Origin of the sequence: Streptomyces marispadix (genome assembly GCF_022524345.1) — a bacterium.
Lineage (GTDB): Bacteria > Actinomycetota > Actinomycetes > Streptomycetales > Streptomycetaceae > Streptomyces > Streptomyces marispadix.
On the sequence record NZ_JAKWJU010000002.1, the window covers coordinates 2,012,665 to 2,068,515 of the forward strand.

Here is a 55,851-nt window from a genome sequence, read left to right on the forward strand (position 1 = left end):
TGCAGGCGTAGGCCACCACTTCCGGGGCCACTGCGCACAGAGCCTGGACGCCCTCGCGCAGCGTCGCATGCTCACTGACGAGGCGAGCCTGATCGAGGCTCACCTCGACCGGTACGAAAGGGGTTCGGGTGAGGTGCAGTGACACATCGTCCGGCACCCAACGCCACAGCTCACGATCGAGTGCGAAGTCGAACGGGGCGACGATTCCGACACCGCGTTGTGGCTGCGGTCCGCCGAGGAAGGAGACATCCATGGGTGAGCCCCAAAGAACGGAGGGGTGGCCTACGGCCGAAAGGGAAAAAATGAAAGCCGGTCATTAGCCGGAACGCCGGGACAGATGCCTTCATTGACGACGGTAGTTCGCGCTACCTACCGTGGTCAATCCTTGCATCCGCGCCAACTTGGCGCCTCGGATTTGAGCCATCCCGACCAGTCCACCGCACCCTCGTTACGAAGTGGTTTCCTGCCGATGACCGAGCCCGTTCTCCTTGTCCTCGACGATGATCCGCTGCCGCGGCTCGACCGGCTCGCGGGACGTGCCCGCGTCGTGCACTCGAACGAGAAAGACCTGGTGGAGAAGCTGCCGACGGCCGATGTGCTGCTGGTGTGGGACTTCCTCTCGGACGCCGTACGGCACGCGTGGCCCGGGGGCGGCAGGCGCCCCCGCTGGGTGCACACGCCGAGCGCCGGAGTCGACCGTCTGCTGCCGGAGCTGGCCGCCTCTCCTGAGACGGTCGTCACCAACGCGAGAGGCGTCTTCGATCAGCCCATCGCCGAATACGTGGCGGGGCTCGTTCTAGCCATGGCCAAGGATTTCCGCGGAAGCTGGGAATTGCAACGGCAACGTCGTTGGAAGCACAGGGAGACAAAAAGGGTGGGCGGCTCCCGTGCAGTTGTCGTCGGGTCCGGACCAATTGGAAGAACTATCGGCCGTACTCTCAAGGCGCTGGGCGTCGCCGTCGACCTCGTCGGCCGCACCGAGCGGGACGGCGACCCGGACTTCGGACGTGTCCACGGCAACGCCGCGCTGGAGGGTCTGCTCGGCGAGGCGGACTGGGTCGTGTGCGTCGCACCGCTCACCGAGGGCACCCGCGGGCTCTTCGACGCCGCGGCCTTCGCACGCATGAAGCCGGACGCGCACTTCATCAACGTCGGCCGGGGCCAGCACGTGGTCGAGAGAGACCTGGTGGCCGCGCTCACCGGCCATCGCATCGCGGGCGCGGCGCTGGACGTGTTCGCGGAGGAACCGCTCGCCGCGGACAGCGAACTGTGGGACGTGCCGGGGCTGTTGATCTCGCCGCACATGAGCGGTGACACGATCGGATGGCGGGACGACCTGGCCGAGCAGTTCCTCGACAACTTCGACCGCTGGGAGGCGGGGCAGCCGCTGCTGAACGTCGTCGACAAGGACCTCGGTTACGTACCGTCGGCCTGAGCACCGGGAGCCGCGGCAGGGGCCGATGGGCCGGGTCACCGGCTCCCGGCCCTGATCGCCGGAGGTCCCGGGGCCCCTGCCGGGTTTTCCTGGTCAGGGATCTCCCGGCCCCCGGGTCTTGACGTCCGGTCCCCGTCGTCCGGTCCGCCCGGACCGCCCTGTTCAACGTCCCGCCCGAACCCCCTCGAACCGGCCCCTGGTTCACCTCCGCCCGCCCGCCGCCGTCTCCTCCTCCGACTTCCGTCCCGTCCCCTGATTCGTCCGGCGGTTACCGCTGCCGCGTCCCCTGCCCGCGGGAAGCCGCCGGCCATCCGGCCATACGGCCACGACTCGAAAGGCACCCATGTCGGATCTCAGCAGTCTCACCGCCGTCCGGCTCCTCGAAGGGTTCAGCAGCGGAGACTTCTCCCCCGTCGAAGCCACCCGCGCCGCGCTCGAACAGGCCGAGAAGGTGCAGCCGCACGTGAACGCCTTCGTACGGATCGACGGTGACGACGCGCTCGCGCAGGCACGCGAATCGACGGAGCGCTGGCGCCGCGGCGACCCCCAGGGCCCGCTCGACGGCGTACCCGTGACGGTGAAGGACATCCTGCTGCTGCGCGGCAAGCCCACCCTGCGCGGCTCCTGGTCCTCCTCCACCGAGGGCCCGTGGGAGGAGGACGCCCCGTCCGTGGCGCGGATGCGCGAAGCGGGCGCGGTGTTCGTGGGCAAGACGACGACGCCCGAGTTCGGCTGGAAGGGCGTGACGGACAGCCCCCGGCACGGCGTCACACGGAATCCCTACGACACCTCACGCACCGCGGGCGGCTCCAGCGGCGGCAGTTCGGCCGCGGTCGCACTCGGGGCGGGTCCGCTCAGCCTGGGCACGGACGCGGGCGGTTCGGTGCGCATCCCCGCCTCCTTCTGCGGAATGTTCGCCATCAAGCCGACGTACGGGCGGGTGCCGATCTATCCCGCGAGCGCCTTCGGCACGCTCGCCCACGTCGGGCCTATGACCCGCGACGCACGGGACGCGGCGCTGCTGATGGATGTGATCTCCGAGCCGGACGCCCGCGACTGGTCTCAGCTCGCGCCGCCGCATGGCAGTTTCAGCGAGTCCGTGAAGGACGGGGTGCGGGGGCTGCGCATCGCGTACTCGCCGGACTTCGGCGGCCGGGTCGAGGTCGAACCGGCGGTGGCCGCCGGGGTGCGTCGCGCCGTCGAGCGGCTCGCGGAACTGGGCGCGGTCGTCGAGGAGACCGACCCCGGTTTCGACGACCCGATCGAGGCGTTCCACTCCCTGTGGTTCGCGGGGGCGGCCCGGGTGACGCAGCACTTCACCGACGAGCAGCGTGAGGCCATGGACCCCGGGCTGAGGGAGGTCTCCGAGGACGGCGCTTCGCGCAGCGCGCTGGACTATCTGGCCGCGGTCGACGTTCGTATGGCGCTGGGCAAGCAGATGGGCGTCTTCCACGAGACGTACGACCTGCTGGTGACGCCGACGACGCCGGGCACGGCCTTCGGGGCGGGCCTGGAGGTGCCGGAGGGTTCCGGATACCGGCGGTGGACCCAGTGGACGCCCTTCACCTATCCGTTCAACATGACGCAGCAGCCCGCCTCTTCCGTGCCCTGCGGGCTGGACGGCGACGGACTGCCGATGGGTGTGCAGTTGGTGGCCGCACGCCACCGGGACGATCTCGTGCTGCGGGCCTCGCACGCGCTGTACGAGGCGGGAGCGGCGGATGTGCCGGCGCCCGCCCTCGCCGGGGCCGAGTAAGCCCCGGCCGAGCGCGAGCACTGCGAGCACCACGAGCACTGCGAGCACTGCGAGCACTGCGAGCACTACGAGCACTACGAGCACTACGAGCACCAAGGAGTACGGGGCCCGGGCAGGGCCCCGTACCCGCAAGCACCCGCGGGCGCCCCCGACTCCCCTAACTCGCCTCGATCCGGCGGAAGTTGAGGGTCTCCCCGATGGCTCCCGCCCGCCAGAGGTCCTGGCAGGCCTCGGCCATCTCGTCGAGGCCCTCGACGATCGAACCCCACACGATGCCGGGCACCCAGCCCGCGTCGCCGTTGATGAGCAGGTTGTTGCGCTCGTAGAACAGCGCGAGGTCGATCACGGTGGAACGCGTGGCGTGGGCCGCCTTGGCGCCCCGCTGTTCGGCCGCCGCCTCATAGCCGTAGGACGCCGTGTTGAGTTGCGTGTCCGTGAAGGTGAAATAGCACAGATCGCCCGGGATGGGGGTGATCGTCGGGTTCTCCAGCGGCGGCTCCTCGGGAGCGAACGGCGGGATCAGCGCATAGATCTCGTTGCGCGCGTACTTGGCGTGGTAGACGTCGCCGCCCAGGGGCAGCGCGTTCCACACCGCTTCGCAGGTGATCGGGGCGCGGTCGTCGAGCAGCTTCGCCGTGCACCTCACTCCACGCTTGTCCAACGACACTTCAATGAACCGCTCGGCCATCGTGCCTCCGCGTCGTGCTGTGGTGGTTCGTACGGTGTCAATGGTGGCGCAGCGGTCAAGCCCACAACGACCGGGTCAAGGGCTGAAAACGATCCGCATATCTTCCGAGTGCCTGGGTAGCTGCGCGCCCATGGCTCCACCACGAGGGAAAAACACCGGAAATGCCGAGAAAAGCGGCAGAAGGCTGGGACGCCGTTCGCTGCTCGCCGGAGCGGCATCGCTGACGGCTCTCGGAACGCTGGGCACCACCACGGCGTGCAGCCGCGTGGCCGGCGCTGAAACCGGAAACGGGGGCGATCTGCTGGAGAGACTGAGGGCGCAGCATACGGTCAAGCTGGGAATCGCCGGTGAACAGCCGTACAGCTACATCGACACGAACGGCGAACTGACCGGCTCCTCGCCCGCAATCGCACGCATCATCTTCAAGCGGCTCGGCGTCGAGAACGTGCAGCCGATGCCGACCGAATTCAACTCGCTGATTCCGGGTCTCAACTCGCAGCAGTTCGACGTGGTCGCTGCCGGCATGTACATCAACCCGGAGCGGTGCCAGCAAGTGATCTTCGCGGACCCCGAGTACGAGATGAGGGACGCGTTCATCGTCCGCAAGGGCAACCCCAAGGACCTGCACACCTACAAGGACATCGCCGAGAAGGGCGCCAAGCTCGCCACCGGCGTCGGCTACGCGGAGATCGACTACGCCGTGGACGCCGGCATCAAGGAGAGCGAGATCAAGCTGCTGCCGGACCAGTTGGCGGGGCTGCTGGAGGTGCAGGGCGGACGTGCCGACGTCTTCGCGGGCACCGCCATCACCGTGCGCAACGTGGTGAAGCAGTCCAAGAGCGGAAAGACCGAGTACACCGACGACTTCGTCCCGATGCTGGACGGCAAGCCGGATCTGGGCACCGGTGCCTTCGCCTTCCGTAAGAGCGAGAGCAACCTCCGCGACGCCTTCAACGAAGAGCTGCACAAGATGAAGAAGAGCGGCGAGCTCTTCCGCGTCATGAAGCGCTTCGGGTTCGTCGAGCAGGAGATGACGACCAAGACCGCAAAGGAGCGCTGCAAATGAGCGACCTTACCTGGGGTCTGTGGGAGCTGCTGCTCAAGGGCGCTTGGCTGACGGTGCAGTTGACCGTCTTCAGCGCCCTGCTAGGCGCCACCGTGGCCTTCGTCGTCGGAGTGGCACGCACCCACCGGCTGCGTTTCGTGCGTTTCGTCTCCGGCGCGTACATGGAGATCTTCCGGGGCACCTCGGCCCTGGTCCTGATGTTCTGGATCTTCTTCGTCCTGCCCGTCGCCCTGGGCTGGCAGCTCGTCCCGATGTGGGCGGCCGTCCTGGCGCTCGGCCTGTCCTACGGCGCATACGGATCGGAGATCGTACGCGGCGCGCTGGCGGCCGTGGCCCCGGCGCAGCAGGAGGCGGGCATCGCGCTGAGCTTCAGCCCGTGGCAGCGGCTCACCAAGATCGTGCTGCCGCAGGCGTGGCCGGAGATGATCCCGCCCGCGAACAACCTGCTGATCGAGCTGCTGAAGGGCACCGCCCTCGTGTCGATCATGGGTGTCGCGGACATCGCCTTCGGCGCCTCGCTGGTGCGCAACGCGACCGGTCAGAGCGCACCCGTCTACACGATCATCCTGGTGATGTACTTCGTACTCGCCTTCGTACTCACCCGTGGAATGCGCGTACTCGAGCGGCATGCCAAGGCGGGCATCGGTCAGGCGCCGCCGCCCAAGAGCCTCGGCATGCGGCGCAAGCCCACCGTGCCGCGTCAGGCCGGCGCCTCCCGTGACGTTCCCACCGCCGGAGGTGCCTCATGAACTGGGACTGGTCCGCAGTCGGCGACTTCATGCCGCGCCTGTGGGACGGCGTGCTGCTCACCCTTCAGGCGCTGGTGCTGGGTTCGCTGATCGCCTTCGCGCTCGGCCTGGTCTGGGCGCTGGCCCAGAGGTCGACGCTGAAGATCGTGAGCTGGCCCGTCACGGCCGTCACGGAGTTCATCCGCAACACACCGCTGCTGGTGCAGCTCTTCTTCCTCTACTTCGTACTGCCCGAGTGGAACATCACGTTCAGCGCCCTGGTGACCGGTGTCCTCGGTCTGGGGCTGCACTACTCGACGTACACGGCGGAGGTCTACCGCGCCGGCATCGACGGTGTGCCCGTCGGCCAGTGGGAGGCGTGCACAGCGCTGAGCCTGCCGCGCAGCCGCACCTGGAGTGCGGTGATCCTGCCGCAGGCGATCCGCCGCGTGGTGCCCGCACTGGGCAACTACGTCATCGCGATGCTGAAGGACTCGCCGATGATCGCGACCATCGGCGCACTGGAAATGCTGGGCCAGGCCCGGCAGTTCAGTGCCGAGACCTTCCAGCCGACGGAGCCGATCACGGTCATCGGCGTCGTCTTCATCCTGATCGCCTACCCGGCATCCCTGCTTATGAGAGCTCTGGAGCGTCGCCTTGTCCACTGAGAGCAGCACCTCGAAGGAAACCAAGAACCCTGCCGTCGACGGCAGTGAACTGATCGAGTTCAAGGACGTCACAAAGCGCTTCGGCAGCAACGTCGTTCTCGACAACCTGTGCTTCAACGTCGCCTCCGGCAAGCACGTCACCCTCATCGGCCCGTCCGGATCGGGCAAGACGACGATCCTCCGGCTGCTGATGACGCTGGTGAAGCCGGAGGAGGGCACGATCAAGGTCGCCGGCGACTACCTCACCCACGAGACGAGGAACGGGAAGCTGGTGCCCGCGAGCGAGCGCCACTCCCGTGAGGTGCGCAAGAACATCGGCATGGTGTTCCAGCAGTTCAACCTCTTCCCCAACATGAAGGTGCTCCGCAACATCACGGAGGCACCCGTACACGTGCTGGGGCTCTCCAAGGACGAGGCGGAGCAGCGGGCCCGCGAACTGCTCGAACTCGTGGGCCTGACCGAGCACATCGACAAGTACCCGAGTCAGCTCTCCGGCGGGCAGCAGCAGCGCGTGGCCATCGCCCGCGCGCTGGCGATGCGTCCGCAGGTGCTGCTGCTGGACGAGGTCACCTCGGCGCTCGACCCGGAGCTGGTGGCGGGTGTGCTGGACGTCCTGCGGGACATCGCGCACACCACGGACATCACCATGCTGTGCGTCACGCACGAGATGAACTTCGCACGCGACATCTCCGACGACGTCTTGATGTTCGACGCCGGCCGGGTCATCGAATCGGGCCCGCCGGAGCGGATCTTCAGCGACCCGGAGCACGAGCGGACGCGGGAGTTCCTGAGCGCCGTCCTCTGACGCGAGGCGCGTGTACGGCCGATGTCGGGGGCCGCATCCGGTACGCCGGGTGCGGTCCCCTTTTGCGTGAGGTGTGTTCGCGGGCCGTGCGTTCGGGGTGCCGGGCGGGGCCTTCGCGCTCTGCGACCCGTTTCGGGGCTTCGCCAAGGCCGGGCCGTGGTGCGGCCGTTCCGAGGAGCGCCGCGGCCGGGACGAGGACGCATATGCCAAATAGCACCAACGGACCCCTGCCGACGGCCCGTTGACCGCTATCGTGAGAAGCGGACGTGACCGGACGCGACGGTCACGACGCAAACGGTCATACCTCCAGGGAGGCCCGTCGTGGCGCTGAGGCCGGAGCACACCGCGCCGTTCCACTCGGTGCGGTACGCGCTGCGCGTGCTCGAGGCGATCGCCGCGCACCGCGACGGCGTCACGGAAACGGAACTCTCCCAGGAGACGGGACTGCCACCGGGCCATCTAGCGCATCTGCTGGCCATGCTCTGCCGTGAGAACTACGCGGAACAGCTCGCGGACGGCACGTACGTCGTGGGCGAGTCGCTGGTGCTGCTCGGCTCCGGCGGCGACCGTGAACGCGCCCTGGACGAACGGCTACAGCGCACTCTCGCCGATCTGCGCGACACCGTCAGCGCCGCGGTCTATCTCAGCCGCTACAAGGACGGCGAGCTGGAGGTCACCGGGTACGCGGACAGTCCGGCGACGCCCGCGGTCAACGAGTGGGTCGACTTCCGCTCGGCTCTCCATGCGACCGCGATCGGCAAGTGCCTTCTGGGACAGCTCGATCACAACGGCCGCAAGGACCATCTCTCCCGGCACAGAACGGCACGGCTCACCTCCCGCACGATCACCGACGAGAGACTGCTGCTGAACACGCTGGAGCGGCAGCCGCCGACCGTGCCCGTGCTGGATCTTCAGGAGTACGCGGTGGGCACGGTGTGTGCGGCGGTGCCCGTCACGGCCGGTTCCTCGGTGGGCTGCCTCGCGCTGTCCCTGCCCGTCGAGCATGCGCACCGGCTGCGTCAGGCAGCGGAGACGCTGAGCCGCAAGGCGGCTCCGGTCATGCTGTCGCTGGCCATCTGAGCACGGTCCGAAGCACCCCCGGAGAGGGGGTAGTATTTCCTCCGTCGGTCTGCGAAGGCCGACGGGCGCCGTTAGCTCAGTTGGTTAGAGCAGCTGACTCTTAATCAGCGGGTCCGGGGTTCGAGTCCCTGACGGCGTACAGCGAAAGTCCGGAAGCCCTCCGCATCGCGGGGGGCTTCCGTCGTTTCCGCGCGTGCTCGGCACTCCTTCGCACTCGGCTCAGTGCTTCCGCTCGCCGCCGCCGGATGCCTGCTCACCACCGGTCGAGGCCCAACCTCCGCACCCTTACGAAGAATTGGTCTGGACATGACTGGTTCATCGCGCTACATTCGCCGCCTGGTCTAGACCGTTGAACCTCATTGTGCGCACTCCGCCCCCCCACGAGCATCTGGAGAGACATGCGCAAGAAGATCACAGCGGCCGTCGTAGGACTGGGACTTGGCGGTGCAGCCATGTTCCTCACCGGCGGCCCGGCCCAGGGCCACGGCTTCAGCACCGACCCCGCGAGCCGCCAGGCGAACTGCGCCGACGGCAAGGTCACCGGCTGCGGCGCCATCGAGAACGAGCCACAGAGCGTCGAGGGTCCCAAGGGCTTCCCCGAGGCCGGGCCCAAGGACGGCTCCATCTGTTCCGCCGGGAACGAGAGCTTCAAGGAACTCGACGACCCGCGTGGCGGCGACTGGCCCGCCACCGAACTGAAGGCCGGTGCGAACCACACCTTCAAGTGGTCGATGACGGCACAGCACGCCACGACGGACTTCAAGTTCTACGTCACCAAGGACGGCTGGGACCCGAACAAGAAGCTCACCCGCGCCGACCTGGAGCCCAAGCCCTTCCTGACGGTGGACATGGGCGGCGAGAAGCCCCCGGCCGAGTGGACCGGCGAAGGCAAGCTGCCGGAGGGCAAGTCGGGCAAGCATCTGATCCTGGGCGTGTGGACGATCGCCGACACGGCGAACGCCTTCTACTCCTGCTCCGACGTGAAGTTCTGAACCGGCGGGCGGCGGGCGTCCGCACGGCCGGAGCGGACGCCGCCGGGAGCAGGCGAGGACCTGCGGGCGCCGGCGGGACCCGAATTCCCGTGACGGACCCGGAGGGAGGGGTTCCGGTCCGGTCGCGTTACCCGCGGCGGCCGGGCCGGCCCCGGCCCGGGGCTCCGGCCTGAGACTCGGGCCTGAGACTCGGGCCTGAGACTCCGGCCCGCGCTCCTGCTCGTGTTCCTGCTCGCACGGGTCTGGTCGCGCGGACCGGCCGTACGAGCGGGCCCGCAGAACCGCGCTCGTACGGCCGCATGTGCGCGGTCCGCCGCCTGGCGTGCCCGCATGGCGGGGCCGTGCCCGATCCGACAGACTCCCCTCATGCACCCCGCCACCCTCAGCGACAGGGCGCTCGGCCGCGCCCTCGTCTCGCGTCAACTGCTCGCCGAACGGGAGCAGTTGAGTGCCCTGGAAGCAGTCGAGCATCTGGTGGGCCTACAGGCGCAGGCGCCCAGGCCGCCCTACTTCGGGCTGTGGTCGCGGCTGGTGGACTTCCGTGCCGCGGAGCTGTCCGCGCTGCTGCGCGACCGGCAGGCCGTACGGGTCAGCGTCATGCGCGGCACCGTGCACCTGGTGAGCGCGGCCGACTGCCTGCAACTGCGCCCGCTGACCCGCGTGCTGTACGAGCGCATGATGCGGTCAGCCCAGAGCCGCCGACTGGAGAGCGCGGACCCCTGGGAGGTCGCCGGTGCGGCGGACTCGCTGTTGCGCGAGGAGCCGCGTACCGCCCGCGATCTCGGCCGTCTGCTGCATGAACGCTGGCCGCGGGAGGAGCCCGGCTCGCTGTCGCGGGCGGCGCGCAGCCTCTGCGACGCGGTGCAGATCCCGCCGCGCGGCCTGTGGGGACGCTCCGGGCAGCCGACGTATGCGCCCATCGAGTCCTGGCTGGGGCGGCCGCTGTCGCCGGAGCCGTCCGTCGAGACCGTACTGCTGCGCTATCTGGGCGCGTTCGGGCCCGCGTCGGTCATGGACGCACAGACCTGGTCGGGGCTGACCCGGCTCGGCGAGGTGATGGAGCGGCTCCGCCCGCAGCTACGCGTCTTCCGCAGCGAGAGCGGACGCGAACTGTTCGACCTGCCGGACGCGCCACGGCCCGATCCCGAACTGCCGCTGCCCGCACGCTTCGTGGCCGAGTACGACAACCTCATCCTCTCCCACGCCGACCGTACGCGGGTGATCAGCGACGCCGCGCGGAAGATCATCGCGAGCCGCAACGGCCAGGTGCCCGGCACCGTACTGCTGGACGGCCGGGTGCGCGGCACGTGGAAGGTGGAGCGGCCGGGGAAGCAGGCGGTGACGCTCACCGTGACGCCGCTCCAGCGCGCTCTGAGCGGGGACGAGGAGCGGGAACTGGCGACCGAGGGCGAGCGGTTGCTGGCCTTCGCCCTGCACGGCGGCGAAGCGGCCCCCGGAACGGCACCCGAAGCACGCGGACCGGCTCCCGAAGCCGCCCCGGAACCGGAGGAGTTCTCGGTCGTCTTCGCCGACGCCGTGGGCTGACCGCGCCACGCGGCTGACCAGCGCGACCGCGCGTACCCCGCGGTCAACAGCGCCCCGGCCCGGAGAATTTACTCACAGACCACACACAACGTGTCCATTTCGATGACACCTCCGTCACAGAGAACCCGGCAATCAACCGGCAATCGTGACGAACTGGCCCTTATCGCCCTTGCGTTCGAGCCTGTAGTCGGAGAACCTACCGACGTCTCCGGCCGCCGTGCAGCCCCCAGCGAATCGACGGCCGGTGAGCGGGCACGGCCCACGGGCCGCACCCGTGACTCCGCGCGGACGGCAGACCGAAGTCCCCTCCATGGAACCGGGCGCCGCCCGCGCGCAGTCTCTGTACGAAGCAGCCGACGCCTGCCGCGCCGGGGGCCGCGGGAAAGGACGCGGGAAGTACGACCACACGCAGCCTGCTGCGTTCAGGGGGAATGACCCATGACCTCGACCGGGCCCGGCGACCGACGGCCAGGACACGTCGGCGACCGACAACCGGGACACGTGCAGGCCGCGGAAGACGACCCGACACGGACCACGCAGCTTCGCATACCCGCGCACATAAGACAGAGAGCCAGAGGCACGCTCGGCCGTGGACGGCGCTGGACTCCCAAAGAGCTGCCGCGCTACGACTACGAGCACTACAGCCGTCTCGCGGGTCCGCTGCGCCAGCCCGACCGCGACAAGCCCTACCGCGTCGCATACCGCAGTCTGCTGGCCGACGAGCCGCACCGAATACGTGCCGCGACGCTGCTGTGTCTGGCGCCGCTGCTCTCGGCGGGACTGCTGGCGTGGCTGATGCAGCCGCAGCACTGGACTCGCCGCGACGACGGCGCCGTCTCCGACCTCGTACTCAAGCTCGACATCGTGATGCTGGTCTCCATCGGCCTGATCGAGCTGTTCCGTACTCTCAACGTCCTCTCCAACGCGCACGCGACGCTCGTCGCCCGCGATCCGATACCCGTGGTGCCGGAGTCCGGCACCCGCGTCGCCTTCCTCACCTCCTTCGTGCCCGGCAAGGAGCCGCTGGAGATGGTGACGAAGACCCTCGAAGCGGCCGTGAAGATACGCCACCGCGGCCTGCTGCACGTATGGCTGCTCGACGAGGGCGACGACCCCGAGGTGAAAGAGGTCTGCCGCAGGCTGGGCGTACACCACTTCACCCGCAAGGGCGTGCCCCGCTGGAACAAGAAGAAGGGCCCGCACCGCGCGAAGACCAAGCACGGCAACTACAACGCCTGGCTGGCCGCGCACGGCGACCACTACGACTACTTCGCGTCCGTCGACACCGACCACGTGCCGCTGCCCAACTACCTGGAGCGGATGCTCGGTTACTTCCGCGACCCGGACGTCGGCTTCGTCATCGGCCCGCAGGTCTACGGCAACTACGACAACTTCGTCACCAAGGCCGCCGAGAGCCAGCAGTTCCTCTTCCACGCGCTCATCCAGCGGGCCGGGAACCGCTACAACGCGCCCATGTTCGTAGGCACCAGCAACGCCGTGCGGATCAAGGCCATCAAGGGAATCGGCGGCCTGTACGACTCCATCACGGAGGACATGGCCACCGGCTTCGAGATGCACCGGCACCGCAACCCGGAGACGGGCCGCAAGTGGCGCTCGGTCTACACCCCGGACGTACTCGCCGTGGGCGAGGGCCCCAACGCCTGGACGGACTTCTTCACCCAGCAACTGCGCTGGTCGCGCGGGACGTACGAGACGATCCTCAAGCAGTACTGGCGCGGTGTCTTCACGCTGCCGCCCGGCAAGCTCTTCAACTACACCATGCTGATGATCTTCTACCCGATCGCGGCGCTCAACTGGATACTGGCGGCGCTGAGTTGTGCGCTGTTCCTGGGCCTGGGCGCCTCGGGTGTGCAGATCGACCCGACGATCTGGATGGCCCTGTACGGCAACGCGACCGCCTTGCAGATCGGCCTCTACGTCTGGAACCGGCGGCACAACGTCTCCCCGCACGAGCCGGAGGGCTCGGGCGGCCTGGCCGGAATGCTGATGTCCGCGCTGTCGGCGCCGATCTACGCCCGTTCGCTCTTCGACACGGTGCTGCGCCGCAAGAGCAAGTTCGTGGTGACGCCGAAGGGCGACTCCGCCAGTCCGGACACCCTCTTCGGCACCTTCCGCGTCCACCTCTTCTTCATCGTCATCTTCGGCGGCTCGCTTGGCGGTTCGTTCTACCTGGGCCACGACCACCCCGCGATGATCACGTGGGCGGCGCTGGCCCTGCTGATCACCGCCGCGCCGATCGTGGGCTGGCGCGTGACCGTACGGGCGGAGAAGAAGAAGCGGAAGCAGCGCCGGCACCGGCACCGCCAGGGCACCCCGGTGGTGCCGCGCTCCGACGACGAGTCCGGCACCTCCTACGAGGGCGCGTACGGGGACGAGTACGGCGGGTCCTACGACGGGCCCTATGACGACGGCTCGTACGGCGACGGCTCGTACGGCGACGGCTCGTACAGCGACGGCTACGACGACGGCGCCGACGGCGGTCCGCACGGCGCGAACGGGGGCCCGGCGCACGGCGGCCCCGCGCCCGCCACGCAGCCCGTACCACTGCAAACCGCCCCTGGGGGACGTGAAAGATGAAGTTCCGACCGAGCCGGCGTACGCGCCGCACAGCGATCGGCGCGACCGTGGTTCTGGTGATCGCGGGTTTCAACGGGCCCGCGCTCTACGGCATAGCCTCGGCGAAGTACCACGACTACAAGATCAACCAGCCCGAGTACAAAGCGGCGAACGGGCACTGGAAGACCGTAGAGGTCCCCGAGAAGTACCGGATCAACACCATTCACGCGGCGCTGCTGCACACGGGCAAGGTGCTGCTCGTCGCCGGTTCGGGCAACGACGCCAAGCAGTTCGACGCCAAGACCTTCCGCACCGTGCTGTGGGACCCGGTCAAGAACACCTTCAAGAACATCCACACGCCCAACGACCTCTTCTGCGCCGGGCACACCCAGCTGCCCGACGGGAAGCTGCTGGTGGCGGGCGGCACACGCCGGTACGAGAAGCTCGGCGGCGATGTGAAGAAGGCCGGCGGCCTGATGATCGTCCACAACGAGAACCCCGACCGCGCCAAGACCATCAAGGCGGGCACCCGCTTCACCGGCCGCCACAACAACAAGACGTTCGAGGCCAAGGACAACGTCCTGGTGCCCCGCGCGAAGAAGCGGGCCGACCCCGTCACCGGCAGGGTCGAGGTGCGGGCCAGCGTCGCCCGCGTATATGTGGAGGCGGCCAAGCGCGGCAAGCAGTACCAGACCGGCACGGAGGACAACTACCGCGTCAGCGGGCTGCGCGGCGCCGAGCGCAAGAACATCTACGGCATCGCCCAGAAGCTCTCCTTCGACAAGAAGGACTTCCAAGGCATCAAGGACAGCTACGAGTTCGACCCGGTCGCCGAGCGCTACATCAAGACCGACTTCATGCACGAGGCGCGCTGGTACCCGACGCTGACGACCCTCGAGGACGGCAAGGTGCTGTCGGTGTCCGGACTCGACGACATCGGCCAGGTCGTCCCCGGCAAGAACGAGATCTACGACCCGCGGACGAAGAAGTGGGAGTTCCTGCCCCGCAAGCGGTTCTTCCCCACCTACCCGGCGCTGCATCTCACCGACGACAACAAGATCTTCTACTCCGGCGCCAACGCCGGCTACGGGCCCGCCGACAAGGGCCGTACTCCCGGGCTGTGGGACCTTCAGACCAACGGCTTCCGTAAGATCCCCGGCCTGAGCGACCCGGACAAGCTGGAGACGGCGATGTCCGTGCCGCTTCCGCCCACACAGAGCCGCAAGTTCATGGTGCTCGGCGGCGGCGGCGTCGGCGAGTCGAAGAAGGCCAGCGAGAAGACCCGCATCGTCGATCTGAAGGACCCCGCGCCGCACTTCCGTGACGGGCCGGACCTGTACGCGAAGGCCCGCTACCCCAGCAGCGTCATCCTGCCGGACGACAAGGTCCTCACCACCAACGGCTCCGGCGACTACCGGGGACGCAGCGACAGCAACATCCTCAAGGCGGAGATCTACGACCCCTCCAGCGACACCAAGAAGCCCGTGGCCGACCCCCTCGTGGGCCGCAACTACCACTCGGGAGCGATGCTGCTGCCCGACGGCCGCGTGATGACGTTCGGCTCCGACTCGCTCTTCGCCGACAAGGCCAACACCAAGCCCGGCAAGTTCGAGCAGCAGATCGACATCTACACGCCGCCGTACCTCCATACGAAGGGCGAGCGGCCGGAGTTGAGGAACACCGCGGGGGGCGAGCGGACCGTACGGCTGGGCGGCACCGCGTCGTTCCTCAGCAAGGACGCCGCCTCCATCAAGAAGATGCGGCTGATCAGGCCGAGTTCGTTCACGCACGTCACCAACGTCGAACAGTCCTCCGTGGCGCTGAAGTTCAAGCGCACGGGGAACGGCGTGACCGTGAAGCTGCCCGAGGATCCGTCGCTGGTGCCGCCCGGCTGGTGGATGGTGACGGCGGTCGACGGCAAGGGCAAGCCGTCGAAGTCGGTGTGGGTGAAGGTGCCTCGCTCGGCGACGGCGCAGGCGCCCACGACGACGCCGCTCTCGCCGTAGAAGACGATCACCGCCCAGGGCACGGCCCCTCGGGCTCAGGACAGTCCAGGGGCTTCGAGGACCATCCCCCACACCCCCCACCCGGCCCCGCCGGGCCGACAACGGCCCGGCGGGACGCGGGGGTTGAAGGAAGCGAACGAGTCGGGTGTGCGGCCGGCGGCGGCCGTCACAGAGGGGCCGAGGGAAGCACACATCCACGCGCCTCGCGTCCGGCGCACACTCACACGGCCCTGCCGGTCCCGGCGCAGCCCGGCCCTGCCCGTCCCCGGCGCAGTCCGGCCAGGCGCGCATCCACGGGGCTCGACAGGCCCGCCCTCAGCGCTGGTTGCGAGCCAGCCCCAGCGCATACGACGGCCACCACTCGCCCGCCTTCGGACCGCCCTTGCACTCGCCGTCCGACTCGCCCGGCCGTTTGATCCACAGATAGCCGTCGACGATCTCGTCACCGGTCTTCGTGGTCGGCGCGGCGCCCAGTGCACGCCCCTTCGGGTTGCACCACGCCTCCTCGTCACCGCCCGCCGCACCCGCGACCGGCCCGTTGCCGTTGCGGCTGGTGTCGATGACGAACGGCTTGTTGCCGACCATCGGGCTGAACTTCTTGCCGTAAGCCTTGTTCGACGCCGTCGTCTGGTAGTTGGAGACGTTCAGTGAGAAGCCGTCCGCTGTGTCGATGCCCGCGCGCTTCATCGGTTCCACGAGCGCTCCCGGGTCGCGCACCCAGTCGGGGTTGCCGGCGTCCAGATAGACCCGTACGTCCGGGAGGCTCTGGAGCTTGCCGACGGCCTCGTTGAGGAGCTGATAGCGCTCGTCGGTGAACTCGGCGGGCGTGCAGCCCTCCATCAGCACATGCGGGATCGCGTCCGGCTCCACGATCACCGTCGCCGAACGCTTGCCGATGCCCTTCATCACCCGCGCCAGCCAGTCGCGGTAGGCGTCCGCGTCGGGAGCACCGCCCTTGGAGTACTGGCCGCAGTCGCGGTGCGGCAGGTTGTACAGGACGAGCAGCGCGTCGCGCCCGGCCTTCGACGCGGCCGTGGTGACCTTTCGCGTCTGCCCCTCCGGGTCCTCGGTGCCGATCCACTCGGCGACCGGCTGCTTCGCGATCTTCCGCATCAGGGACGCCTGTTCGGCCTTGCCGTCCTTGCGGTACGCCTCGGCCTGGCGTGCGGCGTTGCCGTCCGGGTCGACCCAGTACGGGGTCACCGACTTCGGGCGCTGCCCTACGCCGCCGCCCGAGCCGCCGGCGCCTTCCTCGCCCGTACCCGAGTCGGACGAGCATCCGCTCAGCAGCAGCCCGGCGAGCGCCGCCAGCACACAGCCCGCGGCGGTACCGGAGCGGACGGGTCTGCGGTGTGCCCCCTCGCGGCGTGCGCCCTCGTGGTCCGCGCCGCCTTCACGACGCCCGAGAACGTAACTGCCCCTGCCGTACATCGACTTCCCCCTCGACGGGCCTTCCCCCTCGGTGGGCCTGCCCCTTCCGGCAGGCGCCCGGAACCGGACGGCCATCGTGTCACAGCGTCCACACCGGCCGCGCCGGTCTCATACGGCCGTTACCGTGCCGTTCCACGCCTGGCCCGGGGGCCCGGCAGGCGCCGGTGGACGCTGCCGCCTCTCACGCGGTCGTCCGACTGCCGCCGCCGTCAGATGCGTTCGACGAGATCCGCGATGGAGTCGACGACGCTGGAGGCCCGGTACGGGAAGAGATCGACCTCGTCCGGCTTGGTAAGCCCCGTCAGCACCAGGAACGTCTCCAGACCGGCCTCCATGCCGGCCCGTACGTCCGTGTCCATCCGGTCGCCGATCATCGCCGACGTCTCCGAGTGCGCACCTATCGCGTTCAATCCGGCCCGCATCATCAGCGGATTGGGCTTGCCGACGAAGTACGGTTCCCTGCCGGTCGCCTTGGTGATCAGCGCCGCGACCGAGCCCGTGGCCGGAAGCGCGCCCTCCGCCGAGGGCCCTGTCTCGTCGGGGTTGGTGGCGATGAAGCGCGCTCCGTCGTTGATCAGCCGGATCGCCTTCGTCAGCGCCTCGAAGCTGTACGTACGGGTCTCGCCCAGCACCACATAGTCCGGCTCGGAGTCGGAGAGCACATACCCGATGTCGTGCAGCGCCGTCGTCAGACCGGCCTCGCCGATGGCGTACGCCGTGCCGCCGGGACGCTGGTCGTCGAGGAACTGCGCGGTGGCCAGCGCCGACGTCCAGATGTTCTCCGTGGGCACGTCCAGACCGATGCGTCCCAAGCGGGCGTGGAGATCGCGCGGCGTGTAGATCGAGTTGTTCGTCAGGACGAGGAAGGGGCGTCCGGACTCCTTCAGGCGCTTGATGAAGGCATCCGCCCCGGGAACCGGGACGCCCTCGTGCATCAGCACACCGTCCATGTCGGTGAGCCACGACTCGATCGGCTTTCGCTCTGCCACGTGACGGCTCCTGCCAGGGGTCGGGTCGGCCTCGGGCCCGGCCTCGCGGTGAAGCGGGCGGGGTGGCATACCGGCGGTGCCGGTGCCACGTTCAGCCTAACCGGCCGCCGAAGGCGCGCCCGGCGCACGGCCGAAGAGCGGAGCGAGGACGAGCTGAGCCGCACCGTCCGCGACCGTGCGGGCCCCCTCCGGGACGACCTCGACGGCCACGCCCGAGCCGGACCCCGCTGTGCGTGCGGCCGCGCCCGGCTGTACGCCGGTGCCCGCGCGTACGCCTGTGCCCGTCCCTGCGCCTGTGCCCGTCCCTGCGCCTGTGCGGGCGTCGGCACGGGGGCCGGTCGCGGTTCCGGGGGCGCGGAGCTGCGCCGCGACCCCGTCGACGAAGACGTCCGGGTCGGCCAGCACCGTACGGCCGCCGAGCAGCACCCTGTCGACGTCGAGGAGGCGCACGAGATTCGCGGCACCGACGCCGAGCACACGAGCCGCCTCCCGCTTGTCACCACGCCGCACTGCTTCCAGACACAGCGCCTCCAGACAGCCGTTCCTGCCACAGCGACACGGAGGACCGTCGAGCTGGACCACCTGGTGCCCGAACTCGCCCGCGCCGTTCCTCCTCCCCCGGTGGATGCGCCCGTCGAGCACGAGGCCCGCGCCCAGACCCGTACCGAGATGGAGATAGGCGAGGGACTCCTTGCCGCGCAACGAGAGTCCGAGGGCTGCCGCGTTGGTGTCCTTGTCGACCACGACGGGCATGCCGAGGCGCCGTGCCAGCGCGTCCCGCAGCGGGAAGCCCGCCCAGCGCGGGAAGCCGGTGACCTGGCGCAGCACGCCGCGTACGTGGTCGAGCGGGCCCGGAGCGGCCACCCCGACGCCGACGATGCTCCCCCACCGGCCGCCCACTCCCAACGGCGCTGCGGCTGCGGCCAGTTGGGCGGCCTCCTCGGGAGCCTGGCCGGATGTCCGCTCGGGTGCCCGCGTGGAGGGCCGCTCGGAAGGCTGCTCGGGTGCCCGCGTGGAGGGCTCGGGCTGCGGGCGTTGTGGTTGCGGGGCCTCCGGTGGCCGCTCCCCCGTCTCAGGCGCATCTTCGGGCGCCGCTTCGCGCTCCGCTTCCGCCTCCGGTTCAGGCGGCGCTTCCGGTTCGGTCGCCGTTTCCGCCCCGGCCGCCTCCGGTTCGGGCTCCGTCACCGTCCCGCGGTCACGTTCCCCGCCGCGTTCCTCGTCCCGCCACAGCTCCCCCTCCTCCGCCACGGCACGCCTCGCGTCGGCTTCCTGCGCCCCCGGTTCCACCACAGCCGCGCTGCCGGCCCCGGCTCCCGGATGGCTCGCCGTCCACATCTCCCCCTCGGACGCCTGCTGCCACAGCTCGCCGCCCCTGGCGCCCTCGGCGGCCTCCGCGGCCTCGGCCGCCTCCCGCGAGACACCCTCCCGCCCCTCGGGCCCCTCCGACCTGGTGCCGCCGCTCGCATAGGTCGTACCGGCGCCGAGCGCGGGAAGCCCCGCACGGATCAGCCCGTGCACCGCCGACTCGACCGCGTCCAGCAGCACTTCGGCGTCCGCACCCATGTCCAGCGGCGCCGTACGCCCCGCGACGACACCGCCCGACAGATCCACGAGCACCGCCGTCAACTGGTCGCGGTCGAGCTGTATCCCCACCGCGTGCCGAGCGCCCGGCGCCAGCCGCAGTACCGTGCTCGGCTTACCGCCCGTGGAGGCCCGGCGTCCGGCCTCCGTGACCAGGCCGTGCGAGCGCAGCCGCGCCGTGATCTTGCTGACCGCCTGTGGGGTGAGCCCGGTACGAAGCGCCAGTTCACCTCGGTCCGCGCCCCCCGGGCCCGCGAGGCGCAGCAGCCCGAGAACACGTGCCGCGTTCCTGCCGTACGGGACGGAAGGCGCACTTCCGCTGCTCATGGCCGGTTCGCGGCCAAGAGCCGTTCCGTCACTCAGGGCCGATTCGCCACCAGGGGCCGGTTCGCTGCTCATGCCGCCATTGTCCGTGCGGCTTGCGCTTACGCAACCGCGTTGCGAAAGTGGCCCCATGGACCGTATGGAAGAAGCTGCCCCTCCTCCGCTCCGCGTCGGCCTCATCGGATACGGCCTCGCCGGCTCCGTCTTCCACGCGCCGCTCATCAACGCCACCCCCGGCCTGACGCTCGACACCGTCGTCACCAGACACCCGGAGCGGCGCGCCCAGGTCCACGCGGAGCTCGGCCGCGACATGCGCACCCTCGCCACCACCGACGAACTCTTCGCCCGCGCCGAGTCGTTGGACCTCGTGGTCGTCGCGTCCCCCAACCGCACCCATGTCGACCTCGCACGCAGCGCACTCGAAGCCGGACTCCCCGTCGTCGTCGACAAACCCCTCGCAGGCACCGCCGCCGAGGCACAGCAGCTCGCGTCCCTCGCGGCCGAACGAGGGCTGATGCTCTCCGCGTTCCACAACCGCCGCTGGGACAACGACTTCCGTACGGTCCGCGCCCTCATCGCCGACGGCGCCCTCGGCGACCGCGTCCATCGCTTCGAGTCCCGCTACGAACGCTGGCGGCCCGAACTCAAGGGCGGCTGGCGCGAATCCGCCGACCCCGCCGAAATCGGCGGCCTCCTCTACGACTTGGGCAGCCACCTCGTGGACCAGGCGCTCACCCTCTTCGGTCCCGCCACCGCCGTCTACGCGGAGACCGACGTACGCCGCGACGGCGCACAGGCCGACGACGACGCGTTCATCGCCCTCACCCATGCCGACGGCGTCCGCTCCCACCTGTGGATGAGCGCAGTCGCCGCCCAACTCGGGCCCCGTTTCCGGGTGCTGGGCAACGAAGCGGCTTATGTGAAGGACGGACTCGACCCACAGGAGGCCGCCCTGCGCGAAGGCGCCCGGCCGACGCCCGGCAAGCGGTGGGGAGTCGAACCCGAGATCGCCTGGGGCACCATCGGCGACCTCGACGCCCGCCGCCCGGTCCCCACCCTCGACGGCGCCTACCCCGCGTACTACGAGGGCATCGTCACCGCCCTCCGCGAAGGCGCGCCGCCACCGGTCACCGCGCACGAGGCCGTGGCCGTCATCCGCGTCCTGGAGGCGGCCCGCACTTCCGCCCTCGAATGCCGCGTAGTGACGACGAACCTCGCCTGAACCGGGTCCCGTCGGGACCCTGACCCGGTTCCCGTCGGGAACGACGAAACGCCTGCGGGGGCGCCCACTGCGCTCGCACTCGCCTTCCGCGTCCGCGCTCGGCCGTACGGACCCTCCGCCCGCACGGGACCCTCCGCCCGCACGGGACCCTCCGCCCGCACGGACCGTTCGCGCTACGGACCGTACGCCCGCACCGACCCGCTACGCGTCGCGCAACTCCTGCCGCTGCCGCCCCAGTCCGTCGATCTCCAGCTCCATCACATCACCCGCACGCAGATACGGCTTCGGCTCCGCGAACCCCATCGCCACACCCGCAGGCGTACCCGTATTGACCACGTCCCCCGGACGCAGCGTCATGAACTGGCTGAGATAACGCACCACTTCGGCCACCGGAAAGATCTGCTCGGCCGTCGTGCCGTCCTGACGCAGCTCGCCGTTCACCCACAGCCGCAGCCCCAGCGCCTGAGGATCACCCGCCTCGTCCGCCGTCACCAGCCACGGGCCCAGCGGATTGAACGTCTCGCAGTTCTTCCCCTTGTCCCACTGGCCGCCACGCTCCAACTGAAAGGCACGCTCGGAGACATCGTTCGACACCGCATAACCGGCGACCGCCGCAAGCGCCTCCTCGTCCGACCCGAGATAGCGCGCCGTACGGCCGATCACCACGGCCAACTCCACTTCCCAGTCCGTCTTCTCACTGCCCCTGGGCACCAGAACCGAGTCATACGGACCGACCACCGTGTCCGGGGCCTTCATGAAGACGATCGGCTCCTCCGGAATCGCCCCGCCCGTCTCCCGCGCGTGATCGTGGTAGTTCAGCCCGATGCAGACCACCTTGCCGATCCCGGCCAAGGGCGCACCGATACGAAGCCCCTCCGCCTCCAGCACAGGAAGACCACCGGGCTCGGAGGCGGCGGCCCGCACCCGGGACAGCGCCACGTCATCCGAGAGCAGCGCACCGTCGACATCCGCCACGACACCCGACAGATCCCGCAGAACCCCCGTCCCGTCCAGCAGAGCCGGGCGTTCCGCCCCCAACGGTCCGACGCGCAGCAACTTCACGTCTCACTCCACTCCGAAGTCGGGCTCGGCGGGACCCGGCCAGCCGAGGACCGGCCACCGAAATGTCTTGATCGGGACGGCCGATCCTCCAAGAGGGCGTTCAGATACACAACCCTCCGTCCATGGAGTGGACTCCGTGTCCGCACGTGAACCCCGGCACGAGAGCGGCGTACGGAAAGAACGGAAAGACAGGCACGGGGGCCGTAAGGCAACGGGCCGCGGGCCGCCGGTCCCGCGAACCCCCGGAACCCGCCGATGGATAATCGGCCCATGAGCAGCAGCGCCCGACTTAGCCACCCACGCCTGGTCCTCGCCACCCGCAACGCACACAAGGTCACCGAACTCCAGGCCATCCTCACCGACGCCGGCATAGAGCCCGAACTCGTCGGCGCCGACGCCTACCCCGACATCCCCGACGTCAAGGAGACCGGCGTCACCTTCGCCGAGAACGCACTCCTCAAAGCCCACACCCTCGCCCAAGCCACCGGCGTACCCGCCGTCGCCGACGACTCCGGCCTGTGCGTAGACGTACTCGGCGGCGCCCCCGGCATCTTCTCCGCACGCTGGGCCGGCCGCCACGGCGACGACAAGGCCAACCTCGACCTCCTGCTCGCCCAGCTCGCCGACATCGACGCCGCCCACCGCGGCGCCCACTTCGCCTGCGCCGCCGCGCTCGCACTCCCCGACGGCACCGAACGCGTCACCGAGGGCCGCCTCCGCGGCACCCTCCGGCACGCCCCCTCCGGCACCGGCGGCTTCGGCTACGACCCGATCCTCCAGCCGGACGGCGACACACGTACCTGCGCGGAACTGTCACCGGAGGAGAAGAACGCGATCAGCCACCGGGGGCTGGCCTTCCGCGCGCTGGCGGCGGAGATCCGGGAGTTGCTGGGCTGAGCGCTCTCAAGTGAACGCGGAGGCAAACGGACAACGCCGCGTCCACGCCACGCACGGCAAGCACGCAAGCACGCAAGAGCCTCACCCCGGCCGCAGCCGGAGTGAGGCTCCAAGAGGTGCGCGAGGAGGGACTCGAACCCTCACGCCCGCAGGCACCGGGACCTAAACCCGGCCCGTCTGCCAGTTCCGGCACTCGCGCCCGCCAGCGCAGTCTACTGCCGCTCGGGACCGGCCGATCGCACTGCCCGTCTCCGCCGCCGACCGCGGTTCCGCCCGCACCAGGTGCCGGTCACCGCATGGCAGTTCGGGCACAGATAGCGCAGATTCTCCCGCCGGTTGTCCCGCCAGTCGCCGTTGATGTGGTCGATCTGCAAAGTAAGCCGCTCGCCCTGCCAGGACCCGGAGTTGGCGCAGCGGACACAGACATACGGCACCCCCGCATCGTCGAGCGCTCTGCGCAGCCGCTCGTGCCTGACGCGCGGCAGGCCGTCCGGGCGGACGCGGAGCACGTCCGAGGCGGCCCGCCCCGTGGAGACCGGCTGCGGCTCCCGCTTCGCGGGACGACGGAAGTGCCCGTCGTCCAGGTCGAGCCGATGCGCCCGTCTCCGCACCTTCATACGGTTCGCCTCGGTGACGGGAAGGCCCAGCTCCCGCAGGACACCGGCGTAGGAGACGCTCCGCTCCACGGCCTGCCGGAGATCGCCCTCCGGGAGGGCGACGCGTGCGTGAGTGAAGTGCGAGACGTCGGCTCCGGCCTCGCGGAGCATCCGCCGCAGCGCGGCACGGGAGCGGCCGTCGTCCGGCACGCCGAGAGCCCGGGCGAGGGCGCGCAGACTCCGCACCGATCGGGCCGCCTTCGTCAACTCATCGTCCGAGAAGGGCAGTTCGGGGCCGATCGCCTCGCTCCGGTTCAGTCCTGGGAAGTGGCTCACGTCCAGGCCCGCTGCCGCGACGCGGCGCCGGATGTGCGACAGGGTCCCGGTGGAGGGCCTGGCGCCCAGCTTCCCGACGACTTCGCGGAGCGTCGTGGAGGAGGCCACGGCCCGTGCGATCTGCTCGTCGGAATACTTGGCCCAGGGGCTGCGAGGCGTGAAGTGCCCTGTGTCCAGGCCGTACTCGGCCACGGCTCGCTGCAACGTACGACGGCGCCCTCCGCTCACGCGCAAGCCGAGGGCGCGCATCAGGTCCGTCCAGTTCGAGGCGTCCGCGACCGGCGCCGCGAGCTGCTCGCGCGTGTACTTCCCCCGCATCGGTCCCCGTCCCCCGCCGCCCGGTCTGAGTACCCGGACCCGTCCGTCCCCGGCTGCGGCCGCCGTGCGGACATCCGTCGCGGCCTCGTACAGGTCAACGAGGAAAACCCACGGCGGTTACGCCGTTCAGGTGCGCAGGCAGGGCGAAGCCCGGGACGACTACGGGACTATCGCGGGACGACCGCGGCACGAACAGCCGGACGACCGCGAAAGCCAAGCGAAAGCAGGGGCCGAGGCCAAGGGGAAGCAGGGGCCGAGGCCAAGGGGAAGCCGGGGCCGAGGCCAAGGGGAAGCCGGGGGTGAAGCGCCGGGCGTCAGAACGCGGGCGGGCTGGCGCCCTGGGACTGGCGGGCCAGTTCCTTCGCCTCCTGCTCCGTGGCCACCGACGGCGGCGAGCCCTTCAGCGGCTGCTGTGCCGTCTCCTTCATGACCAGTACGGATACGACGCCGACGACTGCGAACAGCGTCGTGTAGTAGGCGGGCATCAAGTCGTCGTCGGTGAGGGCGACCAGGCCGTCCATCACCAGGGGTGTGGTGCCGCCGAAGGCGGAGGCGGCGATGTTGTAGCCGATGGAGAGCGATCCGTAGCGCACGTCGGTGGGGAAGAGCGCGGGCAGCGCGGCGGACATCGTGCCCAGCAGGCAGACCAGCGAGAAGCCGAGCATCAGCATGCCGCAGACGACGGCGGGGAGGCTGCCCTGCTTCAGCAGCAGGAAGGCGGGGACGGTGAGCACGACGAAGCCCAGCATGCCGGTCATCAGCAGCGGCCTGCGTCCGTGGCGGTCGTTGAGCCGTCCGACCCGGTTGATGACGCACATCATCAGCAGCATGGTGCCGACGAGGATGAAGGTGCCGTGGCCGGGCTCGTAGTGGAGGGTGTCGGTGAGGTAGGTCGGCATGTACGACAGCAGCATGTAGTCGGTCACGTTGTACGCGCCGACGAGGGCGATGCACAGCAGCAGCACCGCCCACTGCTCCTTGAAGATCTTCGAGAACTCCTGCTTGGGGCCGTTCTCGGAGAGGTGGGGCTGGGGGCGTACGGGCTGGACGGGCTGTGCGGGGCGGTCGGCGTCCTCTTCCCGCGGCCCAGCACCGGCCCGGGGGCCGCCGCCGGGCTCGGCACCGGCACCGGCCTGCCCCGGCACCGGACCTGCCCCCCGCGGCACCGGACCCGCCCCCGTCTTCGGGCCCGTCTCCGTCCCGGGCTCCGGAAGCCCCGCATGCTCCCGCCCCTCGCGCGCCATCCGCTGGAATGCGGGCGTCTCGTCGAGCTTGAGCCGGAGATAGATCCCGACGAGGCCGAGCGGGCCGCCGATCAGGAAGGGGATGCGCCATCCCCAGGAGATCAGGTCGCCGTCGCTGAGGGTGTACTGGAGCACCGCGGCGATGGAGGCGGCGCCGGAGTAGCCCGCCAGCGTGCCGAACTCCAGGAAGCTGCCGAAGAATCCGCGCTTCTTGTCGGGTGCGTACTCGGCGATGAAGGTCGAGGCGCCGCCGTACTCGCCGCCGGTGGAGAAGCCCTGTAGCAGCCGGAAGAAGATCAGCAGCACAGGCGCCCAGACGCCGATGGTGCCGTAGCCGGGGATGAGGCCGACGCAGAACGTCGCGGTGGCCATCAGCAGCATCGTCGCGGCGAGGACCTGTTTGCGGCCGATGCGGTCGCCGAGCGGTCCGAAGAAGACTCCGCCGAGGGGCCGGACGATGAAGGTCACGGCGAACGTGCCGAGGGAGGCGAGGGTGCGGGCGCCGCCGTCGAGGCCGGAGTAGAAGACGTCGCCGATGGTGACGGCCAGATAGGAGTAGATGCCGAAGTCGAACCACTCCATGGCGTTTCCGAGCGAGGCGGCCTTCACCGCGCGCTTGACGGACTCCTCGTCGGTGACGGTGATGTCGCTGCGGCGCCATGCGGGGTTCAGCCGGCGCCTGATGGCCCTGAAGAGCGTGGGGTGGCGTTTGACGGCTTCCGGATCACGGGCGTGGGGCTCGCCCATGTCGCTGTTGCTGCCCGGCATGGCACGGTTCCCTCCTCTGTTGCTCTCGCGGTGCTGTCCCACCACGGCGAGGCGGTACCCAGGCACTCCGTACGCATACTGTCGCCCTGTGCACTTTCCGCCGCCACCGCGGGAAGCGCACAGGGCGGGCCTGTGCATGCGTTCGTTCTGGGGTGATGTGCCTTCGTGCTCGGCTGCGTGTCTTCGTTGCCCGTACGGGTTCCGGGAGCCGGGGGCGCTCCCCCGGCAGGCGCCGGGCCTCGCCGTCCTACGCCTCCAGTTCGAGGTCCTTGATCAGCTTGGCGACGTGTCCGGTGGCCTTGACGTTGTACAGCGCGCGTTCCACCTTGCCGTCGGCGTCGACGATCACGGTGGAGCGGATGACTCCGGTGACGGTCTTCCCGTAGAGCTTCTTCTCGCCGAAGGCGCCGTAGGCCTGCATGGTCTCCTTCGACGGGTCGGCGACGAGCGTGACGCCCAGGTTCTCCTTCTCGCGGAACTTGGCGAGCTTCTCGGGCTTGTCGGGGGAGACGCCGATGACGTCGTAGCCGGCGCCCGCGAGCAGGTCGAGGTTGTCGGTGAAGTCGCAGGCCTGCTTTGTGCAGCCGGGGGTCAGCGCGGCGGGGTAGAAGTAGACGATGACCTTGCGGCCACGGCGGTCGGCGAGCGAGATCTGCTTGCCGTCGGCGTCCGGCAGTTCGAAGTCGGGGGCGGTGTCGCCGGGCTTCAGTCGCTCACTCATCTGTGCTCCTCGGTGTAGCTGTCGTCGGTCCCGAGAGTAGCCCCAGCCGTGCGCACCGGGGGTGCCGCGGGGCGGCGGACGGGGCGAACTGACAGACTGTACGGCGGGTCTGCCGTGGACTCGTGTGGCCGCCGGTCCGGTTCGGCCGGTCTGTGCGGGCGAGTTCGGCGCCGGCGGTACGGGGAACGCGCATCGGTACGCGTGACGTGCCGCACGTCGCGGCGGCCGACTGGCGTGATTCCGGCCGCGGTTGGCGGGCGGGGTCAGGTGTGACGGCGTGTGCGCGGGCAGCGCGTACGCCGTGGGACGGCGAGCAGGAACGACGGATCGATCGACGGAGGCGGCGCGGTGCCGGAAGCCAGGACTCCCGCGGACATCGAGGCGGACATCATCAGCAGGCGGCGTGAACTCGCGGCGACGCTCGATGAGATCGCTGTGCGCGTGCACCCGAGCACGATCGCGGGCGACGCGAAGGCGAAGGCGTTCGCGGCGGTCGACCGCACCGCGGGCCGTGCGTATGTGGCGGCGAACCGTGCGGTCGCGGACGTACGGGCGAAGTTCGTCGACGAGGACGGCTCGCCCCGCCTGGATCGGGTGATTCCGGTGGCTTTGGTCGCGGTGGCCGTCGTGGGCGGGCTGTTCGCGCTGTCGGCACGGCGGCGCGGGCGCTGAGGCCCTGATATACGGTCTAGCCGTGAATTCCGAGACATCTACCGGTCATGCGGCCCCCGGCGCTGATGCCGGCGTGGGCTCGGGCATGGCGCGCCACGACAAGCTGCCGATCCGGATGCTGCACGACAGGGTGCTGGTCCGTACGGACATCGAGGAGGGCGAGCGGCGTTCCTCGGGCGGGATCGTGATTCCCGCGACTGCTGCCGTGGGGCGGCGGCTGGCGTGGGCCGAGGTCGTGGCGGTCGGGCAGAACGTACGGACGGTCGAGCCGGGTGACCGGGTGCTCTTCGATCCGGAGGACCGGGCGGAGGTCGAGGTCCGGGGCGTGGCGTATGTGCTGATGCGGGAGCGGGATCTGCATGCGGTGGCCTCGGAGCGGCTTCAGGGGTCCGAGGATTCGACGGGGCTGTATCTGTAGCCGCCGCGTCCTCAGCTCTGTGAGCCCCCGGAGCGAGCCCGCGCCCCGGCCAGGCGGCGGCCTCAACTTCCTGGTCCCGTAGTCCCGTACGGCGGTCGGGCCCTTGTAGCGGGGAGACCGCCGGCGCCGTGCGGCTCCTGGTCAGGCCCTGTCGTCCTCCGGCAGCTCCGACATGCGTGCCGCCGAGGCCGGGCGGCCCGTCGTGTTGCCGCCCTGCCAGCCCTGGTCGCCGCCTGGGCCGCCGGTCTCGCCGCCGTCGTCGCCGCCGACCTGCCCGTCCGTGTTGCCGCCTTCGAGGCCGCCGGTCGGGGGTGTGCCCGGGTCGGTGGGCGGGTCCGTCGGCGGGAGTGTGGGCGTGCCGGGGTCGGTGGGCGGTGTGGTCGGGCCGTCGGTGGGCGGTCCGGTGGTGCTGGGGTCGCCGCCGGTCGGGGGTGCGCTGGGTTCGCCGCTGTCGGGCGGGGTGGTGCCGGGGATCTCGGCGTCGCCGCCGGTTTCGAGGTCGAAGTCGCGTACGGGTTCGCCTTCGAGTGCTGCCTTGGTGTAGTCGCCCCAGATCTCGGCGGGGAAGCCGCCGCCGTTGACCCGTTCCAGACCGGCGGCCCCGTAGAGGGACTTCTGCTCTCCGGTCTCGGAGTTCTGGCCCATCACGCTTACGACGGTGGCGAGTTCGGGTGTGTAGCCCGCGAACCAGGCGGCCTTGTCTTCCTCGGCGGTGCCGGTCTTGCCTGCCGCGGGCCTTCCGGCGCTCTGTGCCGCCGTGCCGGTGCCGCCCTGAACGACCTTGCGCAGTACGGCCGTTGTGGAGTCCGCGGCGCTGCGCTCGACCTTCTCGGTGACGTCGCGGTCGGGCAGTTCTATGACTTCGCCGCCGTGTGTGGCCTTGTCGACGAGGCTGTAGTGGCCGCGCTTGCCGTGGTTGGCGAGGGTGGCGTACGCCTCGGCCATGTCGGTGGTGGAGGCGGTGGCGACGCCGAGTGCGATGGAGCCGTCCTCGGGCATGTTGGGGGTCTTCTCGGGGAGGCCGAGGTCGACGGCGGTCTGCTTGACCTTCTTCGGGCCCACGTCGACTCCCATCTGTGCGAAGACGGAGTTGACGGACTTGTTCATGGCCTTGGTGACGGGGATCTGCCCGTAGGACTTCTTGTCCTCGTTCTCGGGGGCGTAGTCGGTGCCTTGGCCGTCACTGATCACTTCGCGCTTGTTGGTGCCGTCGTAGACGGTGTCGGCGTTGATGCTGCGGCCGTCCTGCGTCCTGGCGTCGTTCTGCAGGGCGGAGGCGAAGATGAACGGCTTGAAGGTGGAGCCGACCTGGTAGTCGCGGCGGGTGGCGTTGTTGACGTATTGCCGGGTGTAGTCGATGCCGCCGTACATGGCGACGATCTTCCCGGTCTTGGGGTCGACCGAAGTGCCGCCCGCGCGCACGTACTTGTCGACCTTGCGTTCCTTCTTGTCGAGCTTGGACATGAGCCGGTCCTCGACCGCTTCGCGCATGGCCTTCTGCCGCTTGGGGTCGAGTGTGGTGGTGATGCGGAAGCCGCCGGCCGCGAGCCGCCGCTCGTCGATGATCTCGTTGCTGATCAGGTAGTTCTTCACCGCTTCGACGAGGTAGCCGCGCTGGCCGGACATTCCGGTGGCGGGCTTGGCGCGGCCGGGCTTGGGGAATTCCATCGAGTCGCGCTCGCCCCTGCTGATCCAGCCCTTCTTGACCATGCCGTCGAGCACGTAGTGCCAGCGGGCGACGGCCCTGCGGCGGTTCTCGGGGTGTGCCTCGGTGTCGTAGGCGTTGGGCGAGTTGACGAGCGCGGCGAGGTAGGCGCCCTCGGCGGTGCTGAGGTCGGAGACGTCCTTGCTGTAGTAGGCCTGTGCGGCGGCCTGGATGCCGTAGGCGTTGCGCCCGAAGTAGCTGGTGTTGAGGTAGCCCTCGAGGATGTCGCTCTTGCTGACCTCGTTGTCCAGCTTGAGGGCGATGAAGAACTCCTTGGCCTTACGGGAGAGGGTCTGGTCCTGGTTCAGGTAGTAGTTCTTGACGTACTGCTGCGTGATCGTCGAGCCGGACTGTTTGCCCCCGCCGGTGACCATGTTCCATCCGGCGCGGAGCATGGCCTTGGGGTCGACGGCCGACTCCTGGTAGAACTCGCGGTCCTCGGCGGCGAGTACGGCCTCCTGGACGCTCTTGGGGACGCGGGCGAGGTCGATGTTCTCCCTGTTGACCTCGCCGTCGCGGGCGATCTGGGAGCCGTCGGAGTAGAGGAAGACGTTGGTCTGGGCGGCGGCGGCCTTGTTCGCCGGGGGGATGCTGACGAGGAGGTAGCCGGCCACGAGCAGTCCGCAGCCGAGGACGATGAGAAGCATCGTTCCGCCCAGCATCCAGCGCCAGGTGGGGACCAGCCGGCGGAGTCCGGTCCTGCCGTCCCCCGTACTGCCCGTCGCTTTCGGCTCGTCGCTCATCTCTACTGGGACCCCTCGTCCGAATTCGGGCGATCCGGTCGTTACGCCCTTGGTCGTAAGCGCGCCTGGCTCGATCGTCCTGCTCACCGGGGTCGGTCGTACTCGAGCGCGGCCCCGTCACTGTACGTGCCGCGGACCTGCTGCCGTGCACGTGGATATTCGTTGGCTGCCCGCTTCCCCGGTGGGCTAGGCTCCTTCGTTTCCCAATCGTGAGAAAGCCACGAGGGAGCACTACTGGGATAGACGGAGAAGGGCTTCAAAAGGATGCGCCTCAGCGGCGTCTATTTCGCGGTGGCGGCGGGCGGATTCCGTCGTTACTCCACGTATCGGGTCGCGACGGCCGCCGGAGTCTTCACCAACACCGTCTTCGGCTTCATTCTCGCGTACACCTTCACGGCGCTGTGGAGCGAACGTCCGCATCTCGGCGGCTACGACGAGTCACAGGCGCTGACGTTCGTATGGACGGGACAGGCGCTGCTCGCGGCGGCGGCGCTGATCGGCGGCGGCTTCCAGGAGGAGCTTCAGGAGCGCATACGCACCGGGGACGTCGCCGTCGATCTCTACCGGCCGGCCGATCTTCAACTGTGGTGGCTGTCGGCTGATCTCGGCCGTGCCTGCTTCCATCTGCTGGGCCGCGGTGTCGCTCCGATCGCCGTGGCCGCCTTCTTCTTCGAACTGGCCCTCCCGGCTTCGCCGTTGACCTGGGCGGCCTTCCTGGTCTCGGTGGTGCTGGCCGTCGTCACGGGCTTCGCGCTGCGCTATCTGTTCGCGCTGAGCGCGTTCTGGCTGCTGGACGGCACGGGGCTGAACATGCTGAGCACCCTGCTGAGCATGTTCTTCTCGGGGATGCTGCTGCCGCTGACGGTCTTCCCCGGCGCCTTCGGCGAGGTCGTACGGCTGCTGCCGTGGGCGGCGACGATGCAGGTGCCGGCGGATGTGCTGCTGGGCGAGTACGAGGGGGCGGGGGTGCTGGGGGCGTTCGGCTTCCAGGCGGCGTGGGCGGCGGTGCTGCTGGCGGCGGGCAGGGCGCTTCAGTCGCTGGCCACGCGGAAGGTGGTGGTCCAGGGTGGCTGAGTCGCGATCCGAGGTCGCAGCCGCTTCCGGGGCCACGGTTCCGGCCGCGCGGGACGCACACCGTGCGCAGGACCTTCGGCACGCGGCGCACTCCGGTCCCGAGGGCCTGCTCGCGCGGCTGTGGTGGGGCGTCCGCGCCTACTGCCTCATCGCCGCGATGTGGGTGCGCTCGACGATGGTCTACCGGACGTCGTTCCTGATGCTGGCCGCGGGGAGCTTCGCGACATCGGTGCTCGACTTCGTCGCCATCATGATCATGTTCTCCCATGTGGAGGTCCTCGGCGGGTTCGCCTTCCACGAGGTCGCACTGCTCTACGCCACGTCCGCCACGTCGCTCGGTCTGGCCGACCTGCTGCTGGGTTCCTTCGACCGCGTGGGCACGCGCGTGAGGGACGGGACGATGGACACGATGCTGGTGCGGCCCGTACCGGCTCTGGCGCAGGTCGCCGCGGACCGGTTCGCGCTGCGGAGGCTGGGCCGCATCGGGCAGAGCGTGCTGGTGCTGGGCTGGGCGCTGGGCGGTGTGGACCTGGCGGGCGGGGCCTGGGCGCCGCTGCTGCTCGCGGTCACGGTGCTGAGCGGTACGGCGATCTTCGGCGCGGTGTTCGTGGTGGGCGGCGCCTTCCAGTTCGTGGCGCAGGACGCCGCCGAGGTGCAGAACTCCTTCACCTACGGCGGTGCGACGCTGCTGGAGTATCCGCCGACGATCTTCGCCAAGGACCTGGTGCGCGGGGTGACGTTCGTGGTTCCGCTCGCGTTCGTCAACTGGCTGCCCGTGCTGCGCCTGCTGGGCCGTGACGATCCGCTGGGGCTGCCGGGCTGGGCGGACTTCGCGGGCCCCGCGGTGGCCGCCGCCTGCTGTGCCCTGGCGGGGCTGGCGTGGCGGTCGGGTCTGCGCGCGTACCGCAGCACCGGAAGCTGAGGTGCGCGACGGGGCCGTGTACGCGGACATGAGCGACGTCGGCACGCACGACGTAAGCGCGCACGTACACCCGCACGTACGCGCGTAGGACGGCCCGCACGTACACGCGTAAGAGGGCCCGCACGTAGACGCATGAGAGCAGGAGGGGACCGGAAAAGGTGGCCATGACCGAGGACTTCATCGTGCTGGAGGACCTGGAGAAGGTCTTCCAGGTGCGCCGCCGCACAGCGGGGAGGCTGCGGCGCGAACGACGCGAGGTGCGCGCGGTGGACGGCATCTCCTTCTCCGTCGCACGCGGCGAGATGGTCGGCTACATCGGCCCGAACGGCGCCGGGAAGTCCACCACGATCAAGATGCTCACCGGAATCCTCACCCCCAGCGGCGGGCGGCTGCGCGTCGCGGGGATCGATCCGTCCCGCGAACGCACCAGGCTGGCCCGCCGCATCGGCGTCGTCTTCGGCCAGCGCACCACCCTCTGGTGGGATCTGCCGCTGCGCGACTCCTATGCGCTGGTCCGCCGCATGTACCGCATACCCGAAGCCCGCTACCGCGAGAACCTGGAGCGGTGCGTGGAGCTTCTGGACCTGGGCGGTCTCCTCGAAGTGCCCGTGCGGCAGCTCTCGTTGGGGCAGCGCATGCGCGGCGACATCACGGCTGCGCTGCTGCACGACCCGGACGTGCTGTATCTCGACGAGCCGACGATCGGGCTGGACGTCGTCAGCAAGTCGACGGTGCGCCGCTTCCTCGCAGACCTCAACTCGGCCGAGGGCACGACGGTGTTGCTGACGACGCACGACCTCACCGACATCGAGCAGCTCTGCAAGCGCGTGATGGTCATCGACCACGGGCGTCTGATGTACGACGGAGCGCTGACGGGCCTGCACGAGGTGGGCGAGAGCGAACGGACGCTGGTGGTCGACCTCGAACGTGAACTGCCGCCCATCGAGGGCGTCGAGGGCGCCCGCACGGTACGTACGGAGGGCCCGCGCCAGTGGCTGGCCTTCCCGGCGTCGGCGAGCGCCGCGCCGATCGTCTCGCAGATCGCCGACGGCTATCCGCTGGTGGATCTGTCGGTGCGCGAGCCGGACATCGAGGACGTCATCGCCCGTATGTACGGGGGTGGTTGAGAGGCGGGGCCCATGCCGGGAGGGGCGTGACCGGCGGACCCGGACGCCCGGCCCCACAGGTCTCGCCCCTCAGGCCTCGCCCCTCAGGTCTGGCCTCTCAAGGTCCGGCCTCCCAAGGTCCGGCTCCTCAGGTCTTCGCCGGTGACGAGCCCTTCAGCAGCTTCAGGTCGAGCGCCTCGGCCATCGCGCGGAATCCGTTGTCGCTCGGGTGGAGGTGGTCGCCGGAGTCGTAGGCGGGGCGCAGCCGGTTGGGGTTCGCCGGATCGCGGAGGGCGGCGTCGAAGTCGACGACGTCGTCGAAGACCTTGCCCGAGCGGATCTCGTCGTTGACCCGCTGCCGTATGTCGTCCAGCCGCTTCTGGTAGCCGCGGTGTTCGCCGAAGGGCGTGAGCGTGCCGCCGATGACTCGCAGATTGCGTGCGTGGGCGTACTTCACCAACTGCCGCAGCCCGCTGACGATTCGGCGCGGGTCGCGCTGACGCGGCGGCTTGATTATGTCGTTGAGGCCCATCTCGATGACGACGGCCTTCACTCCGGAGCGCGAGAGCACGTCGCGCTGCATGCGGGTCAGGCCGCTGGGCCCGTTGTTGGGCGAGTAGCGGGGACCGTCGACGAGGACGCGGTTTCCGCTGATGCCGCCGTTGAGCACGCTGTAGCGCGGTGCCTCCCGTTCGGTGCGCAGCCGTTCGGCGAGGAAGTCGGTCCAGCGGCGGTTGGCGCCGGGGCTGGAGCTGATGCCGTCGGTGATGGAGTCGCCGAGCACGGCTACGGCGCCGCGGGTCTGGTTGGTCCATACGTCGACCGCGGTGAGGTAACGCCAGTACGGGCTCTGCTCGGTGAAGGCCGTGCCGGAGGTCTCGTCCGCCTTGTCGCCGCGCGCCACGTAGCTGGTCTGGCGGGCGTAGGGGTGGTAGGTGACGGGTCCGGACGGCTTCGGGGAGTAGGTGGTGACGAGGAGGTCCGCGGCGTGCGGGACGTTGAGGCGCACGGAGTCGCTGGTCGCCTTGCGTCCGGGCGGGATGGTGACGGTGCGGGAGTTGCCGAAGGTCAGCCGGCGCATGCTGCCGCTCGCTGCGGTCGGGTTGCTGGGCGCGGCGGCGAGCGCGAGCGTCGCGTGGGAGATGGTGAGCGGCTTGGTGCCGTAGAGGTTGGAGAGGGTGATGCGGGCCCCGGAGCCGCCGACGGAGGTGTGGACGACGTTCCGTATCGACATCTTGGGGTAGCCGTCGCGGGTGTTGGGCTCCGCGGCGACCGCGGATGCGGCCCAGGTGCCTACCCAGTTGCCGGAGGAGGCGGGTGCGGCGTTGTCACGGGTGCCTTGCGTGATGCCGTCCAGGCTGCCGTCGTCACTGCCGGCGCCGATGAAGACGGCGGTCGAAATCAGCACGACGATCGCCGCCAGACCGGCGAGCAAGGCATAACCCATGTTTCTGGTCACGCTCGGTGTGTCTCCTCGGGCAGGCGGAGCCCGAGGCTCCGAGTGGTCGCGGTGGAATGATCCCACGATCGCGGCGCGGTCCTGCCCCTGGGGCGGCCGGGCCGGGACGCCCGATCGGTCGTCCGCTGAGACAGACGCCGAATGACCGGGCTTCGTTCCACCTGTCAGGCACCTTGGGACACTGTAGGGGGGACTGGCCGAACGGTGGAGTGGATGGATCAGGGAAAAGCGGGCAAGGCGCCTGCCGGAGAGCCCGGCGGAGTGAGAGCAATCACAGGCGGTGAGTCGGCGGCGGGTTCCGCGGAGACGCGTCCCAACGGCCGTACGGGCAGCGGGAGTTCGGGCCCACCGCGCACCGCGGGCTCCTCGGGTGCGGCGAACTCACCGGGCGGTACGGGACCTTCGGGAGCCTCAGGCGGTACTGGCGGTACGGGAGCATCAGGCGGCACGGGCGCATCGGGTGGTTCGGGCTCCTCAGGGGGCCCCTGCGCTCCCGCGGGCGGCGCCCGACGGCCCCCCAATCCCGGCCCGTTGGGCACGTTCACCGCCGCCGACGAGGAACGGCAGCGCGGCGTCCGCAGGATGAAGACCATCGCGACGGGCGCCCTGGCGCTGATGGCGACGGTCTTCGTACTGGTCAAGTGGGCGCAGCACGAGGGCGCGGGAGCCTGGGCCGGCTATGTGGCGGCTGCCGCCGAGGCGGGAATGGTGGGTGCGCTCGCCGACTGGTTCGCGGTGACGGCGCTCTTCCGTCACCCCCTGGGGCTGCCCATCCCCCATACGGCCATCATCCCCACCAAGAAGGATCAACTCGGCCACACTCTGGGCGAGTTCGTCGGTGAGAACTTCCTCTCCAGCGGCGTCGTACGCTCCCGGCTGCGTGCCGTGGGCATCGCGGGCCGCCTCGGTGCGTGGCTGGCGCAGCCGGACAACGCGGACCGGGTGACGTCCGAGCTGTCCACTGCGCTTCGCGGCGCTCTCGCCGTGCTGCGGGACTCCGATGTACGGGCGGTGGTGGGCGAGGCCGTCACGCGCCGCGCCGACGCACAGGAGATCGCGCCCGGTCTGGGACGGATGCTGGAGCGGGTCGTCGAGGATCAGGGTCATCGCCGTGTGGTGGATCTGATGTGCGCGCGTGCGGCCGAATGGCTGGAGCAGCACAGCGATTCGGTGATGGAGGCCGTCACGGGCGGCGCCCCCGGCTGGACGCCGCGGTTCGTCGACCGCCGTGTGGGCGACCGGGTCTACCGCGAACTGCTGCGGTTCGTCACGGAGATGAGGGACATGCCGACGCATCCGGCGCGCGGCGCGGTCGACCGTTTCCTGACGGACTTCGCCGCGGATCTGCGTACCGATCCGCAGACGCGTGCACGTGTGGAGCGGCTCAAGAGCGACGTGCTCGGCCGCGGCGAGGTGCAGGACCTGATCTCCTCGTCGTGGAACTCCGTACGCTCCATGATCGTCGCCGCCGCGGAGGACGAGCGCAGCGAACTACGCGTAAGGGCAAGGGCGTCGCTGCTGTCGCTGGGCCAGCGGGCAGCCGCGGACGGGCGGTTGCGCGGCAAGATCGACGGCTGGATCGAGGACGCCGCGGTGCACGTCGTCACCACCTACCGCGACGAGATCACATCGCTGATCACGGAGACCGTCGCCGGCTGGGACGCGGAGCACACCTCGAAGAAGATCGAGGCGCACATCGGCCGCGACCTTCAGTTCATCCGCCTCAACGGCACGGTCGTCGGGTCCCTGGCGGGGCTTGCGATCTACGGGCTGGTCAACCTGGTCCAGGGCTGAGGCGCCCGCACACACGAACGCGCGGACAGGGCGGCCCGGTTGGGCCGGTCGTGCCTGCCGTGCGGTGCGTGCGAGCGCGGTCCGGCGATTCGGCCGTCAGCCCGTGCAGACCTTGGACAGCTCGTCCGCGGCCTTGCCCACCGGGCGGACATCGGGCTCACGGCCCTCGTCGACGGCCTTACCGGCGTCCTCCACAGCGGTGTTCATGTGGTCGACCGCCTTGCTCACGTCGGAGTCGCCCGTGCTGTCGTCTATCTTCTTCAGGTTCTTCTCGATGCGGTCGATCGACTGCCTGGCCTGCGCCGGGTCCTCGGAGGCTCCGGAGACGGCCTGCTGGAGATCGTCGGCGGCATCGGCCACTGTCACGGCGGTGTTGGCACAGCTCACCGCCTTGTCCACGGCGCTGCATCCGGTCAGCGCGGTGACGGCGAGTGCGGCGGTGCCGAGGACGGCGAGCACGGGAGAACGACGCACGGGGACCTCTTCTTCCTTGTCAGTGGACGGGCCGCGCGGTATGACCCGCACGGCCCGTACCCTTTAGACGCGTAAAGCACACGCAAAGTTCCCCGGCTCCAACTGCCTTTCCCTCACTGCGAGTTGAAGCGACCCCGGCAACAAGGCCGGGCCGGGGGCGCTCAGCCGCCGAGCGCCCGCTGCTGCGCCTCGTCGAGCTGTGAGCAGCCCTTGACCGCCAGGTCCAGCAGCCCGTCGAGTTCCTGCCGCGCGAACGGCTCGCCCTCGGCCGTGCCCTGCACCTCCACGAAGCGCCCGTCGCCGGTGCAGACCACGTTCATGTCGGTCTCGGCGCGCACGTCCTCCTCGTAGCACAGGTCCAGCAGCGGCTCCCCGCCCACGATGCCGACGCTGACCGCCGCGACCGTGCCGGTCAGCGGCTGCGCCTTGCTCTTGACGAGCTTCTTCTCCTGCGCCCATCCGATCGCGTCCGCGAGCGCCACATACGCGCCGGTGATGGCCGCGGTGCGGGTGCCGCCGTCGGCCTGGAGCACGTCGCAGTCGAGCACGACGGTGTTCTCCCCCAGCGCCTTGTAGTCGACGACGGCGCGCAGGGAGCGGCCGATCAGGCGGGAGATCTCATGGGTACGGCCGCCGATCTTCCCTCGTACGGACTCGCGGTCGCCACGGGTGTTGGTGGAGCGCGGCAGCATCGCGTACTCGGACGTGACCCAGCCCTCTCCGCTTCCCTTGCGCCACCGCGGCACCCCTTCCGTGACGCTCGCGGTGCACAGCACCCGGGTGTCGCCGAAGCAGATCAGAACGGATCCCTCGGCGTGCTTGCTCCAGCCGCGGTCGATGGTGATGGGGCGCAACTGGTCAGCCGTACGGCCGTCGATACGAGTCATGGGGCGAGCCTAGATGGTGTCGCGCGGGCGGAGTCGATCAGGCAGCGGAGGGTGTGAAGCCCCGCGCGCCGCAAGGGCGTTCGCGCCTCTTCCGCGGAGCGGCCCGTCGGTCGCCCGGCATCCGGGCCCCGACTGCCCGGCGGCGGCGGCTGGTTGGCCGTTCAGCCGACCGGCAACCGGTCAGCATCCGGTCAGCCGGACCGTCACAGCATGTCCTCGATCTCCCCCGCGATCGGGTCGGCGTCGGTGCCGATGACGATCTGCACGGCCGAGCCCATCTTCACGATCCCGTGTGCACCGGCGGCCCGCAGGGCGGCCTCGTCGACCAGCCCGGCGTCCGCGACCTCCGTACGAAGGCGGGTGATGCAGCCCTCGATCTCGGAGATGTTGTCCAGTCCGCCGAGCCCGGCGACGATCTTTTCGGCCTTGCTGCTCATCTCGGTCTCCTGCTCTCCGCCGCCTCGTACGCGGGCGCCCACGCACACCGCCGGGCCTGGGTCACCCCAGTATGGGCCAACCCGCCGCCCTCGCCCCCTGTGCCCGGCCGAGCGTGAGACTCCCCATATCGGTGGGTACATATGCGCCTTTAATGCGGCAAACCGCACTTTCCGCGCTGCTGCACCCGTGCTAAAAGAGGTCTAAACCACTTGTGGGGTCTGCTCCCAACGGTCCGACCTCCCGGAGGCCACTGGAGGAAGTCCATGACCACGGCTACCGACGCCCGTACCGCGGGCCGGGGCTCGGCCGCGATGGCTATCGCGCAGCGCATCGGCCGCAGTCTCATGCTCCCCATCGCCACTCTGCCCGCCGCGGCCCTCATGGTGCGGCTCGGCCAGGCCGACATGCTCGGCCGCCCCGGCTTCCCGGACTTCCTCAACCGCATCGGCGAGTTCCTCGCCAAGGGCGGCGGCGCGCTGATCGACAACATGCCGCTGCTGTTCGCCGTCGGCATCGCCGTGGGCTTCGCCCGTAAGTCCGACGGATCCACGGCGCTGGCGGCGGTCGTCGGCTACCTCGTCTTCAAGAACGTCCTCGGGGCCTTCAAGGACGGCAACCTGCCCCCGGTGGAGAAGGTCGTCGACGGCAAGGTCGGCACCGTGGCACCGCCGGTGGACGCCGGTGTGCTGGGCGGCGTGGTCATCGGAATCGTCGTGGCACTGCTCTACCAGCGCTACTACCGCAAGAAGCTCCCCGACTGGCTGGGCTTCTTCGGCGGGCGGCGGCTGGTGCCGATCCTCTCGGCGTTCGCGGGCCTGCTGATCGGCGTGGTCTTCGGCTACATCTGGCCCGTACTGGGCACCGGCCTGCACGACTTCGGCGCGTGGCTCGTGGGTTCGGGAGCCGCGGGAGCGGGGGTCTACGGAGTCGCGAACCGGGCGCTCATCCCGATCGGCATGCACCATCTGCTGAACTCGTTCCCGTGGTTCCAGGCCGGTTCGTACAAGGGGCAGCACGGCGACATCGCGCGCTTCCTCGCGGGCGACCCCAGCGCGGGCCAGTTCATGACCGGCTTCTTCCCGATCATGATGTTCGCGCTGCCCGCGGCGTGCCTCGCCATGTACCACTGCGCACGGCCCGAGCGGCGAAAGTTCGTCGGCGGCCTGATGGTCTCCCTCGCGCTCACCGCCTTCGTGACGGGCGTGACGGAGCCCATCGAGTTCTCGTTCATGTTCATCGCGCCGGTGCTGTACGCGATCCACGCGGTGCTGACCGGCGTCTCGATGGCCCTGGTGTGGGCGCTGGGCATGAAGGACGGCTTCGGCTTCTCGGCGGGCGCCATCGACTTCATGCTGAACCTGGGCATCGCCACCAACCCATGGGGCCTGATGCTCGTCGGCCTGGTCTTCGCGGTGATCTACTACACCGTCTTCCGCATCGCGATCGTCAAGTTCGACCTCCCCACACCGGGCCGCGAGGCGCCGGAGCCGGACGAGGCCGAACGCGGCCGGGAACGGGAGAGCACAGCCGGCAAGGACCGTCACGGGGACGAGGTGCCCGCAGCGGTCGCCGTCACCGGCGCGGCAGCCGACAAGGCCATGGACAAGGAGGAGCAGCCCGTCTCCCCCGAGAAGGCGGCACACAACACCCGCAGCCTCCAGACCACGCAGAGCCCGCAGGGCACGCCGGAATCGCAGAGGCCCGAGGGCGCCCGGCCGGGCGGTTCCGGCTCGCGGCGCGGCGGCCCTGACGACGGGGACGACCAGGACAGGAGACGCGCCCGGATCTGACCCGGCCCCTCACGCCCGCGCCCGCCGCCGACAAGGCAGCGGGCGCGGTGCCTTGCGTGCGGGTGTCTTGCGGTCGGGATGCCTTGGGATGGGGGTGCCTTGGGTCGGCGGTGTCGCGTAGAGGGCCGGATGCCATGCCGTACGGGCCTCAAGTCCCATACGGTCCGCGACGGCGCTGCTCGCGCTACAGCTCGTAGACCGCGCCGGGCCTCGCCAGCTCCACGGGCCCCTCGAAGGTGTCCTTCGCGTCCCGCAGATTGACCTTCGCGTCCGTCCACGGGGGGACGTGGGTGAGGACCAGCCGCCCCACGCCCGCCTGCTGCGCGCACGCCCCCGCCTCACGGCCGTTGAGATGCAGGTCGGGGATGGATTCCTTGCCGTCCGTGAACGACGCCTCACACAGGAACAGCCCGGCGCCGCGCGCCAGTTCCGTCAGTGCGCCGCACGCCCCCGTGTCACCCGAGTAGGCCAGCGTCTTGCCGCTTTCGCGGTGGGTCACGCGGAACGCGTAGGACTCCACGGGATGCGAGACCTCTTCCGTACGGACGGTGAAGGGGCCCAGCTCGAAGACGCCGCCCGCCGTCAGCTTGCGGAAGTCGAAGACCTCGCTCATGGCGGAGTCGGACGGGGTGTCCCCGTACGCGACGGTCAGCCGGCGCTCGGTGCCGCGCGGCCCGTAGACGGGGATCGGCTCGCAGCGTCCGCCCTCGTGGCGGTAGTAACGCGCCACGAAGTAGCCGCACATGTCGATGCAGTGGTCGGGGTGGAGGTGGCTGAGCGCGATGGCGTCCAGATCGTAGAGACCGCTGTAGCGCTGTAGCTCGCCGAGCGCGCCGTTGCCCATGTCGAGAAGCAGCCGGTAGCCCTCGGCCTCGACCAGATAGCTCGAACAGGCGGACTCCGCCGATGGAAACGACCCGGAGCAGCCGACGACGGTGAGCTTCATGAAGCGGGGACCTCCGTTGGCGGCTGTGGGGTTTTTCGAGCGTAAGCCGCTGGGCGCCGCCTTTGGACTCAAGAGCGTGCTGGTGTGGGCGGAATCACCAGCGCGGGGTACGGTCGGCAGCCTGTGCGGTGCTGTTCGCGCGCCGGCGCACGGAGCGTACGGAGGTCCGGGAGGCGAAGCGGGCGTGGACACTTGGTGGTGGCTGGCGCTGGGGGCCGTCGTGGCGCTGTCACTTGTGGCCGCGCTGATCGACGGAGGCGCCAGGCTGGGCCGTCCCCTCTCCCGCATGTATCGAGGCCGCCGACGCGGGCGTGACGTACCGCTGCCTCATACGGGCCCGCGTGCCGGGGAGATCTGGTGGACGCGTGAACCGCTGCTGGTCCTGGTGCTGGCGGTACGCATCGACGGGGCGCGAGTGGCGCGGATCACCGCGGAACGCCCGTGCGGCGAGGGCGAGTACCGGCTCGCCGAGACCTCGGGGTCGAAGCTGGCGCTGCCGCCGGGGACGGTCCCCGATGCTCCGGGCCGGGTGACCGCGCTGTGCACGGACACCGCGTGGGAGGTGGCGCTCGGCGACTTCGGCCGGCGGGCCGGTGAGGTCGAGCCGGACACCTGGGCGCGGGTGCGGCGGTGCTTCGGAATGGAGTCCCACGCCGGGGAGTGAGAGACCTCGGCCGGGCGTCGGGTTCCTCCCGACCCGGCCTCCTGCCCCGGCGGCCCGCAACCACGACGAGGCAGCGACGCGCGGACTGCCGACTACTGCCGACTCCCGTGGCGGGGCCGGTGCCCGGCCGCTCAACAACCGGGCCCGTTGCGGTCGTTCAGGCCCAGAGCTGTCCCTGGAGTGCCTCGACCGCGGCCTCGGTCGTCTCAGCCGTGTAGATGCCGGTGGAGAGGTACTTCCAGCCTCCGTCGGCCACGACGAAGACGATGTCGGCGCTCTCGCCCGCCCGTTGGGCCTTGCGCGCGACTCCGGCTGCGGCGTGCAGCGCGGCGCCCGACGAGACGCCCGCGAAGATGCCTTCCTCGGCGAGGAGTTCACGGGTACGGCGCACCGCGTCCTCGGAGCCGACGGAGAAGCGCCCCGTGAGCACCGACTCGTCGTACAACTCGGGCACGAAGCCCTCGTCGAGGTTGCGCAGGCCGTACACCAGGTCGTCGTAGCGGGGTTCGGCGGCGATGATCTGGATGTCCGGGCGCTGTTCGCGCAGATAGCGGCCCGCGCCCATGAGGGTGCCGGTGGTGCCGAGACCCGCCACGAAGTGCGTGACGGAGGGCAGGTCGGCGAGGATCTCGGGGCCGGTGGAGGTGTAGTGCGCGGCGGAGTTGGCGGGGTTGCCGTACTGGTAGAGCATCACCCAGTCCGGGTTCTCCTCCGCCAGTTCCTTGGCGACGCGTACCGCCGTGTTCGAACCGCCCGCCGCCGGTGAGGAGATGATCTCGGCGCCCCACATGGCGAGGAGCTGGCGCCGCTCCTCGCTGGTGTTCTCCGGCATGACGCACACGATGCGGTAGCCCTTGAGGCGTGCCGCCATGGCGAGCGAGATGCCGGTGTTGCCCGAGGTCGGCTCCAGAACGGTGCAGCCGGGCGTCAACCGGCCTTCCTTCTCTGCCTGTTCGACCATGTACAGGGCGGGCCGGTCCTTGACGGAGCCCGTCGGATTGCGGTCCTCCAGCTTCGCCCAGATACGCACGTCCTCGGACGGCGACAGGCGCGGCAGCCTGACGAGCGGGGTGTCGCCGACCGCGTCGACGGGGGAGTCGTAGCGCATCAGCGGGGCCCTGTGCCGTCGTGTACGCGGGTGGCGTCGTGCTCGCGGGCGACGTGGCTGACGTGGGCGCCGGAGCCGCCCGCGACTGCCGGGAGGATCGTCACGTTGTCGCCGTCGCTGAGCCGGGTGCTGATGCCGTCGAGGAAGCGGACGTCCTCGTCGTTGAGGTAGACGTTCACGAAGCGGCGCAGCTCACCGCCGTCGACGAGCCGGTCCTGGATGCCCGTGTGGCGGCTCTCCAGGTCGTCGAAGAGCTCCTTGAGGGTGCCGCCCTCCCCCGTCACGGACTTCTCGCCGCCGGTGTAGGTGCGGAGGATGGTCGGGATGCGGACCTCGATGGCCATGGAAGCTCCTGTGGGTGGAGGCTGGCAGGACGGTGTGCTTGCGGGGTGCCGGGCGGGCGCTGGGGGCGTACTCACGCGAGGACGGGGACGGCGGTGCCGGTCCGCTGTGTCCTCGAACGGCCGGGCGGGGCGGGGCCGGTGGCCCGTGTCAGACGTGGACGTACGCGCGGCGCCGCGGCGCCCCGAGCGCGCTGGCGAGACGGCACAGGTCGACGTGCAGGCGCCCGACGAGCAGCGTGCTCCGGGTCTTCTCAGAAGCACTCACGTCGTGGACAACCATGGGCTCATCGTAACGATTCCCGCCGGGGCGCCCGGGTACGGGTCCCAGGATATGGACCGCGACGTCTCAAATCGCGTCGCAGGTCGTGTGACCTGCATGGACACCGTCCGCTCGTGCACCGTCGCTTCCCGGGCCGGGCTCGGTACTCCGGGACGGCTCCGGACGGTTCGGGCCACACACAGACCGTTCAGACCGCACAGACGGTTCAGGCCGTCCAGGCCGCACAGACGGTTCAGGCCGTTCTCAAGCCTGCCGACGGTCGACGATCTCGACGTCCTCCTCGGTGACCTCTCCGTCCACGATGCGGAACGAGCGGAAGGAGAAGGGACCTTCGTCGTTGCCGCACTCGGCGGTGGAGACGAGCACGTAGTGGGCGCCGGGTTCGTTGGCGTAGCCGATGTCGGTGCGCGAGGGGTACGCCTCCGTCGCCGTGTGCGAGTGGTAGATGACGACCGGCTCCTCGTCCCTGTCGTCCATCTCCCGGTAGAGGCGCAGCAGATCGCCGGACTCGAACTCGTAGAACGTAGGCGAACGCGCCGCGTTCAGCATCGGGATGAAGCGCTCCGGTCGGTCGGTCCCCGCGGGTCCGGCGATGACGCCGCACGCCTCGTCGGGGTGGTCCCTGCGGGCGTGGGCGACGATCTCGTCGTGCAGCTCCCTGGTGATGGTCAGCATGGTGGGAAGGATATGCGGGCCGCAGGGGGCGGGGTCCGGCCAGGTCACCGGCCCCGGGCACGGGAGAGGTCGACGGCCCGGAGCCGGGGGCGCGACCGGTCAGGCGCCGTCGCTCCTCCCGTGCGTCGGCCGCTCGCGCCGGAAGGTGTCCGGGTCGCGCGCCTTGAGCACGAAGTACGCGACGAGCAGTCCGGCGGCCCAGATCGGCGCCCCGTAGAGCGACACCCTGGAGTCCGGGTCGAAGCCCATCAGCACGACCACCCCGCCGATGAACGCCAGCGAGGCCCAGCTCGCATACGGGGCGAAGGGCGCCCTGAACGACGAGCGCGGCAGCACCCCCCGGTCGGAGGCGCGGCGGTAGCGGATGTGCGCGGCGAGAATCATGATCCACGCCCACATGCCGGAGATGGTGGCGAAGGCGACGACGTAGTCGAACGCCTTTGAAGGCCACTGGTAGTTGATCCATACGCCGGCCGTCATCAGCGCGGCGGAGACGCTGGTGCCCAGCAGCGGAAGGCCGTTGCCGGTGAGCCTGCCGAACGGTCTGGGGCCCTGCCGGTTGAGCGCCAGGTCGCGCAGCATCCGGCCCGTGGAGTACATCCCGGAGTTGCACGAAGAAAGGGCCGCGGTGAGCACGACGAAGTTCACGACGGCGGCGCCCGCGGGCAGCCCGATTCTGCCGAAGGCGGCGACGAAGGGACTGGTGCCGGGCTCGAACGCCGTCCAGGACACCACCGAGAGGATCACCGCGAGGGCGCCGACGTAGAACAGCGCGATGCGCCACGGCACGGTGTTCACGGCACGCGGGAGGGCACGCTCGGGGTTCACCGACTCCCCCGCCGTGACGCCGACGAGTTCCACCGCGAGGAAGGAGAACATCACGATCTGAAGCGTCATCAGCGTCCCGCCGACGCCCTTCGGGAAGAAGCCGCCGTCCGCCCACAGATGCGCGAGGGAAGCGGTGTCGCCGGCGTCCGAGAAGCCCAGGGTGAGCACGCCGACGCCGATGAGGATCATGCCGATGATCGCCGTCACCTTGACCATCGAGAACCAGAACTCCAGCTCGCCGAAGATCTTCACCGAGATCAGGTTCGCTCCGTAGAGGACGAGCGTGAAGACGAGCGCGGACACCCACTGCGGCACGGACGGCCACCAGAACTGCACATACGTGGCCGCCGCGGTGACCTCCGTGATGCCGGTGACGACCCAGAAGAGCCAGTACGTCCAGCCGGTGGCGAAGCCGAAGAAGGGCCCGAGGAACTCGCGGGCGTACTCGGAGAAGGAGCCGGAGACCGGCCGGTACATCAGCAGTTCGCCCAGCGCCCGCATGACGAAGTAGATGACGGTGCCCGCCACGGCGTAGGCGAGGATCAGGCTGGGTCCTGCCCTGGTGATGGCCTTGCCCGCGCCGAGGAAGAGGCCGGTGCCGATGGCCCCGCCGATGGCGATCATCTGGATCTGGCGGCTGCCGAGGCCGCGGCGGTAGCCCTCCTCGGGAGGGGCGACGGCGCCCTCCGCCGTCTCCGTGGTCTCGCGGCGGGGGCTGCCGCGGTCGTCGACCTGCTCGAAGGCCATGGGTGCGCCTTTCTCCGTGCCGGCGCAGGCAGCGGGCGCACGCCGGGACATGACGGATGTTCAGGATCTTCCGGACGGGCCGGAGTCATCATCATGTCCGCGCGTACGGGGAGTTCGGGGCGCGGGAAGGCAGCGGGCGCCGGATGCCATCCGTTCAGGGGACGGCGGCACGGGCAGCGCGGACGTGCGTGGCTCGTAGCGAAGCGCCGGGCGCCCAGGAAGGCCGAGGGCCGGTAAGGCCGGGCACTCGGGAAGGCCCGGCGCTCAGGATGGCCGGGCGTACGGATGCCCAACAGGGGGGCGCCGGGCGGAGGTTACGCGCCCACCGCGAGGGCCGGCGTTCGCGCCCTCGCTCTGCGCCTCTACGGCATCAGCGTCTCGACGAGCGACTCCTGGAGCCCGCCCAGCCACAGATACGCCATCACCATCGGCTTGCGCGGGTCCTCGTCGGGCAGCGCGTACAGCTCGCTGCTGTCGTCGTCGTCCCGGACCTCCAGCCGCGTACCGATCGCGAGCCGCAGGTCGTTCAGCGCGCCGAGCCACTGCTTTGACTCCTCGGGCTTGAGCGTCAGCACCGCGCCCGAGCTGCCGCCCGCCCCCTGGGGGCGCCTCCCGGGCCCGGAGGGCCCAGGGGGAGGGTCGGGGGTCAGCGAATCCAGGGCGCGCACGACCGCGAGTCCGTCCTCGCGCTTGCGTGCGCGCAGATCGTTCTCCGTGAAGCGGCGGAACTCGGCGGAGGCGCGGCGCTCATCCGGTCCCTCCTCGCCCGGTTCGGCGTCCGGGCCGCCGCCGTAGGCGTCGGGGAAGAGCCTGGCCAGCGCCGGGTCGGACGGCGGCTCGCTGGGCCCCTCGGCGAGGAGGGCGGTCAGCGGGTCCTCGCCGTCGGCGGGCTCGTCGCCCGGACCGATCAACTCCAGTAGCTGGACGGCGAGGCTGCGCAGAATCGAGATCTCGACCTCGTCAAGGGCGATGGCGGCGCCGCCGTCGCCGGTGGCCTCGAAGTGCCCGGCCATCAGCGGTCCTGCTGAAGGGTGGCCCAGAGGCCGTAACCGTGCATGGCCTGCACGTCGCGCTCCATCTCTTCGCGGCTGCCGGTGGAGACGACAGCCCGGCCCTTGTGGTGGACGTCCATCATCAGCTTCTTCGCCTTGTCCTTCGGATAGCCGAAGTAGCTCTGGAAGACGTAGGTCACGTAGCTCATGAGGTTGACCGGGTCGTTGTGAACGATCGTCGCCCACGGCACGTCGGGCTCGGGCACCTCGACGGGCGCCTCGGCCGACTCGGGGCGTTCGATCTCGGTAGGGGCAACACTCACGGGTCCCATGCTGCCACTCAGAGGCGTCGGGAGGCCAAACGGCCACGAGCGATATCGTCACAGTGACGAGATGTGTTGTACGCTCGGTTCCCGCACCGCCCCTGCCCCAGGGGCTCTCCGAAGCGAGGAGTCAGTACAAGTGAATGTGGCCGACAGGGGACTGCCGGTGGCCGTGCCGTCGACGGCGCTCTTCACCGACCAGTACGAATTCACCATGCTCCAGGCGGCGTTGCGCGCCGGGACGGCCGAACGGCGGTGCGCCTTCGAGGTGTTCGCGAGGCGGCTGCCGGAGGGACGTCGCTACGGAGTCGTCGCGGGAACGGGCCGTGTGCTGGACGCGGTCGAGAACTTCCGCTTCGACGACCAGGTGCTCCAGTACCTGCGCGAGCGGCGGATAGTCGACGCACCCACCCTCGACTGGCTCTCGCGCTACCGCTTCGGCGGCGACATCACCGGCTACCCCGAGGGCGAGGTCTACTTCCCCGGCTCCCCCGTGATGAGAGTCGAGGGCAGCTTCGCCGAGTGCGTACTGCTGGAGACCGTGATCCTCTCCATCCTCAACCACGACTCGGCGGTCGCCGCCGCCGCGTCCCGCATGGCCGTCGCCGCCGCCGGGCGCCCGCTGATGGAGATGGGTGCGCGCCGAACCCATGAACTGTCCGCCGTGGCCGCCTCCCGCGCCGCCTACCTGGGGGGCTTCGCCTCCACCTCGGACCTCGCGGCCGGATTCCGCTACGACATCCCCACCGTCGGCACCAGCGCCCACTCCTTCACGCTGCTGCACGACAGCGAGCGCGACGCCTTCACCGCGCAGGTCGACTCGCTCGGCAGCGGCACGACCCTGCTCGTCGACACCTACGACGTCGCGGAGGCCGTGCGTGCCGCCGTCGAGACCGCAGGTCCCGGACTCGGCGCGGTGCGCATCGACTCCGGCGACCTGCTGCTACTCGCCCACCGGGTACGCCAGCAGCTCGACGAACTGGGCGCCACCGGCACGAGGATCGTGGTCACCAGCGACCTCGACGAGTACGCCATCGCCTCGCTCGCCGCCGCACCCGTGGACGCCTACGGGGTCGGCACCCAGCTCGTCACCGGCAGCGGCCACCCCACCTGCTCGATGGTCTACAAGCTGGTGGCACGCGCCGCCTCGGCGGAACGGGACGCGCCGCTGCTGCCCGTGGCGAAGAAGTCGATGGGCGGCAAGACCTCGGCGGGCGGGGCGAAATGGGCGGCGCGGCGGCCCGACGAGGACGGCGTCGCCATGGCCGAGGTCGTCGGCACGGGCACCGTCCCGGAGGAGCTGAGGGAGCATCAGCTCCATGTGCCGCTCGTGCGCCGCGGTGAGACCGTCGCCCGCGAGCCCCTGGACACGGCGCGCGAACGGCATAAGAAGGCGCTTGCGGGACTGCCGATGTCGGCGATGCAACTCTCGCGCGGCGAGCCGGTGTTGCCCACGGAGTACGTATGACGCCCGTTCAGGGCAGGTCGCACGCACGAGACCGGTACACGGAAAAGCCGTACGTGGCAGCGGCGGCGACAGGTGTGCGTGGGACCTCCCACGGAGGCGGCTGATTCTCTAGGGTCGTGCCGACCGCGCTTCCCCCTTCCTCCCACCCCCGAAAGGGCTCCCCATGCACCGGGCACTGATCGTCGTAGACGTGCAGAACGACTTCTGTGAAGGGGGCAGCCTCGGGGTCAACGGAGGTGCGGACGTGGCCGCCGCCATCACCGATCTCATCGCAGACGCCTCCGCCGGCTACAACCATGTGGTGGCCACCCGCGACCACCACATCGAGCCGGGCGACCACTTCGCCGACAACCCCGACTTCGAGCACTCGTGGCCCCCGCACTGCGTCGCGGGCACCGAAGGCATCGGATTCCACCCGAACTTCGCCCCCGCCGTCGCCGCCGGGTCGATCGACGCCGTCTTCAGCAAGGGCTCGTACTCGGCCGCCTACAGCGGCTTCGAGGGCGCGGACGAGAACGGCACACCGCTCACCGAGTGGCTGAAGCAGCGCGACGTGGGGCAGGTCGACGTCGTGGGCATCGCCACCGACCACTGCGTACGGGCCACGGCGCTCGACGCCGCCTCCGAGGGTTTCCGCACCCAGGTCCTGCTGAACCTCACGGCAGGCGTCGCGCCCGCCACCACCGAGCACGCGCTCGACCAGATGCGCGCCGCGGGCATCGAGCTGTCGGGTACGCCGGTCCTGCGCGAGGCGTGAGGGCCGTACGTACGGCCTGTGGCTGCGGCCCCCGGGGCGGCGGGCCGACAGCGCGGCCGACGCGACGCAGGCTTCAGGCGTCAGGGCGGCCGCAGAGAGCGCGGGCGACTCCGAGCGCGCGCCCTACCCCGTGCGCACCCGGTCCGAGGGCCGCAGCAGGGACTCGATCGGGTGCCATGCCTCACGGTCGTCACCGGGCGTCATACGCCACACCAGCCCGTCGGGATGGTGCAGCACGGCCGTGATCTCGTCGGCGCACGGCGGCTCCGCGTTGCCCCGCAGATAGACCGCCCGCATGCCCAGGTTCCGCAGCCTGGTCAGGGCGCGGGCCCGGTTCAGGGAGTGGACGAGCACGCGTACGCGCGGCTCGTCGCCTTGCCGCCTGGCCGTCACGGCACGCACCGTGTGCGCCTCGTCGGCATGGGCCGACCAGCGCCGCCGCTCCGGCATGAGGCCGTCGAACGCACCGCCCCTGCGGCCCTGCCGTACGGGGCCCGGCTGCCGGCCTTCAGTGACCGGCTCCGAACCCGCGTCCAGGGTCGCCCCCTGCTCCGGCTCAGCATGCCTTGCTGCGCGCTGCGCCGGCACCGGAAGGGTCAGCGCGACGATCACGCTCCCGTCCGGCAGCTGGACGAATCCGCCTCCAGCCATGATCAACAACACCCCCGCGAGACTGTTCCGGTGGACCTCCGCGAAGGTCCGTCACAGGCATCTAAGCGCGATCGGCCGCTGCCCGCCAGGGGGTCAACGGCCGATCATGTTTTGACCTGCAACGATGCAAATTAATTTGTGGAAGGTCTCACCTGCACGGTGATCGTCTTACCCGAGCGAGGCTGTTTGACGACCTCGATCCGGGTCCCGGTGTCCGGGACCTTGACCCCCTGGGTCGGGTTGGACTTGTACCAGTACGTACCGTTGCGGTCGTCGAATACGCGAATGCCCTTCTTGGAGCTGATCGTCACTGCTTTTCCGTCGTTGTGAAGCTTGACGGCGCCTGTGGCGTATTTTCCGAAGGGCGAGTCGTACGCCTGCATCCGGTTCCGAAGCGGCTTTCCGTCCGACCACTTCTCCGGTTTCGCGTGTGCGTCCACCGGCAGGATCAGGCCCTCGCCCGGGTGCGCCGAGACGTTGTTGTCCTGCTGAGAGGTGTCCCAGAGCCAGAGCAGCAGACCCTTCTCATAGGCGTAGCGCTCGACCCAGTCGGGCTTCGTGGAGGTCCAACCGAAGTTGTACGGGCCGTAGTTCAGCGCCTTGTCGTACGAGACGTGGTTGCGGTTCTCGGCGATGTAGAACTGCGCGTAGGGCTTGGTGAAGGACTCTCCGATGCGCGAGAACCCCTTCTTCTCCCAGCCGTTGTCGCCGTCGCCCTCGGCGCCGTCCTCGAAGAGCTTCTTGCCGTCGGCGGTGACGCTGAGAGCGTCCGCCGCAAAGCCCTTCTGAGCGACCCCACCATCCGTCAGATAACGGAAGCGAACATCAATCTTCTTCCCTGCGAACTTGTCGAGGGGGAAGGAGAGATCGCGGTACGACTTCGACACACCGGTCAGGCCCGGCTGGTCGCTGCCGTCGCGCGGAATGGGCTTGCCGTCCGCGGTGCCGTCGATCGGCGTCCAGTTCTCGCCGTCCGTGGAGACCTCGGTGTAGAGGAAGTCGTAGTTCTTCTCGATGTCCCACCAACCCTGAAGGTCCAGCTTGGCCTTGGACTTGCCCGTCAGATCGACGCTGCGGGAGAGGGTGTTGCGCAGATCGTCGCCGCTGCCGCTCCACCACTGCTTCTCGCCCTCGGCGGGCTTGGTGATGGTGGTGGTGACGTCCTTCTCGGGGAGTTCGACGACGAGCGCCTGCTTGTTCTTCGTCTGGTACGAGTGAGTGCCCAGCTTGTGCTGCGACTTGGTGGCCGCCTTGGCCTTGTCGTAGTCCAGCCAGCCGAGTTGGAGCTTGTCCCACGCGCTCATGTCGGCGGAGTCGCCGATGGCGTCCTTGCCCTTGTTGAGCCAGGAGCCCACGGACATGATCGACCAGAAGCCGACGGAGTTCTCACCCTCGCCGGTGGTGTCGTAGTGGTCCGGCAGGCCCAGGTCGTGGCCGTACTCGTGGACGAAGACGCCCAGTCCGCCGTTCTCCGGCTGCGCGGTGTAGTCGCCGACCCAGATGCCGCTGTCGCCGATCTCGGTGCCGCCCGCCTTGTTGTTCTCCGGACCGGTCTTGCCCGCGTCGCTTCCGTACGCGTACCAGCGGTGCGCCCAGATGGCGTTCTCGCCCTCGGCTCCGCCACCGGCCGACTCGTCCTCACCGGCGTGCACGAACTGGAAGTGGTCGATGTAGCCGTCCGGCTCGTTGAAGTCGCCGTCCTCGTCGAAGTCGTAGCGGTCCCACTTGTCGTAGTCGGCCACGGCGGCGGCGATCTCGTCGTCGCTCTTGCCGGCGGCCTTCTGCTCCTCGACCCACTTCTCGACACCGTCGCGGATCGCGTCCCACACGGTCGGGCAGTTGGTGTCGCCGCAGTAGTTGGACCCGTAACGGGCCTCGTTGTAGTCGACCTTGACCCAGTCGGAGACCGTGCCGTCGACGGAGTAGCGGCCGGAGGACTGCCTCTCGTAGTAGCTCTTGACCGAGTCCTCGGTCTCGTCGGAGAAGTAGGTCTTCTGGAAGTGCTCCCTGTCGAAGTCCTTCTTCCAGTAAGTGGAGTTGTCCTTCTTGCGGTCCGGCTCGGGGATCTTGTTGTGCACGGGGCCGGGGTCGCCGCCGTACTCGTCGTCGATCTTGTCGCCGAACTCCACGAGGATGGTGAAGATCTTGTCCGTCTTCTGACGGGCCAGCTCCACGTACTTGCCGTCGTCGAGCTTGACGACCTCGGAGCCCTTGCGCTCAACCTTCTTGGCGTCACCCCGTGCCAACTGCTCCAGGGCCGCCTGGCGTTGCGCGTCCTGCTTCTTGTCGAACGGGCCCGCGAGGTCGTCCTCGCTGTGCCCCGCCCCGCTCCGGCCGGGCGAACCCGGCTGCGCCGCCGCGGACTGCGGGGCCGGATGTGCCGCCTGCGCCGCGGAACCGGGCGCCTGCTGCGCCTGCGCCGCACTCGCGGGTATGAGTGCCGTCGCGCCGATCGCCGCTACGGCGACCGCTAGCGCCCCTGCCCTCGATCTTTTGGATCTCCGTCTGCCGTTCACCTCTGCGGTGCCCTCCCCTGTGGAGTGTGTTGGACAGAGGTATTGGACAGCAGCACCGTGAGAAAAGACAGACCCTGATACGACCTTGATGCGCGGATTCGCACGGGGCACACAACGGCCCGCGGCAGTCCACCCGTTGGGACGGACGGCGGGCCGTGCGTCCGTGCGCCCCCTGTGCGACTTCGACGTGTGCGGGCTCACGCTTAGCGTGGTGTACGTCCGGGAATCCCGGACCGTAGAGTCGTTCGACGGGCACCGCGTGCCTTCGTCCGTCACGGCTCGACCGACGGCCCCACTCCCCCGACACGTCTCCGAGGACGGATCACGCCATGCCGCGTCCGACCCCCGCACAGCTCGCTTACGGTTCGGTCACCGTCGTCTGCTCGACCCTCGCGATGCTTCTGCTCACCCGGACTCCATCGGGGCCGGGAGTCGCTCTGATCGCGGTGGCCGCACTCGCGCTCGGCGTACTGGTGGCACTCACCGCTCCCGGCATGCGGACGGCAGGCCGCGTACGCATGGGGTCGGCGGTACGCACGGCGAAGCCCCGCACGGCCACGCCCTCCCGCATACACGCACGCCACGACGGGACGGCGGCGGCAGCGAGGGCGCGGGCCGCACAGCGGATGGCAGAGCCCTCGCTGCGCTCCTGAGCGCGGCCGTTGCCCTGCCTATCGGCCTGTGCTGTGCCTTGCAGGGGCCCTTCGACGGGGGCCTTCGACGGGCCTTTCGCTGTGCTCCTGACCGGCTGAGCGGCTGAGCGGCTGAGCGGCTGAGCGCACGGTCGTCCTGTGCCCGGCTTCGCGTCCCGTTCCCGGCCTAGCGTCCCGGGTCAATCGGCCGCCACGACAACGGTCTTGACCGCCTTGTCGTGCAGGCACTGCTGGTACGGCTTGTCCCATGTGCAGAACAGCACATTCGCCAGCCAGAAGAGGAAGCCCACGCACGGCACCAGCGGCGGCACGCTGTAGACGGCTGCACGCAGCCAGCCCGGTGTTCCTCGCGGCACGGCGCCGTCGGCGAGCATGGCGACCCTGATGCGCATCAGCTTCTTGCCCAGCGTCTGCCCGGAGTTGGTGAGCATCAGCCCCTCGTAGACGAGGTAGACGAGCGTGTAGACGGCCTGCTGACCGTAGGCGCGCCCGTCGTCGTCACCGGCCCAACCCCCTTGTGCGAACGTCATGATGAGGCCGACGGGGATGCCGATGAGCAGCGCGTCGACGATGCGCGCGAGCAGCCGTCTGCCGCGTGACGCGAGCGGGGGCATGCCGGCGAGGGGGTCGGTGGCTCCGTTGATGCCGCCGTACGGGTTGGAGGCGTAGGGGCCGCTGTCGTACGGGCCCCCGCTGTACGGGCCGCCGTAGGCGGGCGGCTCCCGGCCCTGGGCCCGGCCCTGATCCTGACCCTGGCCATGGCCCCGGCCTGGGCTCTGGGCTTCGCCCCAGCCCTGTGCTTCGCCTTGTCCCTGGTCCTGGCCGTCTCCGGGCGGCTCCTTCTTGCGGAACGGGTCGCCGGGCTGATCCGTACTCATGCGCCGAGTGGACCCCGGCGCGGGCGGCCTCGCACCCGGCGTGCGTCAACGGGGTGACGGGCCGTGCGCGGGCGCGGGGTCTCCGCAGGGCGTCAGAGGCGGACCTCGCCGGAGTCCTTGGAGACGAACGTGCCCGCGAGCTTGTCGTGCCAGCACTGGCGCCAGGGGCGGTCGAAGACGCACCACAGGACGTTGACCACGCCGACCACGAGGGCCGACAGCACGCCGTACGTCAGCCAGCGCTTCAACGCGCTGCCGAAGCCCGGCTTGTCGTGCTGCTCCATGGTCAGCACGCGCAGCCCGAACAGCTTCTTGCCGAGGGTGCGGCCCCAGCGGCTGGTCGGCAGCACCTCGTAGAGCAGGCCGAACAGGAGCAGGACGCCGAGGACGACGGCGAGATAGCCGCCCGTCGTGCCGTCGATCAGCCACACGGTCTTGGTCTCGCCCGCGTCGCGCACCGCTTCGATCTTCGCCTGTACGTGGTCGACGGCCTGGCCGAGGAAGGGGAAGGCGACCGCGACGACCACGGCGCCCGTGAGCACGCCGTCGACGAGGCGGGCGGCGAAGCGCTTGCCCAGGCCCGCGGGGCGCGCCTCCTGCTGTGCGGCCTGGAGGAACGGGTCCGCGACCGGCGGGCGCCAGGGCATCACGGCCTCCGGGCCCGCGGCGCCCTGCGCATCGGGACCGGGGCCTGGAGCGCCTTGAGCGCCGTGGGCCGCCTGGCCGCCGCCCGCGAGGTCGTGGACCTGCTGGGCCCACGACGGCTGGGCATGGCCGGGGCCCGGGGCGCCCTGCTGCGGTACGCCGGGCGGAGCCTGCGCGGGGGCCTGCGGCTGCGCGGGGGCCTGCGGCTGCGCGGGGGCCTGCGGCTGCGCGGGCGGGGCCTGATGGGGAACGGACGGCGACTTGGGCGACGCCGGGGCCGAGGGCGTCGCGGGCGCGGAAGTCCCGGACGGGGACGGGGAGTTCGGCTGGGGCTGCGACGGGGACTGGGACGGCGGCTGGGACTGGGACTGGGACTGGGACGGCGGCTGAGACGGCGGCTGAGACGGCGACAGCCCGTACTCGGCGACCTCCGAGCGCCGCAGACCCACGGTGTGCTCGGGCTGCCCGGAGCCGGAGGCGCCGCCGCTCGCGTCACGGGCCTCCTGCGCGGCCCGCCTGAGCGCGTCCGAACTCATCGCACGCATCTGGAACGTGCCGTCACGCGGCGGCGTCCCCGCGGAGTCCGCCGGGGTCTCGGGGGAGGTGCCGGATGGGGCGGGCGAAGCTCCGGACGACGCCGCGGCCGAGGCGGCGCCCCCGTCCGCGCCCCCGTCCGCGCGCCCTTCGTCGCCCGTAAGTCCCCAGCCGCCACGGGGGTCGCCCGCGCTCTCCGAGGCGCCGCCCGCGGCCTCCGCGGCTCCCTCTCCGCGTCCCCAGGAGACGCGCTCCTCGTTCTGCCCGGTGAAGCCCGCCTGCTGTGCGGCGTCGGCCTGCCACGCGGACGCTGGCTCCGGTCGCTGGCCGTGCAGCCTGCTCGGGTCGTCCCAGTCGATGGACCCGGCCTGGGCGACCTCGCCACGCGGACGTACCTCGGGAAGCGGGGAGTCGCCCTCGCGTGCCGCCGGAACCTGCGTATCCGGGCCGAATGCCTCCGGAGTCTGCGCACCGGGAACGTGCGTCCGCGGGGCCTGAGTCGAGGTCGCGCCGGCGCCCGGCTCC

Annotated in this window: 48 protein-coding genes, 2 tRNA genes and 3 pseudogenes (2 of these 53 cut by a window edge); 25 read left to right on the forward strand and 28 right to left on the reverse strand. The window is 70.0% G+C overall.

The window, feature by feature from the left end; genetic code table 11:
• On the reverse strand, nucleotides 1-253 hold the start of the coding sequence (locus MMA15_RS08570; RefSeq protein WP_241058529.1) for a maleate cis-trans isomerase family protein. Its footprint begins 737 nt before the window's first position; only the first 253 of its 990 coding nucleotides appear in the window; the start codon lies at nucleotides 251-253; its stop codon lies beyond the left edge, outside the window.
• Between the two features lie 216 nt (nucleotides 254-469).
• Between MMA15_RS08570 and MMA15_RS08575 the strand changes: the two genes are divergently transcribed.
• A complete protein-coding gene (locus tag MMA15_RS08575) occupies nucleotides 470-1,435 on the forward strand; it encodes a D-2-hydroxyacid dehydrogenase (RefSeq protein ID WP_241058530.1) in 966 nt (321 codons plus the stop codon).
• 343 nt (nucleotides 1,436-1,778) lie between these two features.
• Nucleotides 1,779-3,191 carry an amidase gene (locus MMA15_RS08580; protein ID WP_241058531.1) on the forward strand — a complete coding sequence of 471 codons (1,413 nt, stop codon included), beginning with the start codon at nucleotides 1,779-1,781 and terminating at the stop codon, nucleotides 3,189-3,191.
• 157 nt (nucleotides 3,192-3,348) lie between these two features.
• Here MMA15_RS08580 and MMA15_RS08585 read toward each other — a convergent pair whose 3' ends face one another.
• Nucleotides 3,349-3,879, reverse strand: a complete 531-nt coding sequence (locus tag MMA15_RS08585) for a DUF3830 family protein (RefSeq protein ID WP_241058532.1) — start codon at nucleotides 3,877-3,879, stop codon at nucleotides 3,349-3,351.
• A 130-nt stretch (nucleotides 3,880-4,009) separates the two neighbouring features.
• Between MMA15_RS08585 and ehuB the strand changes: the two genes are divergently transcribed.
• The 10 genes from ehuB to glxA all read left to right on the forward strand — a co-directional run bounded on the left by ehuB (nucleotide 4,010) and on the right by glxA (nucleotide 15,346).
• Entirely contained in the window at nucleotides 4,010-4,945 is a 936-nt protein-coding gene (gene ehuB / locus MMA15_RS08590; RefSeq protein WP_241058533.1) for an ectoine/hydroxyectoine ABC transporter substrate-binding protein EhuB, read from the forward strand.
• Nucleotides 4,942-5,694, forward strand: coding sequence for an ectoine/hydroxyectoine ABC transporter permease subunit EhuC (ehuC, locus tag MMA15_RS08595; RefSeq protein ID WP_241058534.1), 753 nt, complete (start codon nucleotides 4,942-4,944; stop codon nucleotides 5,692-5,694). The genes ehuB and ehuC overlap by 4 nt, the downstream gene beginning before the upstream one ends.
• The gene (gene ehuD, locus MMA15_RS08600; RefSeq protein WP_241058535.1) at nucleotides 5,691-6,341 is read left to right on the forward strand and encodes an ectoine/hydroxyectoine ABC transporter permease subunit EhuD; all 651 of its coding nucleotides are present in this window, start codon (nucleotides 5,691-5,693) and stop codon (nucleotides 6,339-6,341) included. The genes ehuC and ehuD overlap by 4 nt, the downstream gene beginning before the upstream one ends.
• A complete protein-coding gene (ehuA, locus tag MMA15_RS08605; protein ID WP_241058536.1) occupies nucleotides 6,331-7,146 on the forward strand; it encodes an ectoine/hydroxyectoine ABC transporter ATP-binding protein EhuA in 816 nt (271 codons plus the stop codon). The genes ehuD and ehuA overlap by 11 nt, the downstream gene beginning before the upstream one ends.
• A gap of 321 nt (nucleotides 7,147-7,467) precedes the next feature.
• Entirely contained in the window at nucleotides 7,468-8,226 is a 759-nt protein-coding gene (locus tag MMA15_RS08610) for an IclR family transcriptional regulator (protein ID WP_241058537.1), read from the forward strand.
• 65 nt (nucleotides 8,227-8,291) lie between these two features.
• Nucleotides 8,292-8,365, forward strand: a tRNA-Lys gene (locus MMA15_RS08615).
• A gap of 259 nt (nucleotides 8,366-8,624) precedes the next feature.
• Nucleotides 8,625-9,218: a lytic polysaccharide monooxygenase auxiliary activity family 9 protein gene (locus MMA15_RS08620; protein ID WP_241058538.1), complete on the forward strand. Its 594-nt coding sequence runs from the start codon at nucleotides 8,625-8,627 to the stop codon at nucleotides 9,216-9,218.
• Nucleotides 9,219-9,584: 366 nt separating this feature from the next.
• Nucleotides 9,585-10,763 carry a winged helix DNA-binding domain-containing protein gene (locus MMA15_RS08625; protein WP_241058539.1) on the forward strand — a complete coding sequence of 393 codons (1,179 nt, stop codon included), beginning with the start codon at nucleotides 9,585-9,587 and terminating at the stop codon, nucleotides 10,761-10,763.
• Nucleotides 10,764-11,201: 438 nt separating this feature from the next.
• Complete coding sequence (locus MMA15_RS08630) at nucleotides 11,202-13,361, forward strand: glycosyltransferase family 2 protein (protein ID WP_241058540.1); 2,160 nt, start codon at nucleotides 11,202-11,204, stop codon at nucleotides 13,359-13,361.
• Nucleotides 13,358-15,346 carry a radical copper oxidase GlxA gene (glxA, locus tag MMA15_RS08635; RefSeq protein ID WP_241058541.1) on the forward strand — a complete coding sequence of 663 codons (1,989 nt, stop codon included), beginning with the start codon at nucleotides 13,358-13,360 and terminating at the stop codon, nucleotides 15,344-15,346. Before MMA15_RS08630 ends, glxA begins: the two co-directional genes overlap by 4 nt.
• 315 nt (nucleotides 15,347-15,661) lie before the next feature.
• Here glxA and MMA15_RS08640 read toward each other — a convergent pair whose 3' ends face one another.
• From MMA15_RS08640 to MMA15_RS28645, 4 genes and pseudogenes are all read right to left on the reverse strand, one after another.
• On the reverse strand, nucleotides 15,662-16,777 hold the full coding sequence (locus MMA15_RS08640; protein ID WP_241058542.1) for a glycoside hydrolase family 6 protein: 1,116 nt from the start codon (nucleotides 16,775-16,777) through the stop codon (nucleotides 15,662-15,664).
• 209 nt (nucleotides 16,778-16,986) lie between these two features.
• Nucleotides 16,987-17,766 carry an HAD-IIA family hydrolase gene (locus MMA15_RS08645; protein WP_241058543.1) on the reverse strand — a complete coding sequence of 260 codons (780 nt, stop codon included), beginning with the start codon at nucleotides 17,764-17,766 and terminating at the stop codon, nucleotides 16,987-16,989.
• Nucleotides 17,767-17,862: 96 nt separating this feature from the next.
• Nucleotides 17,863-18,714, reverse strand: a pseudogene (locus tag MMA15_RS08650) (ROK family protein); the annotation flags it as partial.
• 555 nt (nucleotides 18,715-19,269) lie between these two features.
• A pseudogene (locus MMA15_RS28645) lies at nucleotides 19,270-19,674 on the reverse strand (MarR family transcriptional regulator); the annotation flags it as partial.
• Nucleotides 19,675-19,801: 127 nt separating this feature from the next.
• Between MMA15_RS28645 and MMA15_RS08660 the strand changes: the two are divergent.
• Nucleotides 19,802-20,893 (forward strand): Gfo/Idh/MocA family protein, encoded by a 1,092-nt coding sequence (locus tag MMA15_RS08660; protein ID WP_241058544.1) that lies wholly within the window; start codon nucleotides 19,802-19,804, stop codon nucleotides 20,891-20,893.
• A gap of 201 nt (nucleotides 20,894-21,094) precedes the next feature.
• On the opposite strand, the gene MMA15_RS08665 is transcribed toward MMA15_RS08660, so the two are convergent.
• The gene (locus MMA15_RS08665) at nucleotides 21,095-21,955 is read right to left on the reverse strand and encodes a fumarylacetoacetate hydrolase family protein (RefSeq protein ID WP_241058545.1); all 861 of its coding nucleotides are present in this window, start codon (nucleotides 21,953-21,955) and stop codon (nucleotides 21,095-21,097) included.
• A 270-nt stretch (nucleotides 21,956-22,225) separates the two neighbouring features.
• Between MMA15_RS08665 and rdgB the strand changes: the two genes are divergently transcribed.
• Nucleotides 22,226-22,852 carry an RdgB/HAM1 family non-canonical purine NTP pyrophosphatase gene (gene rdgB / locus MMA15_RS08670; RefSeq protein WP_241058546.1) on the forward strand — a complete coding sequence of 209 codons (627 nt, stop codon included), beginning with the start codon at nucleotides 22,226-22,228 and terminating at the stop codon, nucleotides 22,850-22,852.
• A 117-nt stretch (nucleotides 22,853-22,969) separates the two neighbouring features.
• Here rdgB and MMA15_RS08675 read toward each other — a convergent pair.
• From MMA15_RS08675 to bcp, 4 genes are all read right to left on the reverse strand, one after another.
• Nucleotides 22,970-23,051, reverse strand: a tRNA-Leu gene (locus MMA15_RS08675).
• A 13-nt stretch (nucleotides 23,052-23,064) separates the two neighbouring features.
• The gene (locus MMA15_RS08680; RefSeq protein WP_241058547.1) at nucleotides 23,065-24,102 is read right to left on the reverse strand and encodes an HNH endonuclease signature motif containing protein; all 1,038 of its coding nucleotides are present in this window, start codon (nucleotides 24,100-24,102) and stop codon (nucleotides 23,065-23,067) included.
• Between the two features lie 314 nt (nucleotides 24,103-24,416).
• Nucleotides 24,417-26,114 (reverse strand): MFS transporter, encoded by a 1,698-nt coding sequence (locus tag MMA15_RS08685; protein WP_241058548.1) that lies wholly within the window; start codon nucleotides 26,112-26,114, stop codon nucleotides 24,417-24,419.
• Nucleotides 26,115-26,361: 247 nt separating this feature from the next.
• A complete protein-coding gene (bcp, locus tag MMA15_RS08690) occupies nucleotides 26,362-26,835 on the reverse strand; it encodes a thioredoxin-dependent thiol peroxidase (protein WP_241058549.1) in 474 nt (157 codons plus the stop codon).
• A gap of 348 nt (nucleotides 26,836-27,183) precedes the next feature.
• Between bcp and MMA15_RS08695 the strand changes: the two genes are divergently transcribed.
• Both MMA15_RS08695 and MMA15_RS08700 read left to right on the forward strand, forming a co-directional pair.
• Nucleotides 27,184-27,507: a DUF3618 domain-containing protein gene (locus MMA15_RS08695; RefSeq protein WP_241058550.1), complete on the forward strand. Its 324-nt coding sequence runs from the start codon at nucleotides 27,184-27,186 to the stop codon at nucleotides 27,505-27,507.
• Between the two features lie 85 nt (nucleotides 27,508-27,592).
• The gene (locus tag MMA15_RS08700) at nucleotides 27,593-27,925 is read left to right on the forward strand and encodes a GroES family chaperonin (RefSeq protein WP_169133793.1); all 333 of its coding nucleotides are present in this window, start codon (nucleotides 27,593-27,595) and stop codon (nucleotides 27,923-27,925) included.
• 141 nt (nucleotides 27,926-28,066) lie between these two features.
• On the opposite strand, the gene MMA15_RS08705 is transcribed toward MMA15_RS08700, so the two are convergent.
• The gene (locus tag MMA15_RS08705; RefSeq protein WP_241058551.1) at nucleotides 28,067-30,373 is read right to left on the reverse strand and encodes a transglycosylase domain-containing protein; all 2,307 of its coding nucleotides are present in this window, start codon (nucleotides 30,371-30,373) and stop codon (nucleotides 28,067-28,069) included.
• Between the two features lie 264 nt (nucleotides 30,374-30,637).
• Here MMA15_RS08705 and MMA15_RS08710 point away from each other — a divergent pair, with 264 nt between their 5' ends.
• The 3 genes from MMA15_RS08710 to MMA15_RS08720 all read left to right on the forward strand — a co-directional run bounded on the left by MMA15_RS08710 (nucleotide 30,638) and on the right by MMA15_RS08720 (nucleotide 33,496).
• A complete protein-coding gene (locus MMA15_RS08710; RefSeq protein WP_241058552.1) occupies nucleotides 30,638-31,447 on the forward strand; it encodes an ABC transporter permease in 810 nt (269 codons plus the stop codon).
• Nucleotides 31,448-31,604: 157 nt separating this feature from the next.
• Entirely contained in the window at nucleotides 31,605-32,369 is a 765-nt protein-coding gene (locus tag MMA15_RS08715; RefSeq protein ID WP_308290611.1) for an ABC transporter permease, read from the forward strand.
• A 164-nt stretch (nucleotides 32,370-32,533) separates the two neighbouring features.
• Nucleotides 32,534-33,496, forward strand: a complete 963-nt coding sequence (locus tag MMA15_RS08720) for an ABC transporter ATP-binding protein (RefSeq protein ID WP_241058553.1) — start codon at nucleotides 32,534-32,536, stop codon at nucleotides 33,494-33,496.
• A gap of 127 nt (nucleotides 33,497-33,623) precedes the next feature.
• Here MMA15_RS08720 and MMA15_RS08725 read toward each other — a convergent pair whose 3' ends face one another.
• Entirely contained in the window at nucleotides 33,624-34,922 is a 1,299-nt protein-coding gene (locus tag MMA15_RS08725) for an SGNH/GDSL hydrolase family protein (RefSeq protein WP_241063093.1), read from the reverse strand.
• A gap of 225 nt (nucleotides 34,923-35,147) precedes the next feature.
• Here MMA15_RS08725 and MMA15_RS08730 point away from each other — a divergent pair, with 225 nt between their 5' ends.
• Complete coding sequence (locus MMA15_RS08730; protein WP_241058554.1) at nucleotides 35,148-36,728, forward strand: DUF445 domain-containing protein; 1,581 nt, start codon at nucleotides 35,148-35,150, stop codon at nucleotides 36,726-36,728.
• Nucleotides 36,729-36,824: 96 nt separating this feature from the next.
• Here MMA15_RS08730 and MMA15_RS08735 read toward each other — a convergent pair whose 3' ends face one another.
• The 3 genes from MMA15_RS08735 to MMA15_RS08745 form a co-directional block, all read right to left on the reverse strand.
• Complete coding sequence (locus MMA15_RS08735) at nucleotides 36,825-37,202, reverse strand: hypothetical protein (RefSeq protein WP_241058555.1); 378 nt, start codon at nucleotides 37,200-37,202, stop codon at nucleotides 36,825-36,827.
• Nucleotides 37,203-37,363: 161 nt separating this feature from the next.
• The gene (rph, locus tag MMA15_RS08740) at nucleotides 37,364-38,089 is read right to left on the reverse strand and encodes a ribonuclease PH (protein ID WP_241058556.1); all 726 of its coding nucleotides are present in this window, start codon (nucleotides 38,087-38,089) and stop codon (nucleotides 37,364-37,366) included.
• A 203-nt stretch (nucleotides 38,090-38,292) separates the two neighbouring features.
• Nucleotides 38,293-38,526 (reverse strand): PTS sugar transporter subunit IIB, encoded by a 234-nt coding sequence (locus tag MMA15_RS08745; RefSeq protein WP_241058557.1) that lies wholly within the window; start codon nucleotides 38,524-38,526, stop codon nucleotides 38,293-38,295.
• Nucleotides 38,527-38,790: 264 nt separating this feature from the next.
• On the opposite strand from MMA15_RS08745, the pseudogene MMA15_RS08750 reads away from it, so the two are divergent.
• Nucleotides 38,791-40,014 (forward strand): annotated as a pseudogene (locus MMA15_RS08750) (PTS transporter subunit EIIC); the annotation flags it as partial.
• Nucleotides 40,015-40,501: 487 nt separating this feature from the next.
• Here MMA15_RS08750 and MMA15_RS08755 read toward each other — a convergent pair.
• Complete coding sequence (locus MMA15_RS08755) at nucleotides 40,502-41,263, reverse strand: MBL fold metallo-hydrolase (protein WP_241058558.1); 762 nt, start codon at nucleotides 41,261-41,263, stop codon at nucleotides 40,502-40,504.
• Between the two features lie 184 nt (nucleotides 41,264-41,447).
• On the opposite strand from MMA15_RS08755, the gene MMA15_RS08760 reads away from it, so the two are divergent.
• The gene (locus MMA15_RS08760; protein WP_241058559.1) at nucleotides 41,448-41,927 is read left to right on the forward strand and encodes a type II toxin-antitoxin system PemK/MazF family toxin; all 480 of its coding nucleotides are present in this window, start codon (nucleotides 41,448-41,450) and stop codon (nucleotides 41,925-41,927) included.
• Nucleotides 41,928-42,084: 157 nt separating this feature from the next.
• On the opposite strand, the gene MMA15_RS08765 is transcribed toward MMA15_RS08760, so the two are convergent.
• The 7 genes from MMA15_RS08765 to clpS form a co-directional block, all read right to left on the reverse strand.
• Nucleotides 42,085-43,035, reverse strand: a complete 951-nt coding sequence (locus tag MMA15_RS08765; RefSeq protein ID WP_241058560.1) for a PLP-dependent cysteine synthase family protein — start codon at nucleotides 43,033-43,035, stop codon at nucleotides 42,085-42,087.
• The gene (locus tag MMA15_RS08770; RefSeq protein ID WP_241058561.1) at nucleotides 43,035-43,379 is read right to left on the reverse strand and encodes a MoaD/ThiS family protein; all 345 of its coding nucleotides are present in this window, start codon (nucleotides 43,377-43,379) and stop codon (nucleotides 43,035-43,037) included. The genes MMA15_RS08765 and MMA15_RS08770 overlap by 1 nt, the downstream gene beginning before the upstream one ends.
• Before the next feature lie 148 nt (nucleotides 43,380-43,527).
• Entirely contained in the window at nucleotides 43,528-43,659 is a 132-nt protein-coding gene (locus MMA15_RS08775) for a putative leader peptide (protein ID WP_372498208.1), read from the reverse strand.
• A gap of 243 nt (nucleotides 43,660-43,902) precedes the next feature.
• Complete coding sequence (locus MMA15_RS08780) at nucleotides 43,903-44,334, reverse strand: M67 family metallopeptidase (protein WP_241058562.1); 432 nt, start codon at nucleotides 44,332-44,334, stop codon at nucleotides 43,903-43,905.
• 99 nt (nucleotides 44,335-44,433) lie between these two features.
• Nucleotides 44,434-45,909: an amino acid permease gene (locus MMA15_RS08785; protein ID WP_372498209.1), complete on the reverse strand. Its 1,476-nt coding sequence runs from the start codon at nucleotides 45,907-45,909 to the stop codon at nucleotides 44,434-44,436.
• Between the two features lie 362 nt (nucleotides 45,910-46,271).
• Nucleotides 46,272-46,922: a DUF2017 domain-containing protein gene (locus tag MMA15_RS08790; protein WP_241058563.1), complete on the reverse strand. Its 651-nt coding sequence runs from the start codon at nucleotides 46,920-46,922 to the stop codon at nucleotides 46,272-46,274.
• A complete protein-coding gene (clpS, locus tag MMA15_RS08795) occupies nucleotides 46,922-47,233 on the reverse strand; it encodes an ATP-dependent Clp protease adapter ClpS (protein ID WP_070031194.1) in 312 nt (103 codons plus the stop codon). Before clpS ends, MMA15_RS08790 begins: the two co-directional genes overlap by 1 nt.
• Before the next feature lie 130 nt (nucleotides 47,234-47,363).
• Between clpS and MMA15_RS08800 the strand changes: the two genes are divergently transcribed.
• Both MMA15_RS08800 and MMA15_RS08805 read left to right on the forward strand, forming a co-directional pair.
• Nucleotides 47,364-48,692, forward strand: coding sequence for a nicotinate phosphoribosyltransferase (locus MMA15_RS08800; protein WP_241058564.1), 1,329 nt, complete (start codon nucleotides 47,364-47,366; stop codon nucleotides 48,690-48,692).
• A 163-nt stretch (nucleotides 48,693-48,855) separates the two neighbouring features.
• Nucleotides 48,856-49,449: an isochorismatase family protein gene (locus tag MMA15_RS08805; RefSeq protein WP_241058565.1), complete on the forward strand. Its 594-nt coding sequence runs from the start codon at nucleotides 48,856-48,858 to the stop codon at nucleotides 49,447-49,449.
• A gap of 123 nt (nucleotides 49,450-49,572) precedes the next feature.
• Here MMA15_RS08805 and MMA15_RS08810 read toward each other — a convergent pair whose 3' ends face one another.
• On the reverse strand, nucleotides 49,573-49,899 hold the full coding sequence (locus MMA15_RS08810; RefSeq protein WP_241063096.1) for a hypothetical protein: 327 nt from the start codon (nucleotides 49,897-49,899) through the stop codon (nucleotides 49,573-49,575).
• A gap of 332 nt (nucleotides 49,900-50,231) precedes the next feature.
• Nucleotides 50,232-52,616, reverse strand: a complete 2,385-nt coding sequence (locus MMA15_RS08815; protein ID WP_241058566.1) for an immune inhibitor A domain-containing protein — start codon at nucleotides 52,614-52,616, stop codon at nucleotides 50,232-50,234.
• A gap of 329 nt (nucleotides 52,617-52,945) precedes the next feature.
• Here MMA15_RS08815 and MMA15_RS08820 point away from each other — a divergent pair, with 329 nt between their 5' ends.
• Nucleotides 52,946-53,269 (forward strand): hypothetical protein, encoded by a 324-nt coding sequence (locus MMA15_RS08820; RefSeq protein ID WP_241058567.1) that lies wholly within the window; start codon nucleotides 52,946-52,948, stop codon nucleotides 53,267-53,269.
• Between the two features lie 179 nt (nucleotides 53,270-53,448).
• Here the strand turns inward: MMA15_RS08820 and MMA15_RS08825 are convergent, their stop codons facing one another.
• Both MMA15_RS08825 and MMA15_RS08830 read right to left on the reverse strand, forming a co-directional pair.
• The gene (locus MMA15_RS08825; RefSeq protein ID WP_241058568.1) at nucleotides 53,449-54,147 is read right to left on the reverse strand and encodes an RDD family protein; all 699 of its coding nucleotides are present in this window, start codon (nucleotides 54,145-54,147) and stop codon (nucleotides 53,449-53,451) included.
• Between the two features lie 92 nt (nucleotides 54,148-54,239).
• Nucleotides 54,240-55,851, reverse strand: partial view of an RDD family protein gene (locus MMA15_RS08830; RefSeq protein ID WP_241058569.1) — the 3' portion only. 251 nt of this gene lie beyond the right edge of the window; only the last 1,612 of its 1,863 coding nucleotides appear in the window; the start codon falls outside the window, past its right edge; the stop codon is at nucleotides 54,240-54,242.

Excerpts from the sequence above, each read along its gene's own strand:
- MMA15_RS08575 (WP_241058530.1), top strand. The coding sequence starts at position 470 with ATGACCGAGCCCGTTCTCCTTGTCCTCGACGATGATCCGCTGCCGCGG.
- MMA15_RS08580 (WP_241058531.1), top strand. The coding sequence starts at position 1,779 with ATGTCGGATCTCAGCAGTCTCACCGCCGTCCGGCTCCTCGAAGGGTTC.
- MMA15_RS08585 (WP_241058532.1), bottom strand. The coding sequence starts at position 3,879 with ATGGCCGAGCGGTTCATTGAAGTGTCGTTGGACAAGCGTGGAGTGAGG.
- ehuB (WP_241058533.1), top strand. The coding sequence starts at position 4,010 with ATGGCTCCACCACGAGGGAAAAACACCGGAAATGCCGAGAAAAGCGGC.
- ehuC (WP_241058534.1), top strand. The coding sequence starts at position 4,942 with ATGAGCGACCTTACCTGGGGTCTGTGGGAGCTGCTGCTCAAGGGCGCT.
- ehuD (WP_241058535.1), top strand. The coding sequence starts at position 5,691 with ATGAACTGGGACTGGTCCGCAGTCGGCGACTTCATGCCGCGCCTGTGG.
- MMA15_RS08620 (WP_241058538.1), top strand. The coding sequence starts at position 8,625 with ATGCGCAAGAAGATCACAGCGGCCGTCGTAGGACTGGGACTTGGCGGT.
- MMA15_RS08625 (WP_241058539.1), top strand. The coding sequence starts at position 9,585 with ATGCACCCCGCCACCCTCAGCGACAGGGCGCTCGGCCGCGCCCTCGTC.
- MMA15_RS08630 (WP_241058540.1), top strand. The coding sequence starts at position 11,202 with ATGACCTCGACCGGGCCCGGCGACCGACGGCCAGGACACGTCGGCGAC.
- glxA (WP_241058541.1), top strand. The coding sequence starts at position 13,358 with ATGAAGTTCCGACCGAGCCGGCGTACGCGCCGCACAGCGATCGGCGCG.
- MMA15_RS08640 (WP_241058542.1), bottom strand. The coding sequence starts at position 16,777 with ATGTACGGCAGGGGCAGTTACGTTCTCGGGCGTCGTGAAGGCGGCGCG.
- MMA15_RS08660 (WP_241058544.1), top strand. The coding sequence starts at position 19,802 with ATGGACCGTATGGAAGAAGCTGCCCCTCCTCCGCTCCGCGTCGGCCTC.
- rdgB (WP_241058546.1), top strand. The coding sequence starts at position 22,226 with ATGAGCAGCAGCGCCCGACTTAGCCACCCACGCCTGGTCCTCGCCACC.
- MMA15_RS08680 (WP_241058547.1), bottom strand. The coding sequence starts at position 24,102 with ATGCGGGGGAAGTACACGCGCGAGCAGCTCGCGGCGCCGGTCGCGGAC.
- MMA15_RS08685 (WP_241058548.1), bottom strand. The coding sequence starts at position 26,114 with ATGCCGGGCAGCAACAGCGACATGGGCGAGCCCCACGCCCGTGATCCG.
- bcp (WP_241058549.1), bottom strand. The coding sequence starts at position 26,835 with ATGAGTGAGCGACTGAAGCCCGGCGACACCGCCCCCGACTTCGAACTG.
- MMA15_RS08700 (WP_169133793.1), top strand. The coding sequence starts at position 27,593 with ATGGCGCGCCACGACAAGCTGCCGATCCGGATGCTGCACGACAGGGTG.
- MMA15_RS08705 (WP_241058551.1), bottom strand. The coding sequence starts at position 30,373 with ATGAGCGACGAGCCGAAAGCGACGGGCAGTACGGGGGACGGCAGGACC.
- MMA15_RS08710 (WP_241058552.1), top strand. The coding sequence starts at position 30,638 with ATGCGCCTCAGCGGCGTCTATTTCGCGGTGGCGGCGGGCGGATTCCGT.
- MMA15_RS08715 (WP_308290611.1), top strand. The coding sequence starts at position 31,605 with ATGTGGGTGCGCTCGACGATGGTCTACCGGACGTCGTTCCTGATGCTG.
- MMA15_RS08720 (WP_241058553.1), top strand. The coding sequence starts at position 32,534 with ATGACCGAGGACTTCATCGTGCTGGAGGACCTGGAGAAGGTCTTCCAG.
- MMA15_RS08725 (WP_241063093.1), bottom strand. The coding sequence starts at position 34,922 with ATGGGTTATGCCTTGCTCGCCGGTCTGGCGGCGATCGTCGTGCTGATT.
- MMA15_RS08730 (WP_241058554.1), top strand. The coding sequence starts at position 35,148 with ATGGATCAGGGAAAAGCGGGCAAGGCGCCTGCCGGAGAGCCCGGCGGA.
- rph (WP_241058556.1), bottom strand. The coding sequence starts at position 38,089 with ATGACTCGTATCGACGGCCGTACGGCTGACCAGTTGCGCCCCATCACC.
- MMA15_RS08745 (WP_241058557.1), bottom strand. The coding sequence starts at position 38,526 with ATGAGCAGCAAGGCCGAAAAGATCGTCGCCGGGCTCGGCGGACTGGAC.
- MMA15_RS08755 (WP_241058558.1), bottom strand. The coding sequence starts at position 41,263 with ATGAAGCTCACCGTCGTCGGCTGCTCCGGGTCGTTTCCATCGGCGGAG.
- MMA15_RS08765 (WP_241058560.1), bottom strand. The coding sequence starts at position 43,035 with ATGCGCTACGACTCCCCCGTCGACGCGGTCGGCGACACCCCGCTCGTC.
- MMA15_RS08770 (WP_241058561.1), bottom strand. The coding sequence starts at position 43,379 with ATGGCCATCGAGGTCCGCATCCCGACCATCCTCCGCACCTACACCGGC.
- MMA15_RS08775 (WP_372498208.1), bottom strand. The coding sequence starts at position 43,659 with ATGGTTGTCCACGACGTGAGTGCTTCTGAGAAGACCCGGAGCACGCTG.
- MMA15_RS08780 (WP_241058562.1), bottom strand. The coding sequence starts at position 44,334 with ATGCTGACCATCACCAGGGAGCTGCACGACGAGATCGTCGCCCACGCC.
- MMA15_RS08785 (WP_372498209.1), bottom strand. The coding sequence starts at position 45,909 with ATGGCCTTCGAGCAGGTCGACGACCGCGGCAGCCCCCGCCGCGAGACC.
- MMA15_RS08790 (WP_241058563.1), bottom strand. The coding sequence starts at position 46,922 with ATGGCCGGGCACTTCGAGGCCACCGGCGACGGCGGCGCCGCCATCGCC.
- clpS (WP_070031194.1), bottom strand. The coding sequence starts at position 47,233 with ATGGGACCCGTGAGTGTTGCCCCTACCGAGATCGAACGCCCCGAGTCG.
- MMA15_RS08805 (WP_241058565.1), top strand. The coding sequence starts at position 48,856 with ATGCACCGGGCACTGATCGTCGTAGACGTGCAGAACGACTTCTGTGAA.
- MMA15_RS08810 (WP_241063096.1), bottom strand. The coding sequence starts at position 49,899 with ATGCCGGAGCGGCGGCGCTGGTCGGCCCATGCCGACGAGGCGCACACG.
- MMA15_RS08820 (WP_241058567.1), top strand. The coding sequence starts at position 52,946 with ATGCCGCGTCCGACCCCCGCACAGCTCGCTTACGGTTCGGTCACCGTC.
- MMA15_RS08825 (WP_241058568.1), bottom strand. The coding sequence starts at position 54,147 with ATGAGTACGGATCAGCCCGGCGACCCGTTCCGCAAGAAGGAGCCGCCC.